This is a genomic window from Streptococcus entericus DSM 14446 (genome assembly GCF_000380025.1).
GTDB classification, from domain to species: Bacteria; Bacillota; Bacilli; order Lactobacillales; family Streptococcaceae; genus Streptococcus; species Streptococcus entericus.
The window spans coordinates 1-51684 of the sequence record NZ_KB904160.1; the positions used below are offsets into that span (position 1 = coordinate 1).

Genomic DNA, 51684 nt, shown 5'->3' on the forward strand with positions numbered 1-51684 from the left:
AAGTTGCGCAAATACGACAAGGCTGATATCGACCGTCGAGTGCGTGAAGCAGCTGAGATTCTAGCTCTGACTGACTTCCTCCAACGTAAACCAGCTGACCTCTCTGGTGGTCAACGCCAACGTGTGGCGATGGGCCGTGCGATTGTCCGTGATGCCAAAGTATTCTTGATGGATGAGCCTCTNTCAAACTTGGATGCCAAACTTCGTGTGTCCATGCGTGCGGAGATTGCTAAGATTCACCGCCGTATTGGAGCAACAACCATCTACGTGACTCACGACCAGACCGAGGCCATGACTCTGGCAGACCGTATCGTTATCATGTCAGCGACTAAGAACGAGGCAGGAACGGGGACTATCGGACGTATTGAGCAAGTCGGCACCCCTCAGGAACTCTACAATGAACCAGCGAACAAGTTCGTTGCAGGTTTCATTGGTAGCCCTGCGATGAACTTTATCGAAGTGACCTTGTCTGGTGACCGTTTGACGGATGGTAAAGGCTTTGATATTGCTATCCCGGCAGGTTATCGTAAGCTTTTGGATGAGAAAGGTTACCAAGGTAAGAAATTGACTTTTGGTATCCGTCCGGAGGACATTTCATCAGATTTGATTAGTCAAGAGAGCTATCCAGATGCTCGTGTACGTGCTGAGGTGGTTATCTCAGAACTCTTGGGAAGTGACTCTGTTCTTTACTGCAAACTGGGTGAGCAGGAGTTCTCTGCACGCGTTTCAGCGACAGATTACTTGGCACCAGGCTCAACCGTCGAGTTAGCACTCAATGTGTCTAAGGGGCATTTCTTTGACCTTGAGACCGGCAAACGGATTAAATTATAATCCCTTATCATTATCAGTGTAAAAAAATAAAAAAATTTTTAAGGAGAATTTCTCATGAAAATGAAAAAATTGATGGCGTCATTGTTGACTGGTACTGCTGTTTTGGCTTTGGCTGCATGTGGTTCTAAGTCTGCAGAAACACCAGCTTCATCTGAAGCAGCATCAGGTGGTGCAAAAACAGAAATCACTTGGTGGGCATTCCCAGTCTTTACTCAAGAAAATGCAAGCGATGGTGCTGGTACTTACGAGCAAAAAATCATTGATGCATTTGAAAAAGCTAACCCAGATATTGATGTGAAGTTGGAAACCATCGACTTTGCTTCAGGTCCAGAAAAAATCACAACAGCCATTGAAGCAGGTACTGCGCCTGATGTTCTCTTTGACGCACCAGGACGTATCATCACTTACGGAAAAAATGGTAAGTTGGCTGAATTGAATGACCTCTTTACAGCAGATTTCGAAAAAGACGTTGACCCTAACATTGTTAAAGCGTCTAAGGCTGGCGATACAGCTTACATGTACCCAATTTCATCTGCACCATTCTATATGGCCTTTAACAAGGCAATGTTAGAAGACGCTGGTGTAGCTGACTTGGTAAAAGACGGTTGGACAACAGCAGACTTTGAAAAAGTTATCAAAGCCCTCAAAGATAAAGGCTACAATGCTGGTTCACTCTTTGCCAATGGTCAAGGTGGTGACCAAGGAACACGTGCTTTCCTTGCTAACCTCTACAGCGGATCAATCACTGACCCTGAAGTCACTAAGTACACAACTGACTCTGAACAATTTATCAAGGCTCTCTCTAGCGTGAAAGACTGGATGGATAAAGGTTACATCCTCAATGGTTCACAATACAACGGTGGTGATGACATCCAAAACTTTGCTAACGGACAAACATCATACACTATCCTTTGGGCACCAGCTCAAAATGGTTTGCAAGCTAAATTGCTTGAATCATCTAAGGTTGAAGTTGTAGAAGTACCGTTCCCATCAGAAGATGGTAAAGCAGACCTCGAGTACCTTGTAAATGGTTTTGCAATCTTTAACAATGACGATGCTAAAGTTGCGGCATCTAAGAAATTTATCCAATTCATCGCTGATGATGCTGAGTGGGGACCTAAGAACGTTGTTCGCACAGGTGCATTCCCTGTTCGTACATCATTTGGTAGCCTCTACAACGATGATCGTATGGCAAAAATCAGTGAGTGGACTAAGTACTACTCTCCATACTACAACACTATTGACGGCTTTGCAGAAATGAGAACATTGTGGTTCCCAACTCTTCAAGCTGTATCTAATGGTGATAAAGAGCCAGCAGCTGCTTTGAAAGAATTTACAGAGCAAGCTAATGCGACAATTAAGAAATAATTGAAATTGTAAATCCCCCCGCTTTTTCAGCCCCAAAAGACAGAAAAAATGGGGGATTTTACAGTTCTTAGTAGAGGAGTTTCTATGCAAGTTAATAAATTAAAAATGCGAGAAACCATTGTATCCTATACCTTTCTCGCACCGATATTGGTCTTCTTTACAGTATTTGTGTTAGCTCCAATGATTATGGGCTTTGTGACGAGCTTTTTCCGTTATACACAAACTGAGTTTACCTTTATTGGTTTAGATAACTACATTCGTTTATTTAATGATGAAGTTTTTATTAAATCCTTGATCAACACGCTCATCATCGTGGTGGGGTCTGTACCAATTGTTGTCTTTTTCTCTCTCTTTGTGGCATCACAGACCTATGAGAAAAATGTCATCTCTCGCTCATTCTATCGGTTTGTTTTCTTCTTGCCTGTCGTTACTGGTTCAGTAGCTGTAACGGTCGTTTGGAAATGGATTTACGACCCGCTATCAGGTATCCTAAACTTTGTTTTGAAGAGCGGTGGCATCATTGAACAGAACATCAGCTGGCTGGGTGATAAGCAGTGGGCCCTGTTGGCCATTATGATTATTTTGTTGACAACATCAGTTGGTCAGCCAATCATTCTCTATATCGCTGCTATGGGTAATATTGATAACTCTTTAGTGGAAGCTGCTCGTATCGACGGAGCAAATGAGTTTCAGGTTTTCTGGCAGATTAAATGGCCAAGCCTCTTGCCGACTACCCTATATATTACAGTTATCACAACGATTAACTCCTTCCAGATTTTTGCGCTGATTCAGCTGTTGACATCTGGTGGACCGAACTACTCAACCAGTACCTTGATGTACTACCTTTACGAGAAAGCCTTCAAGCTGACTGAGTTTGGCTATGCCAACACCATCGGTGTCTTCTTGGCGGTCTTGATTGCCATCATCAGTTTTGCCCAGTTCAAGTTCTTGGGTAATGATGTGGAATATTAGGAGGTCAAGTATGAAACAGAAAAAAGCATTCACACCTTTTGGTATTATTTCAAGTGTTATCTTGTTGCTCTTGACGGTTCTGTTTATTTTCCCATTTTACTGGATTATGACAGGAGCATTCAAGTCACAACCTGATACCATCGTTATTCCGCCACAATGGTGGCCAGCTGCGCCAACTTTTGAAAACTTTGAGAAACTGACCGTTCAAAACCCTGCCTTGCAGTGGCTATGGAACTCTGTGTTCATCTCTTTGGCAACCATGATTTTGGTCTGTGTGACCTCGTCTTTAGCAGGCTATGTACTGGCGAAAAAACGTTTCTATGGACAAAAGCTACTCTTCTCTCTCTTTGTAGCAGCCATGGCCTTGCCGAAACAAGTTGTCTTGGTGCCTTTGGTTCGTATCATCAACTTTATGGGGATTCACGATACGCCAGCTGCTGTTATCTTGCCGCTTGTTGGTTGGCCGTTCGGTGTCTTCTTGATGAAGCAGTTTAGTGAAAATATCCCAACTGAGCTCTTAGAATCTGCCAAAATTGATGGCTGTGGTGAGATCAGAACCTTCGTCAGCGTCGCTTTCCCAATTGTAAAACCAGGTTTTGCAGCGCTAGCAATTTTCACCTTTATCAACTCATGGAACGATTACTTCATGCAGTTGGTTATGCTGACCTCCCGTCAGAATTTGACCATTTCACTCGGTGTTGCTACCTTGCAAGCAGAACTGGCAACCAACTATGGTTTAATCATGGCTGGTGCTGCTCTGGCTGCAGTGCCGATTGTGGCGGTCTTCCTCATCTTCCAGAAATCCTTCACTCAAGGGATTACCATGGGAGCTGTTAAAGGTTAAACCTAATGAGTTATGGCTGGTTTGGACGCTTTGCATAATAGCAGAGCGGCTAGCCAGCTTTCATTCTGTCAAAAAGCGAGGAATTTGAAATGATTTATGATGATTTGAGCAAGCTAGACCGCTATAAAGGCTTGCATACTAATATTGATACGGCGATTGACTATTTGCTTAAAACCGACCTCAGCCAGTTGGAAATTGGTCGCCATACCATTGATGGGGACAAGGTATTCTTGCTCTTGCAAGACAATACACTGAACAGCGAGCCTAGCGAGAGTTTTGAGTACCACGCCAAGTATATGGACTTGCAATTACTCGTTTCAGGAAATGAGAATTTCCGTTACACTCGGACGGTCGACGCAGACCTTCAACCATTTAATGAAGCTGACGATTTTGGTTTGATTCGCTCGTCAGTGGGTCTTGACTTTGAGTTGGATGGTCAGACCTTTATCATGGTTTATCCTGGCGAGTACCACCAGCCTAGTCAATTAGGTAAGGCTGGTTACCAGGTCAAAAAAGGCGTGATTAAAATTTTGATTGACTAATCACTGAGTTTGTTGCATGGACATCGAACAAAAAATAGTAGCAATGTAGGAGGAAAACATGAGTAAATCTAGGGAAATGATGAAAGCTGTTTTTGGCTTGGATAATGGGTTTATGCGAGCGGCAGAGCGTCTCTTCGATTTACTCTTGTTGAACATTCTTTTTGTCTTGACCTGCTTACCTATCATTACACTAGGAATTGGAAAACTGGCTCTTTATGCCACTGCAGCAGAACTAAGGGAAAGAGGGCGCTTGCCACTTCTGTCTAGTTACTGGAAGCATGTCCGTCGAAACTGGAAACAAGGGCTGTTCCTTGGTCTAGTCGAAATTTTTGTGACAAGTATGGCACTTGTGGATTTGTGGCTCATTCAAGGGTTTGAAGGTTTTCCAGTTACCCTGATGACCATTGTTGCCTATGCCGTACTTTTTCTATCAGTGATGCTCCATCTATACGTCTATCCCGTGGCAGCCCAGTATGAACTTGGGATAAAAGACCTTTACATCAAAAGTTTCCTGCTAGCGGGTATCAATGGCCAGTGGAGTCTGCTCCTCTTGGTGGTACTTGGACTATTAGGACTTGTGATGACAAGTTCAGCCTATGGCTTGGTATTTGGGTGTGCTTTCCTTCTTATTATTGGTTGCTCTAGTCTGGTTTACGGGCACATGTTAATCATGACAAAGATTTTTGAGCGCTCAGTTCGTTAGACGATATGAAATTCTTTTCAGAAACTGATGAAATGGCTTAAATCGAGAAACTATAATCTAAATAGGGAAATACTCTTGAAAAACCTTCTAAAAGGGATAAAATGAAAGTAAGCTGGTTAACAGCCTGATTATTAAACAACATATTTGAATTGCTACCTAGAGTAGTAGAATAACAGTAAATTTGGTTGTGGCTCTGCCATGACCTGAAAAGAAAAGGAGACAGTTATGTCAGATTTGAGCAAATACCACGGTATTATTCCAGCATTCTATGCTGCTTATGATGAAAAGGGTGAGATAAACCCTGAGGGTGTGCGTGCTTTGACCCAGTATTTTATTGACAAGGGTGTCAAAGGACTCTATGTGAACGGTTCATCTGGCGAATGTATCTACCAAAGTGTGGCCGATCGTAAGCTGGTGCTGGAAAATGTAATGGCTGTTGCAAAAGGTAAGCTGACCATCATCAACCATGTGGCTTGCAACAGTACTAAAGACTCTATTGAATTAGCTAAGCACTCAGAAGAATTGGGGGTTGATGCCATTGCAGCTATTCCACCGATTTATTTCCGTTTGCCGGAGCATGCTATCGCTGCTTATTGGAATGCCATTAGTGATGCAGCGCCTAACACAGACTTCATCATCTACAATATTCCACAGCTGGCTGGTGTAGCTTTGACGCCAACCTTGTACCGTACCATGCTTGATAACCCTCGTGTCATCGGTGTGAAGAACTCTTCTATGCCTGTTCAAGATATTGAAATCTTTAACAGCTTAGCTCCAGGTAAATTGGTCTTTAACGGTCCAGATGAGCAGTTTCTTGGCGGTCGTCTGATGGGTGCTGCTGGTGGTATTGGGGGTACCTACGGTGCTATGCCAGAACTTTTCTTGAAACTTGATGAGTTAATTGCTCAAGGCGACCTTGAAACAGCTAAGTCATTGCAGTATGAGATTAACAATATTATCGGTCATCTAGTTGTCGGACGTGGTAGCATGTATGCTGTTATTAAGGCTGTTCTGAAAGAACTTGAGGGTCTAGAGCTGGGTTCAGTACGCTCACCGCTAGCTCCTGTTGTTGAAGAGGACAAAGATCTTGTTCACAAAGCAGCCGAGTTAATTCGTGCTGCGAAGGCAAAATTTTGTTAAAATAAGATAATAAAGCAGGGTCGGAGGTCGGTAGCATCTTCGTCCCTTTTTAGATGGAGGGATATTATGGCAAAATATGTGGCCATTGATATTGGTGGCACTCAGATAAAGTATGGGCTAGTTGATGATATCGGAACGATTTTGGAACAACACAAGATTGATACCGAAGCTCATTTAGGTGGGCCAGCTATTCTTGATAAGGTCAGACAGATTGTCGCCACTTATCAAGCGGAACACCAATTGGTAGGTGTTGGGATTTCGTCAGCTGGCATGATTGACCCTGATAAGGGAGAGGTTTTCTATGCAGGACCTCAGATTCCAAACTATGCTGGTACAGCCTTTAAAGCGACAATTGAACGTGAATTTGGCCTACCATGCGAAGCAGAAAATGATGTTAACTGTGCCGGTTTGGCAGAGGCCAATAGTGGTGCTGCCAAAGGTGCAAAGATTGCTGCTTGCCTGACGATTGGAACAGGTATTGGAGGAAGTTTGCTGATTGATGGCAAAATTTTCCACGGCTTTAGCAATTCTGCCTGTGAGATTGGTTACCTGCATATCTCTGATGGTGCTTTTCAAGATTTAGCATCAACGACAGCCTTGATTGCGGACGTCGCAAAGTCCACAGGAGATGATATTAGCCAGTGGAACGGTCTTCGTATCTTTGAAGAAGCTAAAAGTGGTCACCCGATCTGCCTTGCAGCCATTGATCGATTAGTTGACTATTTGGGTCAAGGCATTGCTAATCTCTGCTATGTGGTTAATCCAGAGGTCGTTGTTCTGGGTGGGGGCATTATGGCTCAGAGAGCATTTTTACAAGACAAAATTGATGCTGCCTTGAAGAAATATCTCGTGCCAAGCATTGCAGATAAGACCAGACTGGCTTTTGCAGAACATGAAAATGCTGCAGGCATGTTAGGTGCTTACTATCATTTTAGGCAAAAACAAGGGTAAGATTGCTTTCTCTACCCAATAACAAAATGAACGATACAGGAGAGATAACATGATTGATAATATGAGTTTGCAGGAAATGCAGACTTATCGTGGTCGCCATGAGGTGCCAAGTGATTTTGATGAGTTTTGGCAAGCTGAGTTAGATAGATTGCCAGAGTTGCCTAACTACCAATTGGTGGAGCAGGATTTTGCCTTGCCGTCTGCGACCTGCTATAAACTCTGGTTTGATGGGACAAATGGTGGTCAGGTCTTTGCCAAATGTATTTTTCCAAAGACAGATAAAAAAGTGCCTGTCCTCTTTTACTTCCACGGCTATCAGGGACAAAGCCCTGACTGGACAGAAAGTTTGAAATTTGTAGCGTCTGGTTACGGTGTGGTCTATATGGATGTTCGTGGACAAGCTGGACGGTCGATTGACCACGGTCAGTTCGATGGCATGACGGTAAAAGGTCAGGTGATTCGTGGGGCTTTGGAAGGACCGCACAAACTCTTTTATAAAGACATCTATCTGGATGTTTACCAACTGGTCAACATCATTGCAGCTCAGGAATTTGTTGATGACTCAACTCTTGTTAGCTATGGAGCGTCTCAGGGTGGGGCATTGGCGCTTGTTGCGGCAGCTCTCAATCCTAAAATCACAAAAACGGCCTCAATTTATCCATTCTTATCTGATTTTAAACGGATTTTAGAGTTAGGTGATAACAGCGAACCTTACAATGAACTTTTCCGTTACTTCAAATTTTCAGATCCATTCCATGAGACAGAGCATGATTTCTTAGCTAACTTATCTTACATTGACATCAAAAACTTGGCTCATCGAATTAACTGCCCAGTAGCCTTTGTTGTTGGTTTGGAAGATGAAATCTGCCCACCATCTACCCAATTTGCGATTTATAATCGGTTGACTTGCCAAAAAGAAATGAAAATCTTGCCTGAGTATGGTCACGAAGCTTTGAACGTCAAAGTTAACGATTACATCTATGATTTTATCTTTGGCTCAAGGATTATTCGGCGATAAAATAAGTCTCCGCTAGAAAAACTAGCGGAGATTGTTATCGTCTACCAAAGTATCCTTAAAGATAGTCTCTTTGGTTGTCTTATCAATAGACAGGTAGTAAGCATAGATGATGTCGATCATCATCAGTAGAGGCAATTGCGGTGAAATACGGTTGCCGTAGTTAAGGTGTCGCACAGAAGAAACGGCAACGTGTTCGTCAAAGACAAAACCATCAGGATTTTGTGTGGAAATGAGCACAGTCTTAGCTCCCTTTTTGGCAGCAATCTCCAAAGAATTGAGGATAGACTGAGTTTGTCCAGTCAAGGATAGGGCAAAGACTAGACACGTTTCATCTAAGATGCTGTTCGTCCAGACCATGTTATCGGCATCCGTTATCGCATCGCAGACCAGTCCTAGACGAGTGAACCGTAGTTTGGTCTCACGCGCCACTAAACCAGAGCTACCGATGCCGTAAAAATAAACACGGCTAGCCTTGTCCAAAAGATGAGCTACTCGTTCCAACTTATCCTCGTCAACCAAGGCATTTGTCATATCGACAATCTCTTTGTAGTCGACGAGCACGCGTTTGGTTAAGTCACGGTGAATATGTTGAAACTGGCTATCCAGATGCTTTTGCGAATTTTCGTATTCAAAAATAAATTCACGATAGCCCTTAAAGCCACACTTTTGAGCAAATCTGGTGAGAGCTGCAGGAGAGACGTGGAGCTGCTGACTAACAGCAGCTGAGCTAAGGTCGTAATGTTTGTTTTGAGCATCTAAAAAATAAGAGGCAATGTCTTGTTCGAGACGAGTCATGTCATCGAGACAAGATTCGATTTGAGCGATGATATGCTGTGGCATGATGTGTCCTTTAACTCCTTTTTTCTATTGTACCATAAAATGGCAGAATAGGTTGTAAACGCCTTATCCTCTCTTGAAAAATGGCCATATTTTTGCTACAATAGCCCTATGAAAACACTCTACGATGTGCAACAATTGCTCAAACGTTTTGGGCTGATTATCTACATGGGTAAACGTCTTTATGACATTGAGGTCATGCAGATTGAGCTCAAGCGGCTTTATGAGCAGGAGTTAGTGGCGCGTGAAGAGTATCTGCTGGCTCAGTTGATTTTACGACGAGAGCGCAAGATCGAGATAGAACGTGAGGAGAACAAACATGGCTAAAAAATTGATTGGGATTGACCTTGGTGGTACAACGGTGAAGTTTGGTATTCTAACCTTAGACGGTCAGGTACAGGAAAAATGGGCCATTGAGACCAATATTCTGGAGGAAGGGTGCCATATTGTCCCTGACATTATCGCGTCTATCAAGCATCGTTTGGAACTGTACGGGATGAAACCCTCAGATATCGCAGGCATTGGTATGGGATCGCCAGGTGCGGTGGATCGTGAACAAAAAACGGTGACAGGAGCCTTTAACCTCAACTGGGCTAAAACTCAGGCGGTGGGCGCTGCTATTGCCCAAGAACTAGGTATCCCCTTTGCCATCGACAATGACGCCAATGTGGCGGCCCTGGGCGAGCGCTGGGTTGGTGCGGGAGATAATAAGCCAGATGTGGTTTTTGTGACGCTGGGAACTGGTGTTGGCGGTGGGATTATTGCTGATGGCAACCTGATTCACGGTGTGGCTGGTGCTGGTGGCGAGATCGGGCACATCATTGTTGAACCAGACGGAGGCTTTGCTTGTACTTGTGGCAATAGTGGCTGCCTGGAAACGGTGGCTTCAGCGACAGGAGTTGTTCGGGTCGCTCGTCTTTTGGCAGAGAGTTATGAGGGTGACTCCAGTATTAAAGTGGCGATTGACAACGGTGACGAGGTAACCAGTAAGGATATTTTTGTGGCAGCTGAGGCTGGAGATGCTTTCGCAGATAGCGTGGTGGAGCAGGTCGGCTTCTATCTAGGGTTGGCCGCAGCCAATATCTCTAACATTTTAAACCCTGATGCCGTGGTCTTCGGTGGTGGGGTATCTGCTGCTGGTGAGTTTTTGCGCGCTCGGATTGAGAAGTATTTTGTGCGCTTTACCTTCCCACAGGTACGTCAGTCAACTGTTTTGAAAATAGCAGAGCTGGGTAACGATGCGGGCATTATCGGAGCAGCCAGCTTGGCTAGTAAGTTTGTAACAGCATAAGGAGGAGCTATGTCTGATGTTATGATAACGGTAGCTGCATGGTTACTTGTTCTTGTCTTGATTGCCTATATCATTTGGAACTACTTCCGACTAAAAAAGGCAGCCAATTATGTCTCAAATGCAGAATTTCAAGAACTGATTCGTGCGGGTGGGCAATTGATTGATATTCGTGATTCAAAACTTTTCCAGAAAAAGCATATTTTAGGGGCTAGGAATTTTCCCATGCTACCAAAGGAACAGTTTGAAGCCTCTTTGCCAGCCCTTCGTAAGAATAAGCCTGTTCTTATCTATGAAGGTGCTAGAGGGCAAGCGGCGGGTCGCGCAGCCCTTATTCTCAAAAAATCTGGCTTCACGGATATTTACGTGTTAAGTGACGGCTTTGATTATTGGAATGGCAAGGTGAAATAAAACAAAAAAATCCTCAGTTGGGGATTTTTTGTGTATTCTTGGGCCAGTTTCGCTGCTAAGAAGAAGTGGGGAGAGTTTAGTTGGCGTATGTATTTTGGCTTTAGCTTTATGCCTGTTCTCAAACTATACTGATCGTTATGTCCTTATGTTTTTATCAAGGGAGTCTTTATTCTTGCTTATTTTAAAAAAGAATGAAAACATTTACACCATCATCAGCTCTGCTATTTCCCAAAAAGTATGCTATAATGGTTCAGTTAAACTAGAAAAAAGAGGAAATTATGACCACTTTACGTACTGATATTAGAAACATTGCCATCATCGCCCACGTTGACCACGGAAAGACAACCTTGGTAGATGAGTTGCTTAAGCAATCCCAGACCCTCGATGCGCGGACAGAGTTGTCGGAGCGGGCTATGGACTCAAACGACATCGAAAAAGAGCGTGGCATCACTATTTTGGCAAAAAACACAGCTGTTGCTTATAATGATGTGCGTATCAATATCATGGACACCCCAGGTCACGCGGACTTCGGTGGTGAGGTTGAACGCATCATGAAAATGGTAGATGGGGTAGTCCTTGTGGTAGATGCCTATGAAGGGACAATGCCTCAGACCCGTTTCGTGCTGAAAAAAGCTCTGGAACAAGATTTGACACCGATCGTGGTGGTCAACAAGATTGATAAACCATCAGCTCGTCCAGCAGAAGTTGTGGATGAAGTCTTGGAACTCTTCATCGAACTTGGCGCTGACGATGATCAGCTAGAATTTCCAGTTGTCTATGCGTCAGCCATCAACGGGACAACATCCTTATCAGATGACCCTGCGGATCAAGAAAAGACCATGAGCCATCTCTTTGATACCATCATCGAGCATATCCCAGCACCAGTGGATAATTCTGACGAGCCACTCCAGTTCCAAGTATCGCTCCTTGATTACAACGACTTTGTTGGTCGTATCGGTATCGGTCGTGTCTTCCGTGGTACGGTTAAGGTCGGTGACCAAGTGACCCTGTCTAAGCTCGATGGCACGACGAAGAACTTCCGTGTGACCAAGCTCTTTGGTTTCTTCGGCTTAGAGCGCAAGGAAATCCAAGAAGCTAAAGCGGGGGATTTGATTGCTGTTTCAGGGATGGAGGACATCTTTGTCGGAGAAACAGTGACGCCGACAGATGCAGTTGAAGCCCTGCCAGTGCTTCGCATTGATGAGCCGACCCTTCAGATGACCTTCCTTGTTAACAATTCACCATTTGCAGGTCGTGAAGGTAAATGGGTGACCTCTCGTAAGTTGGAAGAACGCCTCTTGGCTGAGCTTCAAACCGATGTTTCCCTGCGCGTGGAGCCAACTGATTCACCTGACAAGTGGACGGTGTCTGGACGTGGTGAGTTGCACCTTTCCATCCTCATTGAAACCATGCGTCGTGAGGGTTATGAACTTCAAGTCTCTCGACCAGAAGTGATTATCAAAGAGATTGACGGTGTCAAATGCGAACCCTTTGAACGCGTACAAATCGACACCCCAGAAGAGTATCAAGGTGCTATTATCCAAGCCCTGTCTGAGCGCAAAGGTGATATGCTTGATATGCAGATGGTCGGTAACGGTCAGACGCGTCTGATTTTCCTCATTCCAGCCCGTGGCTTGATTGGTTTTTCAACCGAGTTCCTATCCATGACCCGTGGTTACGGGATTATGAACCACACCTTTGATCAATACCTGCCGATGGTTGCTGGTGAGATTGGCGGTCGCCACCGTGGTGCTCTCGTCTCTATCGATCAAGGGAAGGCAACGACCTACTCCATCATGCGGATTGAGGAGCGCGGAACAATCTTTGTTAACCCAGGCACGGAAGTCTACGAAGGCATGATTATCGGGGAAAATTCACGCGATAACGATTTGACGGTTAACATCACAACAGCGAAACAGATGACCAACGTCCGTTCAGCAACCAAAGACCAGACAGCTGTGATTAAAACCCCACGTATTTTGACCTTGGAAGAATCTCTTGAATTCCTCAACGACGATGAGTACATGGAAGTCACGCCGGAGTCAATTCGCCTACGTAAACAAGTGCTCAACAAAGCAGAGCGTGATAAGGCAGCGAAAAAGAAAAAATTAGCAGCTGAGTAAGCTAGGGAGGTTGCGGTGTTTTATCTCATTGTTGGCGTATTACTAGCTATCTACTATATTTTTGCTGCACCGAAGACGATTAAGGGAACGCTAAATACCGTACTGGTTGTCGGTGTGCTAGCCCTCTGCTTGGTTTTAGGAGTTTTAGGGCTTATAAAAGTGATGCAGTCGCCGCCAGAAATTTTTGTCGGCTTGCTCATGACAATTCTTGGGGTGTTTACCTTGAGAGACGTCGCAAAACTATCTCCTAAAAACAAACGTTAACATCAGGATCTAATCCAGTTGAACAACTAGATAACAAATGAAAACTGACCAAGGGTAGTATGCCTTCAAATGCTACCTTTGGTCAGTTATTTTTGATGGTCTTTTGTTTAACATGAGTCCTATCTATGTATGGCGCTCCCAACTGTTGACCAAAATTAAAAATAGCTAGTTGCTATTTTTAATAGATATTTACTTTTAATTATTTAGCTGTTCATCTAAGCACCAACTGGTGTTATTTGATACAAGGATAGAGAAGTATCAGAACCCTAGTCAGTTGATTTGCAATAGAGATTCAGAGACAGGCGTTTATAAGGTTGTCACAGTTGCCCCAAGAACGGTCTCGAAATGAGCCAATGCCCATTCTTGTCGATTTTGGTCAAGTGTGGCAACAGCGTCAGCGATAATTTCGATCTGATAGCCAAGATTATAGGCTGAGATTGCCGTATGAAGGACACAAATATCAGTTAAGACACCTGTTAGAATGACAGTTGTCACGCCCCGCTCCCTTAGCCGAATATCTAAGTCTGTGCCGGAAAATGCAGAGTAGTGACGCTTGTCTAACCAGAAGACACGGTCGGAGGTTTTGATGGTTTGAAAAACGTCATGTAACTGACCGTAGAGACGACGCCCCGCAGTCCCCTTGATGTTATGTGGGGGAAAAAGTCTTGATTCAGGGTGAAAGCGATCGTTGTCATCATGACCGTCAATCGCAAAGAAAACATAATCTCCCTGGGTATAAGCGGTTTGAACGGAGCGAGAAATCGCCTGCTCAATAGCTTGGGCAGGCTTTCCTGCAGTTAACTTCCCCTCGTCAGCTACAAAATCAACAGTATAATCAATGCAAATTAATGCTTTAGTCATTTTGCTTAATTCTCCAAATGATCAAAAATACCAGTATTGAGAACTTTAATGTAGGTTCCCTTCATGCCGAGAGAGCGACTTTCGATAATCCCTGCGCTTTCTAGCTTACGAAGAGCATTAACAATCACACTGCGGGTAATGCCGATACGATCAGCGATAACAGAAGCCGTTAAGCGCCCTTCTGTGCCACCTAGCTCAGTCAAAATAGCTGAAACAGCTTTTGTTTCGGAGTAAGACAGCGTGTTGACCGCCATGGTAACAGCAGTTTCTTGACGAATGGTTTCCTCCATCTTTTCGTTTTGCAGGTTCAGTAGCTGTGTCCCGACAACAGTCGCCGCCAGTTCCGCTAAAATTAAATCCTCATCGGTAAACGGTTTATCATTTCTCCAGATAAAGAGGGTTCCTAATCGGCTCCCGCCGCCATAAATAGGAGATAAGGTAGTTAGACCGTCAGGATAGACATCTTGGGCATCCATAGGAAAGATAGTCAATTCATCAGAAACAGGGACATTGGCCAAGGTCTCATAGACACGAGATACTGCTCTAATATAAATTTCTGGCAGTTGATTGGTTTCAAAAAATTCCTCAACTCGGTCATTGGTTGCCTTATAATTAAGACGGTAACCTAGAAAATATCCTTTACTATCAATAATCGCTGCATTACAGTCAATGATGTCAGCTAATTGACCAGCCATTGCAGTGTAGGGCAGGTCATTGTCTAGTTGTTCGACAGTTCGTTGAAGAATGGCTGTTATTTTTCGAGTTTTCGTTAATAAGTTCACGATAGGTCTCTTTCTATTTTTTTGTCATTTCTATTATAGCAAAGCCGTTAAAGAATAGCAAACAATTATCTGAAAATTTTTTACTGTTTTGACGATTTTGATAATTGCCCTTAACTCAGGCAGTGAGATGTTGTCGGATATTTACCAGTCAAGACGTCTAGACAGCAGGCAGTAGGAGATGGCGCAAGAAAAAAACCAGGAGACGGTTTAAAGGAGACCCTAGAACGGATAATACACCAAGGATTGTGTTTTGGTGAAATGATATTAGCAAATTGAAAAGACTAGGACTTTCGTCCCAGCCTTATTAACGTCTGTAGCGATTCAGATGGCGAGCGAGCTTTTCTTGCAAATCACCGAGTTCTTCGACGGTAGGCAAGTAAACGATGCGGAAGTGGTCTGGGTCTTTCCAGTTGAAGCCCCGACCGTGTACCAGCATGACTTTTTCTTGCTTCAAAAACTCTAGGACAAATTGTTCATCGTCCTCAATCCGGTACATGTCTCGGTCAATCTTTGGAAAGACATAGAGTCCAGCCTTTGGCTTAACGGTAGACAGTCCGGGAATGTCGTTGACCGCCCTAGTGATAAATTCACGCTGCTCGTAAAGGCGGCCTCCAGGCTTTAACAACTCATCCACTGACTGGTAGCCACCTAGCGATGTCTGCACCACTTGCTGGGCAAGGACATTTGAACAGAGCCGCATGTTGGACATCATATTAAGCCCTTCGATGTAGCCCTTGACGTGGTCCTTGCGACCAGATAGAACCATCCAACCCACACGGAAGCCGCAGATACGGTGGGATTTGGAGAGACCATTCATGGTCACGACAAAGACATCTGGCGCCAAGCTGGCAATCGGTGTGTGCTCCAGACCGTCAAAGACCATACGATCGTAAATCTCGTCTGAGAAGATAATCAGCTCGTGCTGACGGGCAATCTCCACAATCTCCTCAAGCAGTTCTTTAGGATACAGCGCTCCTGTCGGGTTATTGGGATTGATGATGACGATGGCCTTGGTGCGGTCAGAAATCTTGCTCTTGATGTCGTCAATGTCAGGGTTCCACTCGGCTTGCTCGTCACAGATATAGTGGACGGCATGACCACCAGCTAGGCTGACAGCAGCTGTCCACAGAGGGTAATCTGGCATCGGCACCAATACCTCGTCGCCATTGTCCAAGAGCGCGTGCATGGACATGGTGATGAGTTCAGAGACCCCATTTCCGATATAGATATCATCCACATCAATATTTGGGAAATGTTTGAGCTGGCAATACTGCATGATGGCCTTGCGGGCAGAGAAAATCCCCTTGGAATTGGCATAGCCTTCTGACTGACGCGCATTGCGAATCAGGTCACGAATGACCTCATCAGGAGCGGTGAAGCCGAATTCGGCTGGATTACCAGTATTCAACCGCAAAATTCGCTCACCATTAGCCCGCATACGGTTGGCCTCATCAAGGACAGGACCACGAATGTCGTAAGCGACATGTTCTAATTTAGATGATTTGTTGTATTGTTTCATAAACTTACCTCGCTTAAAAATTATACTCCTATTTTTGTAAAAAGTAAAAGGGAAGATGAGTTGTTTTTTTGTAATACTTCTTTTTTTGGCGTCATATGATAAATAAAATTAGATAACTAGGAGCAAAAAAATTGAGATAATGGCGAAAAATGGTGATGCTGTTTTGAGAACGTGGTACTGTTGCTATTGAAAAGAAAACGGCTCAGAAAGAAAAAAGGTAACAGTTTTTTAGTTACCATGAGATGATCGTGTCCACAGTTGCTTGCCCTCATCACTCTCGCTTATTCAACAATCGGAGTAGTTTTTGAATGATTAGCCAAAATTGCATAAAAAAACTGAAAAGAAGACCAATCAAGCACCTGCAGGTTCTTGACTGAGTCTTCTCCTCGTGTTAAGCCTTTAGTTTAACAATCGCAATAAGCGATCAACAAATTGGTTGTTTTTTTCCAAGTCTTTCTTGGTCTCATTGACTAGTTCAGGATGGTCTGTAATCATCCCTGCAATCGGTGTCTGGAGGTAATGCTGCATCTGGGCTTCGCGATTGATGGTCCAGACGTAGAGCTCTTGCTGCCGCCACCGGGCTTCCCAAACCAGTCTATCTCGGTAGGAAAAATCTTCAATTAAGAGGAAATCAACTCCCTCTCCAGCTAAGTAACCAAATTGCAAGGGAATGATATAGCCTGTTTCAATCTCAGGTGCCAGGATTTCAATGGAGCGAATCAAGTCCCAATCCAAAGACATGAGTTTATAGTCTTTGGTGATGCCGAGGCGTTTAAACGTTTCAACGACGAGCTGGGCATAGTCTGCTTGCTCCTTGCCGTGTGGCTTGAGCTCGACCATCAGTTTGGTGTTTAGCTCCTTGGCTTTAGCAACATAGGTGTCAAAATCAACTAACTGGCTCTTAAAGTCGTCTTGTGAAATTGGCAAACCAACCAACTCTTTAGCTGTGCTATCGCTAATACTGATTGACTGACCGGTTAGACGGCGTAAATCATTGTCGTGACTGACGATAAATTGTTTATCCTTGCTTAGGATGATATCCATTTCCACATAGTCCACTTGCGCTTCAGCCGCACCGACCAGGGCTTCAATAGAATTTTCAACGCCTTTGTTGACATCGCCCCGGTGAGCAATAGTTTCTATCGCTTTATTGTAGGGATTATAGGACAGGCGGTCGTAGTTAACAACAAATTGACTGAGTCCGATGAGAAAAATTAGCGTTAGAGCTACCCAGCGTCTGCGACGTGGGATTTTTGGCAGGTCTTCGTAAGATGTATGCAGATGATGCTTTTCAAGTTGGGTGAGTAAATAAGATAAAATGGTGAGTTTTGACATCATGGTCAAAGCCAAGCTAGCTCCCCAGATAAAGGTGACAAGTAGCCATTGCAGGCTTTTAGATAGCAGTCCTGTTCCTGTGAGTTCGATAAAGAAAAAGAACAAGGCTAAAATAAGAGCAGCTAGAAAAGCTAATGGAAGGGCTAGGAGGCTGAGTGTGATAAGCAATTGCCAGCTTTTGCCCTTAGTTAACTGCCAACTGGCCGTCAGATTATCCCAGAAACGTGTCTGGAAACGGACGATAGTCAGCGGCAAGGTGTAAATTAGTCTCAAATTGATGTAATAAAGACCGATTCCGCCAATGATGAGAGGAATGGCAGTTTTGGGCTGTTTGAGCAACTCGTCAGTGATAAAGTAAGGAATACGGACACCATCTAGTAAGGTCGATGAAAGCAACCACTGGACAAGTGGCATAGTTAAGATGATATAACCTAGAAAAAAGAGTATTTGGAAACCAGAGATGGTTTTCAAAAAATCGCGGCAACGTCTCATAAATCGCCTGAAAGACCAGCTGATAGCACGATCTTTCCGCCGGATGATGTCCACAAGAAGAGAATATTCAATATAAATAAGAGCAGATAAGAGCAAGAGGTATCCGATACAGCCAAGCACAGCCCAAGGACTTTTCAGCAAACTGAGAAGATTCGTCTGGGTGAGTTGGTCTTCCCTTGCCAAAAGCAGAACGAGATAAAAGACTTCCGACAGGAGGTAGCCTCCAACTGTACCGACTAAAATCTGTAGGATAAGTCCTCGCAACAGATAGACCCATTGGTAGCGATACAAATCTTTGAATACTTTTTTAATGTCTGTCATCTATATAACCTCCGTGTGTTATCGTCCTTTTATTATAACACAAAATTTCAAGTGAAAATTCGCTTAGCAATAGATTTTTTGGCAAAAATTAGCTGAAGATATGTTATAATAAACGTAACACTGATTTAATACAGAACATAAGGGATTGAGAGAATGATGATGAAGAAACAGTTATGGTTAGGTCTGATGCTCTTGTTCGGTTGGCTGATACTGTTTAGGGTAGAGGCAGATGATGTGGACTACCGTATCCCCTCCTATGAGGCTGATGTCACCTTTTTTGCAGATAATACAGCTGACTTGGTCCAAACCATCACCTTTGACTACCAGTCGTCCTTCAGAGGTCAATACATTACTCTTGGAACAGCTGGTGCACTCCCTGAAGGTGCAACTATTGTCGGAACACCAGAGGTGCTGGCCTATAAAAATGACACCCTAGTTCCCGTGACCATCGAAGAAGAAAACTGGTCGGACGGTCGCAAACTCAAAATTTATAACGCCGGAGAGAGTGGTGATAAGGTGCGGTTGGTTGTTCACTGGCGACTAGAAAATTTTCTCACCCTATACCCTGACATTGCGCGTCTAAACTGGGTACCAATTAGCGATTGGGATGTGCCGCTGGAGCAGGTTCGTTTTACCATCAAAACTGCCAAAAGTAGCCAGATGAGTCAATTAGCTGTCCACCGAGGCTATTTTCGACCGAGAGCCGAGATTCGTCAAGTTGATCAGGCTTATGACATAACAGCGACAGATGTTTCTGGTGAGCTTCATCTACATGCCTACTGGGACAAAGGAATTATCGACGCACCCGCTCAGCTAACGCAAGCAGGACTGCCACTTTATCAGGAGGTTGAAACTCAGATTGTAAGGAAGCAAAAATCCCTATCATTTCGCTTAGAGATTTTATTTGTTGCTTTGGCGGGAGGTGGATTGATTCTTGGGCTAGTGACCTTGGTCTTCTTTCGCCGACTGGTTCGGCAGCAAGGTCGCCTGCCGCATCGGGTTTACGAGCTGCCAGATGACCTCCCGCCTCTCTTGGTAGTGCAGTCTATCTTTAACCAGTCACTTAGGGATACTGCCCCTACTACTTCAGGTTACAAAGGGGAATTAGGGTTTGAAAACATGCTTCAGGCCAGTTTGCTGGACTTGATTGACCGCCGATACCTTCGTGTTGACGGAACAGGTGAGCAAGCTAGTTTGTCGATTGTACACCTAGAGGGTCTAGCAGATTTTGAACTCGCCTTACTTGATATGGCTTTTGGGACGAAAACCTCCTGCCCTGTGACAGCATTATTTAGTGCTTATGCCTACGATGAGGAGGAAGAAGAAGCCCTAAAAGAACACTATCGTGGCACTCAACTGGAGAAACGAATACAGGGATTGGCACAGAGCCATTTGAGTCGCTATCGCAGTGGACTGAAACTGATCAGTTCACGTGTTTCAGCACTAGAGAAAGAGCTGGGCACGGGGAACAACTATCGTCCTTTGAGTGCTAGAGAGAAAGGGACTTATCGTGCTGGAATGGGCCTAGTAACAGTTAGCTTGTTGTTGTCCATTTATAGCATTCTTGCCCTTCTTGTGCACGCGTTCAGACCTGCAGTTCTTAGCTATTTGCTGATTGCTGGGCTGGCGATTGGTCTCTTGATTTGGGGAACGAAGATGCATCAGCCATTTGCACAAAAAGGGGTATTGACAACCGATGGAAAGACCAAGGTAGAGCCTTGGCTTGGTTTCTGGCAAATGCTCAAGGATATCAAATCCTTTGACCGCGTTGAATTAGAAGGTCTTGTGGTTTGGAATCGCCTGCTGGTCTATGCCACTTTATTTGGTGAAGCCAAGCGCGTTGAACAATACTTACGATTGCATCAAATTGAGTTACCGGAGGATACTGGCTTGACCTTGACGCATGGTCATTATGGCTTTCTCCATCATGGCCTCCACCAAAACATGGTTACTTCTAGCCAATTGGCGACCACTGCTAGTCATTTCAGTGTCTCTTCAGGCAGTTCTGGCATTAGCGGTGGATTTTCAGGCGGCGGTGGCGGTGGTGGCGGAGGCTCTTTCTAAGCCAAGCTAACCAAGAAAAAATAAAAAGGAGCAGATTGTGTTTATTGAATTATTGAAAGCCATTTTATTTGGTTTTGTTGAAGGAGTAACCGAATGGCTGCCTGTATCGTCGACAGGTCACCTGATTTTAGTGCAGGAATTTGTCCAATTCAAAGGACAAAACGAAGCCTTTATGAACATGTTTAATATCGTGATTCAGCTAGGGGCCATCTTAGCGGTTATGGTTATCTATTTTGAACGGCTCAACCCCTTTCAAAAAGGGAAGTCAGCTCAGGACGTTCGTCTAACTTGGCAACTATGGCTCAAGGTCGTCATTGCTATCTTGCCTGCCTTGGTCTTAGGTTTACCGTTTGATGATTTTTTGGAAAAACACCTCTACCACTTTGTACCTGTGGCACTAATGTTGATCCTTTATGGTGTCATCTTCATTTGGTTGGAAAATCGTCAGGCAACATTAAACACCCAGCCACAAGTAACGAGTTTGGCAAAGATGTCTTATAAAACAGCCTTTCTTATTGGCTGCTTTCAGGTATTGAGTTTGATTCCGGGAACAAGTCGCTCTGGTGCCACCATTATCGGTGGGATGCTCGTGGGGACGAGTCGCTCAGTTGCCACAGAGTTTACCTTCTTTCTTGGCATTCCTGTCATGTTTGGTTACAGTGGTTTAAAAATTCTAAAATTCTTCCTTGAAGGCAATGGCTTGACTTTCTCACAACTAGGGATTTTATTAACAGCCATGCTGACAGCTTTCGGGGTTAGTCTGGTCGCTATTCGATTCTTGACCGCCTACGTCCGAACACATGATTTCAAGGTATTCGGCTACTACCGTATTGCTCTTGGCATCTTACTTTTAATGTATTGGGTTAGTAGCTTTTTCATCGCTTAGTTTAATGGTTCATCAAAAAGAGGCAAGACGATAGATGATGTCGTTGCCTCTTTTTGATTAGCTCTTGGCTCTGATACCAAGAAACTGTTTGAATAGCCTTAAAAAGCTAGTGTGATAATAGATGTAGTAAACAATACTGATGGCCATGATTGTTGCTACCAGGTCAAAAGGGATTTTGATGATGGCGTATGCCATGGTACGGTAGACAAAGGCTCGTCCGAGGAAATAGCCGATATTATCGATAATCGCCCCGACCAAGAGGGCTGGCATAACCAGTTGTTTGGGGGCTGGAAGTCCTCTTCCCTTAACGAATAAGGCAATCGACAATACCTGCAAGCTGTGGGTGATCAGGGTCACAAACATGGGTTCTGGATAGAAAAAGAAATCACCCAAAAAAGACCCAAAACCAGCAATGATTACTGCTTCTTTTGGCTTAAAAAGTAAAGCTGTTAAGAAAATAATGATGCCGTTAAAATAAAAGTGTCCTCCAGGCACAGGAATTGATAGGAAACTAGCACTGAGCAAGATGGTTAGCCCCATAAAGAGCGATGCTAAGGTCAGGCGTTTTGCCGTCATGAGACAGTCCTTTCTAAAGATATAAAATGAGAGAAAGCCTTTATTCAGACTTTCTCCAAATGATACACGATTTAATTTTCAAAATCAAATGCCGGTAAGGACAGGTAGCGTTCTCCGTTATCTGCTAGGATGGCGAGAACTTTTTTGCCAATCCCCAGCTCTTTAGCGACCTCGATGGTAGCGTGAATGGCTGCGCCTGATGAGATACCGACCAGGAAGCCTTCTGCCCCACCTACAGCACGCGTTGTCGCAATGGCATCATCGGAAGTCACACGGACAATACCATCGTAGCTGGTCGTGTCAAGCGTCTCAGGAATAAAGCCAGCTGAGATGCCCTGAATTTTGTGCGGACCAGGTTTTTCTCCTGATAAGATAGCTGATTCATCAGCCTCTACGGCATAAATCTTGATGTCAGGATTAGCAGCCTTGAGCACCCTAGAAACGCCGGTCACTGTTCCTCCTGTTCCGACACCAGAGACAAAGGCGTCAAGACCGGTTTCACCAAAGGCTTCTAAGATTTCAGGACCAGTTGTTGCTTCGTGAACAGCTGGATTAGCAGAATTTTGGAACTGCATGGGGATAAAGCCTTGACGTTCTTTAGCCAGTTCTTCAGCTTTAGCGATGGCTCCTCTCATGCCTTCTGCCCCTGGGGTTAAGACCAGCTCTGCCCCATAAGCCTGAATCAGTTTCCGACGCTCCAAGCTCATGGTCTCAGGCATGACAATCACGACCTTATACCCCTTAGAAGCACCAACCCAAGCCAAACCGATGCCTGTGTTTCCAGATGTCGGTTCAATGATGGTGTCACCTGGTTTAATCAATCCATCACGCTCCGCAGTCTCAATCATGTTGAGGGCGATACGGTCTTTGACAGATGACCCAGGGTTAAAATATTCCAGCTTGACATAGACATCAGCTGCACCTTCAGGGACTAAACGATTGAGTTTCACGATTGGGGTTTGCCCAACTAGCTCACGGATGTTGTTGAAAATCTTTGCCATAAGACACCTCTATTACTTTTTTCTTTATTATAAGAAATAGCAGAGCAGAAGTAAAATACCAGTTTTTTATCAGGGTGATAGACTTTCATTATCGTCCTTGTCCTTAACAATGGGCTAGGTTCAAAAATTGTGATAATTGGCGAAGTTTATCTAATATTATTAACTGATCGAATAATTGATTTACATTATTAGATGTAGACGTGGATAATAACATTTAATAGACAAAATAGTTGACACAATAAAAGAAAGCGGTTACAATAAAAATGAGTAAATAGATTTCGATTTGGAGGTGTTTATCTATGAGAACAGAGAGTTTCATTAGCTTATTGACATTACTGCTGTCAGTACTTGCTGCTTTCTTATTTATCGACGGTCGTTTTATTCTTTATGAACCTTGGGCAACCTATGCTGTTTGTACGGCCTATACTTTACTTGTCAGCTTAATCTTTTTCTTAATTATTTACCAAGTGTATCTAAGGAGGAACAAACGATGACAGCTATTCAAAAATTTTTCCGTATAGCAGTCCATTGTCCTGGCTTCATTTACACTGGGAAAAACTACTGTTTTTGCCAGCAATCTAGAGGAGCAAGCAACGCCTGCCGTGATTTAGCTAACCAGTCCGTTCTCAGTAACTGACCGAAATGGTGATACTTACTTTTTTGCTTCTGCTCAAGATAAGCTAGCTTTTGAACAACTGCAATATCAACAAGAACTGAGATATTATAATCCAATTCAGCCACGAGAGAGGTTTGTTCGGAATATTTCCATTGGAAGAAAATTTGTTGGCTATAATCCATTGCCACTTTGCCAGCCTATTTGCAATCATAGAGCCAAGATTTTAAATGATGCCGCTAAAAACCTTTGGTTTTATGATTTTAAAGTCCATATGTTGGTCACTTTGTCGGGGCTTATTCTCAACTATGTTGTGACACCAGCCTCTGTTCACGACATTAAAGTCGTTGATGAACTCCTAGAAGACTGTAGGCAATCTGTAGTTCTTGCCGATTTAGGCTACTTAAGCCATGAGCTTAAAGCAGATTTGGCGAAAGAAGGGTATCGTTTATGGCCCCCCTTACGTCAAAACATGGACGGTGCAGAACAACATAATCACTGGCAGTTACTTGTCATGAGAAGAACGATCGAAACTCGCTTTTCTGAGCTTTGTGCGCTATTTGATATTGAGCACACGTTGACTAGAGTATTAGGGACTACAATTGAGAATCGAACAAATCATATTGGCTTATCATTTGAGATATTTTGAAATTAACTAGCACCACGAGTGTATCATAGAAAAAAATTAAGTTAATTCCATCTAATTTTTAGGTGGAATTTTCTATATTAAACTTAATGCAAATTCACTTCAATGATCTGACTGCCAGAAGGCGTCGCGACCACCTTGCCCTGATAATAGTCTGTCAGACGATCAACAAAAGCAGGAATGGCTTCTTTATCCAGATAAATCTTGGTCGTGATATCGGCTTGAAAAACAGTCTCCATCTCCTCTAAACCCTCACTGGCTAAGAAATTGGCGTAAGTCTGGTACTGGGGATAAGTCAGAGTAATCGCTAGTCCCTCCAAGCGTTTGACCTCAACGCGACCCAGCTCTGCTATGGCGCCAGCCACACTTCCCGCGTAAGCTCGAATAAGTCCGCCAGCGCCGAGCTTAATCCCACCAAAATAGCGGGTCACGACCGCCACCACGTTGGTCAGCTCCTGCTTCTCAAGCACCGTCAACATGGGAACACCAGCCGTTCCGGAGGGTTCGCCGTCATCACTCGAACGTTTAATCTCACTCTTTTTCCCAATAATCATGGCAGAGCAGGAATGGTTGGCCTTGTAGTGCTGTTTTTTGATACTAGCAATGTAGTCTCTCGCCTCGTCCTCTGTTTCTACTCGCTTGAGGTGGCAGATGAAGCGAGACTTTTTGATGTCTTGCTCGACGATACCGTCGGTTTTGATGGTCTTATAGTTCATAGGTTTATTTTACCGATTTTTAATGGTTTTGGCAAAGGTTTTACGAATAGCTAGATATGACGATACCAGAAGATTATCTAGGGCGGTGCTTCACCATGCAACAACTCAGCCCACAAGAACGTGAATTGGCGACATGCTTGCCATCAACACAAGAGCACAAGAAACAATTATCATGTGCTCGGTGTCTAGGCAGTATGGCCTATCAACTCCCATCAGGAGCTCGTTACTGCAGGGACTGTATTACCATGGGTCGGGTGACCAGTGATCAGCCCCTCTATACCTTTAAACAACAAGACTTTTCAACAGGGTCTGTTCTAAACTGGACAGGGACGTTGACTCCTTATCAGGAGGAAGTGTCTAACCAGTTGATAAAGGCTCAAGCAGCCAAAGAAAATATCCTCGTCCATGCTGTCACAGGCGCTGGCAAGACCGAAATGATTTATCCCGTCTTGGAACAAGTCTTAGCCCAGGGGCAGGCGGTGGCGGTTGTTAGTCCGAGGATTGATGTCTGTAAGGAATTATATAGCCGATTGAAGAGAGATGTTACCTGTTCCACGGTGCTCTTGCATGGGGATAGTGATCCGTACACTAGGGCGCCTTTAGTCATTTCAACAGTCCATCAGCTGTACAAGTTCTATCAAGCTTTTGAGTTGATCATCATTGATGAGGTTGATGCCTTTCCCTTTGTGGACAATGTTAGCCTCTATCATGCGGTCGAGCGTGCCTTGAAACCATCAGGCAGCAAAATTTACCTGACGGCAACATCAACTGAACAGTTAGACAGGCAGGTGCGTGCTAAACAGCTCAAAAAAGTTCATTTAGCAAGGCGTTTTCATGGGAATCCGCTAGTTGTTCCTAAACCTGTCTGGCTAGCGGGCTTGTTGGACGGTATGACAAGAGGTCGCCTGCCTAAAAAACTGGTTGCTTACTTGACGAAACAAGCAGCAACAGGCTACCCGCTCTTGATTTTCTTTCCTCATATTGCCTTAGGGCAAGAATTTCACCGGCTTCTGTCAGTGTATTTCCCAGAAGAGACGATTGGATTTGTTTCAAGTCAGACACAAGAAAGAGCTGACCAGGTGGAGGATTTTAGGCAAGGGCGCTCACGTATTTTGGTGACAACAACGATCTTAGAAAGAGGGGTCACCTTTCCGTGTGTTGATGTGTTTGTCCTCTGGAGTAATCATAAACTTTACACGGCATCGAGTTTAATTCAGATTTCAGGTCGAGTGGGTCGCAGTAAAGAGCGTCCAACTGGAGAGTTACTCTTTTTCCACGATGGGGTAACAGCACACATCAACCGCGCGATAACAGAAATAAAAGAGATGAATAAAAAAGGGGGACTAGCATGACTTGCTTGCTATGCCGTCAAGACCTAGAGCAGTCAACGACTTTCTGGGCTATCCTGTGCCTCTACCAAGACAGGCAGCTGATTTGCCAGTCTTGCAGGGAGCAGTTTGTCCGTATCGGAGCATCCCATTGTCCGACTTGTTACAAGGAGCTGACCAACGGGAGCTGTGCGGATTGTCTTTATTGGCAAGAGCGTGGGGTTAACATCAATCATTTTGCGCTTTACCGTTACAACGAGGCGATGAAGAGTTACTTTTCTCTCTATAAGTTTTTTGGTGACTATGTGTTAGCTCAGCTATTTGCCAAAGACGTCAAAGAAGCCTTGAAGCCTTACCGTGATTATCAGGTCGTGCCTGTTCCAGTCAGTCCCCAAACGCGAGAAGAGCGGGGCTTCAATCAAGTCGAGGGTCTCCTTGAGGCGGCTGGGGTAAGTTATCACAACATCTTGGCAAAGGGTGAAGGTCTTAAACAATCAAGCAAGAGCCGCAAGGAACGTTTGGAGAGTCAGCCAAAATATGAGTTGTTGGCTGGATGCAATCTGTTTAAAAAAATTATTTTGATCGATGATATTTACACAACTGGGGCTACAATCGCAGTCATTACAAGGCTTTTGCTTGAAAATGGGGTGGAAGAGGTGAAAACTTTTTCACTAGCAAGGTAGAAAACGGTTGCATTTTCTTTTGACGTGTGCTATAATAAAAACAAAGAAAGACGCCTAGCGTTTAGAAAAGAGGAATCTATATGATTAAATTTAGTATTCGTGGTGAAAACATCGAAGTCACCGAAGCCTTGCGTGATTATGTTGAAACCAAGGTTGCCAAGATAGAGAAATATTTCCATGAAGATCAAGACCTGGATGCTCGTGTTAACCTCAAAGTCTACCGCGAAAAAACAGCAAAAGTGGAAGTGACCATTCCTCTCGGCAATCTGACCCTTCGTGCTGAAGATGTCTCTCAGGATATGTACGGCTCTATTGACCTTGTTGTGGATAAAATTGAACGTCAGATTCGTAAAAACAAGACAAAAATTGCCCGCAAACACCGTGAAAAATTACCAACAGCCCAAGTCTTTGCACCTGAATTCGAAGAGACTGCCGATGATGACTTGTTGCCAATTAACGTGGTTCGGACCAAAAACCTCACACCGTATGAGATGGATATTGATGAAGCCCTCCTTCAAATGGACTTGCTCGGTCATGACTTCTTTGTCTTTACTGACGCAGAAGACAAGAGAACCAATATCCTCTACCGTCGTGAGGAAGGTGGTGTAGGTCTCCTACGGATTAACTAATAAGCTCCTTTCATTTTTCTAGGCGCGTGGATTGCGCCTAGTTTTTTTGTTTTTGGCATTTTTAGACAAAAGCTGTTATAATGGTGGTAGGACTAGAAAAACACCGCTAAGTCACCTGACTTCGATGAGGTGTTATTCTAACTCTGTCGGCTTAAACAGTCTAAAACTAACTGGTTGAGCAAGCAAAGCTGGCTACAGCTGTCAGGATTTTTCAGCTGATGGTTTTAGCCTGTTGTGGGGAAAGTCGTTTTGCAACTCATGATTTCTCTCCTTCAGGTCAATTACTCAACCCCAGTTTATGGAAGCTAAAGTGCTCGTGAATGGATAGGGAAAACTCTAGAACTGGCAAAATTAGTCAAGAGTTTTCCACTTTACTTTACTTAATGACAGAAAATAAAGAGCCTAGACATCTTGTCCTAGGCTCAATACTAAGAAATGATATGAAGCAATGAAGATAAAAAAAAGACTTTTACTAAATTATTCTATTTTTGTCCCTTATCTGATTTTGTCAGTGCTTGGTTTGATTGTGGTTTACTCGTCAACCAGTGCGGATTTGGTCTATTGGGAGGCATCTCCCTTTGCACTCGTTCGGAACCAGACCATTTTTTGGCTGGTTAGTCTCGCTGCGATTTGGTTTATTTACCACTTGCGCTTAAAATTTTTGAGAAATTCTCATCTTCTCTTTCTTGCTGTTTTAGTCGAACTGGTGCTTTTAGTGCTGACTTTGTTTTCAGGAGAAGAAACCAATGGCGCTAGTGGCTGGTTGCAGTTTGCTGGCAAGAGTATTCAGGCTGCCGAGTACCTCAAGCTTATCGTGGTCTGGTTACTGGCGTTCACCTTTACCAAGCGACAAAAAGCAATTACTAATTATGATTACAGGGCTCTTACTCGTGATACGATTTTACCGAGGCACTTTTTTGACTGGCGGACCTATCTGTTGATATTGATTGCCTTGGTTGTTGTCCAACCAGACCTTGGAAATGCGACCATTATTGTGTTGACGTCAGTTATCATGTATGCCCTCAGTGGGATAGCTCACCGCTGGTTTACAGGTTTATTGGGCTTGATTGCAACAGCCTCGACGGTCTTTTTAGGCTTAATCGGGCTCATAGGGGTGGAGCTGGTCGCAAAAATCCCGCTATTTGGTCACGTGGCCAAGCGATTTGCAGCCTTTTTCAACCCTTTCAAAGATTTGACAGACTCAGGCTTGCAGATGGCGCATTCCTACTACGCCATGTCTAATGGTGGCTGGTTTGGTCGTGGCTTAGGAAATTCTATTGAAAAAAATGGCTACTTACCTGAAGCGCACACCGACTTTGTCTTTTCCATCGTCATTGAGGAATTTGGCTTAATCGGTGCTGGTCTGATTTTAGCTTTAGTGTTTTTCCTAATTTTACGAATACTCAATGTTGGTCTAAAAGCAAAAGATGACTTTAACAGTATGCTGGCTTTGGGTATCGGGGCGATGTTGCTGGTGCAGGTCTTTGTCAATGTCGGCGGTATCTCTGGCTTAATTCCATCAACAGGAGTGACCTTCCCTTTTCTTTCGCAAGGAGGCAATAGTTTGTTAACGATTTCTGTTGCCATTGGTATTGTGCTCAATATCGATGCCAATGAAAAACGAGCCAGTATCCTAAGAGAGTTAAATCAGCAGTAAAATTCGCTACGGCGAATTTTTTTGTAACCAACAGAACTTCTTATTCGTTATCTTAGTGAAGAGGAGCTAGCGAAGGATTGCCAGAAATTAAAACCTAGCGCTACTTGATGTTAGAGCTCGCATCAGTAGCGATAAATCTGGTAAATCATGTAGCTACTTTCAACCATCAGAAAGGAGGTGAGCCTATCCGCTTAGATGATTATGAAGAAGCTGTTCTTGTGATTGCACAAGAAATTAGCTTTTATCTCCAAAAATCAGGTGCCAGTCAGGCAGACAGTCAGGACATTGCCCAGGACGTTTTGGTTAAAATCCTTGAGACGGACATTGTTCTGCCTTATGACAAGCTACGGGCTTGGTTGTACCGCTCAGCTATCCGCGCTTATATCGATAGATACCGTAGAGATAAGCGTTATCATGAGATCTTGCAGACCGAGTTTTTTAAGCCCGACCAGCTGACCGTCTATGATAGAGAAGATTATGATTACCTTTATCAGGCCATATCTAGCCTACCAGAGAAGTTTGTGCTGGTGCTTGATGCTTATTATTTTCAGGACTTGTCCGTCAAGGAAACGGCTCATCTACTGGGTATCAGTCAGGCACAGGTCAAGGTCACCCTTTACCGTGCCAGAAAGGCCCTAAGGGCTCGCCTAGAAGCTCAAGGACTTGATGGTAGCCTCCTTAACTCACTCCATTAACGAAAGGAAACATCATGAAAACATTTGAAATTATTACTAAGAAAAATAAGCGCAAACACCTGCTAAAAACGGCAGTTTTAGCAGCACTAGGCAGTAGTGCTGCCCTTCTAGCACTTAACTTTGGATTGAGCGAATTAACGGCTCGAAACGGTCAGCACGTTCGTGACTACTATCAACTTATGGCGGAAGTCAGCCAGCCTAACATTGATTATAAAGCAGCCTATTTTAACCCAACCTCCCAGTACACAGGGACCTTTCATGTCGACCAGACTAAGGACATTGCAGGGATAGAAGTGCCCTATGGGACCTTGGAACTTCCTTACAGCCTTAGACCCTTGTTCTGGGGGCGGTCGTCTACTGGTTATTCAGATAAAACAGGCACTGCCACCTACACTTATGGCGAAGGTTACAAGATGCCACATTTCTTTAATACCGCTTACCAGTATACGGGAGAAACCCATCACCAACTGACTCAGGACATCAGCTTGCTTCCTCAGATGAGTGGTCAGGCTGTTGAGATGGCGGTCACCTTTGATAAGCCTTATACTTTTGAGGAAATAGCAGAGCTGATTCCTAATAACCTCAAAATCAACTGGTACTGGATCGGCACTCGGTCTAATTATGATACCGCAGGGATGAATCGTGATTTGTTTGGGTTTGAAGGCGACACCGATACGCCTAGGTCTTATCAACAGCAGCAAGAGGATGAGAAGAATACTAAAGGCATGACTCCAGAAGAGATTGAAGCCTACTACAAAGACCGTGTCGGTCAAAAACCTGCCTCAGCTCAAGAAGGCTTTGCCAACAGTTATAGTTTCTTTGTCGCCTATCTTAACCAAGCTCTCGCTAAAGGTTGGCTAGGTTCAACCTATGGTGGACCTGACGGTGAGCAGATGAGTACAAAGGAAGACGTAGAGACTTACCTCAAGGCAAATCCAGATGCTCAAACAGCTAAATTTGCAGGTGTCATCCTAACCGGTCGAGCAGAAAACTTTGCCTCCCTTGAGAAAGCTGACTGGATTTTTGGCTCAAACATCGGTCATCATGTCCAAATTCAACCTTATCACACGCTTGATGTAGAATAATTTCGGAAAAGAACACAAAACACTTGCAATTTCTAGCTAATCTGGTAGAATAGTAAAGTAAGGTTAGACTGTATTGCCTACGGTCTATCTATAAAATATATTTTATATGGAGGCTTTTCCTACAATGGCAAAAGAAAAATACGATCGTAGCAAACCCCACGTTAACGTCGGTACTATCGGACACGTTGACCACGGTAAAACTACTTTGACTGCAGCTATCACAACTGTATTGGCACGTCGCTTGCCGTCATCAGTTAACCAACCAAAAGACTATGCGTCTATCGATGCTGCTCCAGAAGAGCGCGAGCGCGGTATCACTATCAACACTGCACACGTTGAGTACGAAACTGAATCACGCCACTACGCTCACATCGACGCTCCAGGACACGCGGACTACGTTAAAAACATGATCACTGGTGCTGCTCAGATGGATGGTGCGATCCTCGTAGTAGCTTCTACTGACGGTCCTATGCCACAAACTCGTGAGCACATCTTGCTTTCTCGTCAGGTAGGCGTTAAACACCTTATCGTTTTCATGAACAAGATTGACCTTGTTGATGACGAAGAGCTTCTTGAGTTGGTTGAAATGGAAATCCGTGACCTTCTTTCAGAGTACGACTTCCCAGGTGATGACCTTCCAGTTATCCAAGGTTCAGCTCTTAAAGCCCTTGAAGGTGATGAGAAGTACGAAGACATCGTTATGGAATTGATGGCTACAGTTGATAGCTACATTCCAGAACCAGAGCGTGACACTGACAAGCCACTCTTGTTGCCAGTTGAGGACGTGTTCTCAATCACTGGTCGTGGTACAGTAGCTTCAGGTCGTATCGACCGTGGTACTGTTCGTGTCAACGACGAAATCGAAATCGTTGGTATCACTGAAGAAACTCGTAAAGCTATCGTAACAGGTGTTGAAATGTTCCGTAAGCAACTTGACGAAGGTCTTGCTGGAGATAACGTTGGTATCCTTCTTCGTGGTGTACAACGTGATGAAATCGAGCGTGGACAAGTTATCGCTAAACCAGGCTCAATCAAGCCACACACTAAATTCAAAGGTGAGGTTTATATCCTTACTAAAGAAGAAGGTGGTCGTCATACACCATTCTTCAACAACTACCGTCCACAGTTCTACTTCCGTACAACTGACGTGACAGGTTCAATCGAATTGCCTGCTGGTACTGAAATGGTAATGCCTGGTGATAACGTGACAATCGACGTTGAGTTGATCCACCCAATCGCCGTTGAGCAAGGTACTACATTCTCTATCCGTGAGGGTGGCCGTACTGTTGGTTCAGGTATCGTTTCTTCAATCGAAGCCTAATCGATTTGCGAATAAATTAAGTCAGACCTTGAAAAAGACCCAATTGGGTCTTTTTCTTGTCTATTACCTCACAAAAAACTTTCTTGCTTGAGAGAAATATGGTAAAATAGAAGGGTAATATTCTGTGAAAAATGATTAAAACATCTCATGGAATAAAGAAAAATAAGAAAGAGGTATGTGACATGTCACGTAAACCCATTATCGCCGGAAACTGGAAGATGAACAAGGTGCCTGCAGAAGCGCGCGAATTTATCTCACAAGTTGAGTTGGCTATCCCATCAAACGACCTGGTTGATGCTGTTATCGGTGCGCCAGCTATTTTCCTTGAAGGGATGAAAAAAGGCTTAAGCAAAGCTAACTCTCAGTTGCAAGTTGCTGCACAAAACTGTCATTTTGAGGATGCTGGTGCCTTTACTGGTGAAAATAGCCCGAAAACTATCGCTGCTCTTGGTGTTGAGTATGTCATTATCGGTCACTCTGAGCGTCGTGATTACTTCCATGAGACAGATGAGGACATCAACAAAAAAGCGCATGCTATTTTCCGTAATGGTATGACCCCAATCATCTGCTGTGGTGAGAGCCTTGAGACTTATGAGTCAGGTCAGGCAGTTGACTTTGTCGGTGCTCAAGTATCAGCAGCGCTCAAAGGCTTGTCAGCTGAACAAGTAGCTTCACTCGTTATTGCCTACGAGCCAATCTGGGCAATCGGTACAGGTAAATCAGCAACCAAAGATGATGCGCAAAACATGTGTAAAGCTGTTCGTGATGTGGTTGCTAGTGACTTCGGTCAAGAAGTTGCTGACAAAGTTCGTGTGCAATACGGTGGTTCTGTTAACCCAGCTAACATCGCAGAGTACATGGCTTGTCCAGATGTCGACGGTGCCCTTGTTGGTGGTGCATCGCTTGAACCTGCTAGCTTCTTGGCGCTTCTTGAAGCAGTGAAATAATCTGAAAAACTCTGGGCATGTCGTCCAGAGTTTTCTGATATCAGTTATTCTTGACCTAACACCCAAGTTTTGATCGCATGAGCGACGCCACTCTCATCGTTGGAGAGGGTGATGTGCTTAGCGATTTTTTTGAGTTCAGGATTACCGTTTGCCATGACAACAGGGACAGCAACTACTTCCAGCATGGCTCGGTCATTTTCTTCGTCACCGATAGCCATCGTTTGGCTCATGTCAATGCCTAACTTGTTTGCTAGATGCTTGATGGCATTGCCCTTGCTGACTGCTTTATTGACAATTTCTAGGTAAAAGGGTTGGGATTTGACAAGACCGAAACGGTCATGGTAGTCAGCTGGGATTCTCGCAATGGCCTCATCTAAGATTTCTGGCTCATCGATGAACATGATTTTAACGATTTCTTTGTCTGCCATTTCTTCTGGTGTGCGATAAAAAACAGGCATGGAAACTAGCTGAGCCTCGTGGACAGTGTATTTGCCGATGTCACGATTGGCAGTATAGATGCCATCCTTAGTGATGGCATGCATGTGAACACCTAGTTTACGCGCCAGCAATTCAATATCCAAGTAATCGTCGTAGCTGATGGTCTCCTTGACCAATTCCTGACCAGAAGAGGTGTCTTGTACTAGACCGCCGTTAAAGGTAATAACATAGTCCCCCTCGTCTTGTAGGTTGAGATCGGACAGCAGTTCTGTCACCCCAGCAATTGGGCGCCCAGTTGTGATCACAATCTTGACACCGGCCGCTTTGGCTTCTTGCACTGCCTGGTAGACTTGAGGGGTAAGGGTGCGGTTGCTGGTCAGTAAGGTGCCGTCAATGTCGACTGCAACGAGTTTGATGGTCATAATTTCTCCTTCATAAATAGTAAGAAGTCTGAGGAAGAACCTCAGACTTGGCGAATAGGAATAGAAATTTCAATGAGTTTATCCATATGAACAGTTTTGACTAACTCCATCATCGCTTTGTTAGGGTGGATTTTACGCTTAAAGAAAAATTCTCGGATTTTATCTAACTCGGCTGACTTGATGGCACGATATTTGTTGGTGATGAGAAGCTCGTAGTGTGTTGGTGCTTCTGAGAAAACCACATCGGTGTTGCCTGCCGAATAAACCTCTACCAAAAAGGCATCGGTATATTTGAGTTGATTCTTGACCAATTCAGGATGGCTACCAGTCACATTAATCAGCCGCATGGGCATATCCTCTTTTCATTTAGGATTCCTTTTTTATTATATCACGAAAGGTCTTAAAAAGGACAAAAATGCCTTAAATTTAATTATTTTTTTGCCACTGCTCAATACCCCAGCGATGGCTACCTCGCTTGAGCTTGGTTTTGGCCTCCTCAATTGGAAACCAAGCTAGCATATTAAAGTCTTCCAAGGGTTTGCTGACCTCTGAAAAAGACTCTACTGCATAGAGATAGGCGGGATGATAGTAGTGAGTGTCTCTGTGCCGAGAGTAGAAGTACTCATCTGCCTGACCCAGGTATTGCCCTAGACGAGCTGAGAACCCAAGTTCTTCAAGCAATTCACGCTCTAGAGCCGTCTGATGGTTTTCTCCTGCTTCAATCTCGCCACCAGGCAGAAACCAAGCCCCGTTAGGTGCCTGAACGAGGATGAGATGGGTCTTTTCCTCATTTGGGATAATCGCATAGACACCGTAGCGATTTTGGTATGTGGCACTAGCCACCTTATCGCCAAAAGTTGGAATGTTTGTCATCTGATGTTCTCCTGTTTTTATAGCCATTATAACACGATTTAAGCAGAATTGCTTTACTCAAGTTCAAAAACCGCCAGACTTTAACGTTTGGCGGTTCTTATCTTATTCAGCAGTTTCTGTCGCCGGTTCAGCAACGGCCTTTACCGCTTTTATAGTGATATCCCCTTTACTGTTGAGCACTGCCTTGAGGTGCTTCTCAGTTGGGTGCTCTAGATAAAAGTCAGTGATGGCATCCTCGATATGGTCTTGGATGGTTCGGCGTAATGGCCGAGCGCCCATCTTTGGATCGTAGCCTAAATCGACCAGTTTTTCCTTGACCTTGTCAGTGATGTCTAGCTGAATGTCATTCCGTATTAAGCGTTCCTTAACGGTTGCCAACATCAGGTCAACGATGCTGAGGAGATTGTCCTTGCTAAGGGGCTGGAATTCGATGATACCGTCAAATCGGTTCATGAATTCTGGACTGAAAAAGTTCCCCAGCTGACCAAGAACAGACTGGCTCCGCCCTTCGCGCGCAGCACCAAAACCAACAGAAGCCTCAATTTTACCTGTGCCAGCGTTTGAGGTCATGATGATGATGGTATCCTTGAAGCTGACCGTCCGTCCTTGCCCATCTGTTAAACGTCCATCGTCTAATACCTGTAAGAACATGTGCATGACGTCTGGATGAGCCTTTTCGACCTCATCAAGGAGAATGAGAGAGTAGGGGTTGCGACGGACTTTTTCCGTCAGCTGCCCAGCCTCCTCATAGCCGACATAGCCTGGAGGGGCTCCGACGAGCTTGGCAACTGCATGTTTTTCCATATATTCACTCATGTCAAAGCGAATCATGCTATCAGCTGAGCCAAAGAGTTCGATAGCTAGTTGTTTGGACAGCTCGGTCTTGCCGACACCGGTAGGTCCGACAAAGAGGAAGGAGCCGATGGGACGATTTGGGGAGCCCAGACCAACGCGATTCCGACGGATAGCCTTGGCAATCTTATCCACAGCATCGTCCTGACCGATGACCGCACTTTTGAGGTCGCTAGCGAGATTAACCAGTTGGGTTTGCTCTTTTTCCTTGAGATCACCGACAGGAATATTGGTTTTTTGCTCGATGATGCTTTCGATGACTTTTTCAGTAATGATTGGCGTGTCTTGTTCATCCAGTTTTTGTTGCTGAAGTTCTTTATACTTGGCAATCTGGTCACGGAAGTAAGCCGCACGTTCGTAGTCCTCATCCCTCGTCGCCTGAGCCTTGAGGTTTTCAGCCTCAATCAGGCGCTTATCAATGTCTTTAGGATCGATAAAGTTGAGGGTCAAGTTGAGCTTAGAACCTGCCTCATCTAAAAGGTCAATGGCCTTGTCAGGTAAGAAGCGGTCTTGAATGTAACGATTAGACAGGACAGCCGCCGCTTCAATGGCCTCATCTGTGTAGCGGACATGGTGATAGTCTTCATATTTTTTCTGAATGCCCTTGAGGATAATTAAGGTTTCCTCAACGCTTGGCTCATCGACCTTAACCGGCTGCATCCGGCGCTCTAGGGCAGCATCTTTTTCAATCACGCGGTATTCATTTAGCGTTGTTGCACCGACCAGTTGGAGCTCACCGCGTGCCAGAGCTGGTTTCAAAATATTACCAGCATCCATGTTGCCATCGCCAGCAGCACCAGCACCAACAATTTCATGGATTTCGTCGATGAAGAGAATCACATCATCACGGTTTCGGAGTTCGTCCATGAGTTTTTGCATGCGTTCTTCAAATTGCCCACGGATACCTGTCCCTTGCACCAAGCTGACGACATCGAGTCGGATGACTTGTTTGCCTTGAAGTTTTTGGGGAACAGAACCATCGATGATTTTCTGAGCTAGTCCTTCAACCACAGCGGTTTTTCCGACCCCAGGCTCACCGATGAGAACAGGATTGTTCTTGGTACGACGATTGAGAATCTCAATCACACGGATAATCTCCTCGTCACGTCCAATCACAGGGTCAATGCCGCCTTTTCTAGCGATATCCGTAATATTGGTACCAAATTCTTCCAATAAACCTTTGGCTTGCTCCTGTTGTGGAGACTGACCAGGGTGATTTGGTCGGCGATTGTTACCGTTATTGCCGCCACGCCCTCCAGATTGGGTTGGTGGCGTGTTGGGAAGATTGCCACTAAAGGCGCGGAAGTTGTTCAAATCAGAGAAGAAGTCATCAAAGAAGGGATCAAGACCCTGTGCTAAGTTCCGAGGGCGATCATCACCTTGTTTAGGTTCAGACTTGATAATTTTATAGCAGTTTTGGCAGAGATCAATCTGCCCCTGCTTGCCATTCATGTTGGTATAGAGATGAATGGTCGCGTCGTTTAATTTACAATTGTGACACAACATAAAAACCTCCTAATCAATTGACCAATTCTATAAAGGTCAGTATTGGTCAAAGTTTATAAGTCTATTATAGCACGATTTTATAAAAAAGCAAAAATAAAGCACGTCTTTCTTACAAATTTTACTAATATGGGTGCATTAGGACTGTTTATAGACAAAAGCTCCCCTTACTTAAGAAGAGGAGCTTTGGTATTAACCTGTTTATTTGCTAAACAAACCTTTGACTTTATCAATGAGACCTGCACCTTTATCCGTATCAAGTCCCAGGTCTTTGGCCTTATCAAGTACACCATCAAGACCTTTACTCAAATCCAGACCGTCAAGCAAACCTTTTGCTTGCTCGAGATAGTCACCGAGGCTATCTTTGTTTTCATTGATAAATTCTTTTGCAGCATTGATGTCGCCTTTAGCGATGAGCTCTTTGATTTTTTCGAGCAATTCAGTTGTGTTCATTGTTGTCCTCTTTCTTTTTGTTGTTTTTATTACACCATAAATTCTAGCATAAAGCAAGTCGCTTGTTTGGGAATATGAATCTGATCGCAATGTCTGAGCTGTCCTGTTTCTGAGTTAATCGCAAAGCTAGTTGCTTGAGTACCGTTTTGATCAATCAAAATAAGGAATGAACAAGCTGGTGTCACCGTTAAACTCAGTGCTTCTTGGTTAATAGAGATGGGAGCGAGTTTTTGTAAGGACCCGTCACCTAGAATCTCGAAAACACTCAAGTAAGGATAAGTTGGACGAGTGTGATAGAGATGGGCAGCAGTTGCTCCGACAGATGGGGCGATAAGAGAAGTCGAATGGATTGATGAATCAGTTTGGCTAGCGTGGTACTCAAAAGAACCGTAACCATCATAAAATAATGTATGGATGACCTGGTGTTCACTGATCAAATAGCAGACTTTGGTCGCTTGGTGAAAAATCAGTTGATAAGGGATGCGCTCGTCAGGACTGCTGAATTGATTAACGAAACTCAGTCTATCGTTTGCTACCCCATAGATGAGTAATCTCTGGCGATGTTTGTCACCAATGACCAGCAGTTTATCTGGTGTGAGGGTGATAAAGGTTGGGTCAACATCATCTAGAGGCAAGCTACCCAAGGGTTTCAGCTCTTTTTCAGTCGTGATGGCATAAGCTGATAAAAGTTTGCCTTTGTCAGTTAGAGTGTAGGCAATATGCCTATCGGCATCATAGCAGAGCTGATCAGCTTGATTAGTAGGTTGAAGTTCTGAGAGGAGTTGCTCATCTTTGGGTAAAAAAACAAGCTGGTCTTGCCCGTCAAGATGGGTCAGGGCTAGAAAATTTCCATCTCCTTCAGGGATAACTGCCTTCAGTTGCGTTCTAATCAAAGGTTTTAACACTCCAAATCGACCGTTTTGTTCATCAAAGGAACAATAGTAAACGCATTGCTCTTCTTCCTGATAGGATTGTTTGGACCAAATAGTTTGTAAGTGTTTTCTCATAGTAAAATTATAACATATCTATCAGTCGAGAACAACAGAACGGTAAAATTCAGCTAATTCCATCAGAACATGCTATAATAAAGAGAAACTAAGATGAAAGAGAGCTGTCATGGTAAAATTAGCAACTATTTGTTATATTGACAACGGCAAAGAACTCTTACTCATGCACCGCAATAAAAAGCCCAATGATGTTCACGAGGGCAAATGGATTAGTGTTGGAGGTAAGTTAGAAAAAGGGGAAAGTCCAGAGGATTGTGCCATTCGTGAAATCTATGAAGAAACTGGTTTGGTTGTCAAAGAGATGAAGCTGGCTGGTCTAATCACATTTCCAGAGTTCACACCAGGTCACGACTGGTATACTTATGTATTTAGGGTTACAGCTGTTGATGGCAAATTGGTTGAGGACTGTGTTGAAGGCACCTTAGAATGGGTCCCCTACGACCAGGTGCTAACCAAACCAACTTGGGAAGGAGACTATGAGATGTTCCAATGGATTATCGACAATCGCCCCTTCTTTTCAGCCAAGTTGACTTATGACAACGAACAGTTAGTTGGCAAAGAAGTCACTTTTTATGGTGATAATGAGCCAAGATAGAGAAAGGAGTTATGATGAAGTCTGATAAACAATCGTTTACCCTCAGTTGGTTTTTCAAATGGTTTTTGAACCGTAAGAGTGTGACTATTCTTTTAGTCAGCCTCTTGTTTTTTCTGAATTTATTGGTTTTCACCAAAATTAGTTTTTTATTTGAGCCGGTCATTGGTTTTTTGACCATTGTCATGTTGCCGCTGGTGATTTCTGCTTTGATTTACTATTTGCTGGATCCGATTGTCTTGTGGTTAGAAAAGCAGGGACTATCGAAAGTTTGGGCAATTACCATCACCTTTATCGGTGTGATTATCTTAATGATTTTAGGTATTGCTAGTATCATTCCGATGATCCAGGCACAGTTGGGCGCTTTTTTCAGTAATTTACCGAACTATATTGAAACCGTTGAGAGTCAGGTGACCAGTCTGTTACAAGACGATCGTTTTGAAGCCTTACGACCTCAACTAGCAGATATCGTTGACACCGTCGGTCAAAAAGCTATTGAGTATGTCCAGACCTTCTCAAAGAATGCTGTCGACTGGGCCAGCAATTTTGCTTCTGCAATTGCTAAAGTAACGGTTGCTGTCCTCATTGCACCATTTATCATTTTTTACCTCTTGCGTGATGGCAAGCAACTAAAAGACAAGATTGCCGCTTTTTTACCGACAAAGATGCGGCAACCAGCTCGCCGTGTCCTGTCTGATATTAACAAACAGTTGGCGGGTTATGTACAAGGGCAAGTGACGGTTGCCATCGTTGTTGGTCTGATGTTTTCAGTCATGTTTAGCCTTATCGGGTTACCGTATGCCATCACCTTTGGGATTCTAGCTGGCATACTTAACATGATTCCTTATCTAGGGAGTTTCCTAGCCATGGTTCCTGTTGTGATTCTCGGTTTGGTTGAAGGCCCCTTTATGCTGATTAAAGTGCTTCTGGTTTTTGTGATTGAGCAAACCATTGAGGGGCGCTTTGTGACACCTTTGGTCTTGGGGAATAAGCTGAGCATCCATCCGATCACCATTCTTTTCGTGTTGTTAACAGCAGGGTCTATGTTTGGTCTTTGGGGTGTGTTGCTTGGAATTCCGCTCTATGCTTCCGTTAAGGTGATACTCACTGAGGTGTTCAACTGGTACAAGATTGTTAGTGGGCTTTATCAGGAAGAGGTAACAGATGACCAATAGTGAAAAAATGATTGCCTGTCTAGATCAGCAGGACTTGCGTAAAGCAGATAAGTATTTTCAACGTGCCTTGGCAGATGACAGTGACGATGTGCTGCTAGAGTTGGGTGAGTATCTAGAAGCGATAGGGTTTTATCCACAGGCTAGACAGGTTTATGAGCAGTTATCAGAACAATACCCACATGTTAACTTGAGCCTAGCCCAGATTGCCTACGAAGATGGGGATACAGATTTGGCCTTTGACTACCTCACTCGTATAGAGGAAGATAGTGATGACTATATCAGTGCTTTGCTAGTTATGGCAGACCTCTATGACAGCGAAGGGCTAACGGATGTCGCAAGGGACAAGCTTGTCTTGGCTAGTCAATTAACTGATGAGCCCTTGGTGATTTTTGGCTTGGCAGAGCTAGAATTTGCACTTGAAGATTACAGCTCTGCGATTTCCCATTACGCTAAACTTGATAATCGCCTTTTGTTAGAACAGACAGGGATTTCGACTTATGAACGAATCGGTCGTGCCTATGCCAGCTTGGGACAGTTTGAGGCGGCAATTGAGTTTTTGGAAAAGGCTCTGGAGATTGAGTACGATGGGCAGACCAATCTTGAGCTGGCAACGCTTTATTACGAGACTAATGACACGCAACGAGCCTGTCTTTTATTCAAGCAATTAGAAACCCTTAGCCCAGAGATAGAAGGCTACGAATACCCCTATGCACTCTCTTTAGAAGCAGAAGGTCAATTTTCTGAGGCGCTTAGACTGGTGCAACAAGCCCTGCGTAAAAACGCTTTTGACACACAGCTCTTACTTCTAGCATCGCAATTGTCTTATGAGTTAGCAGATGCGGTGCAGTCTGAAACTTACCTCAAAGAGGTGCTGGCTCTTGATGAGGACAATGAGGAGGCAAAACTCCGCTTATCAAATCTTTATTTGGAGCAGGAAAGGCATGAAGAGGTTGTTGGCTTAGGCTTAGAGACAAGTGACCACCCGTTGACCTTATGGCAGTTAGCACAAGCCTATGTGGCTTTAGATCGAGAAGATGAGGCTTTGGTACTTTATGACCAGACTTTTGCTGATCTTTCTGATAATCCAGATTTTCTCTTGGCCTATGCTTATCTTTTACGTCGTCTAGGAGACTTGGAAAAAGCTAAAACAATCTTGCAGACTTACCTTAGGTTGATTCCTGATGATTTAGCAGTTGAGGAGTTGTTGAGCGATTTGTCCTACGGAGAATAGGAAAATTTGCTGGTGACTGGACTAAAAATATTTCACAAATGAGCATATTCTTTTTCTTATTGGCCATATTTCGTTATAATAGAATCGGAAAGAGGAAGAGTATGTATCAAGTTGTAGAGCTTTATGGGGCATTTGAACCCTGGTGGTTTTTAGATGATTGGAAGGATGATATTATCAAGGTTCAGCATTATGATACCTTTGATGAGGCCATGAGTGCTTTTAAAAAGCAATGGACCCATCTGCGGGTCAGTCACCCATTTTATAAGAGTCGGGCAAGTCTTTTGGCGGCTTTTTGGGATACTAAACACCAAACGTGGTGTGATGATTGTGAAGAATCATTACAAGAATACCACTCCCTAGCCCTCTTAAAAAACTGGGAAGAGCTACCAGAAGACGAGCATCAACAGCAATATGAACGCCGAAACGATTCCGTACGCCCTCTATCAGCATGTCAATTAAAAAAGATTGGTTAAGGCCAATCTTTTTTTGCTTGCTTACGAATAACTAGTCAGGAGGGCTTATGGTACAGGATATAGCAAAACGCCTCATTGAAGAGGGGAGAGAACGGCAAGCACAGGATATTTATCTGATTCCACGACAGGATGATTACGATATTTTCATGCGAATTGGAGATGAGCGACAGTTTTTTGGACAAGAAAAGGCAGCTCTGATGGCGAGTGTCATCAGCCACTTCAAATTCGTCGCTGGGATGAATGTCGGAGAGAAACGTCGAAGTCAACTTGGTTCTTGTGATTATGATATTGGAGAGGGCAAAATAGTTTCTCTACGATTGTCAAGTGTTGGTGATTATAGAGGTCTAGAAAGCCTAGTTATCCGCCTGCTCTTTGATGGTAAACAAGAGTTAGCTTATTGGTTTGATGGTCTGGAACAGGTTAAGTCTGTTGTCGGTCGTCGAGGGCTCTACCTCTTTGCAGGACCGGTTGGTTCTGGAAAAACAACGCTCATGCATCAGCTCGTCAGTGAAAAGTTCGCAGGGCAACAGGTTATTTCTATTGAAGACCCTGTCGAAATTAAGGAAGACCGTTTTTTACAGCTGCAACTTAATGAGAGCATTGGGATGACCTATGATAATTTGATCAAATTGTCACTACGCCATCGTCCAGATGTGCTCATCATCGGTGAAATCAGGGACACAGAGACCGCTCGAGCAGTGGTGAGGGCTAGTCTAACAGGCGCTGTTGTTTTATCAACTGTTCACGCTAAGAGTATCTCAGGTGTCTATGAACGCCTGTTAGAGCTGGGGGTTAGTCCTCAGGAATTGAGCAATTGCTTGGCTGGGGTTTGCTACCAACGCCTAATCGGGAAAGGAGGTTTAATTGACATTGCAACAGAAAACATTGCCAACCACGACCCAAGTCGTTGGAACCAGAAAATTGATGACTTGGTTAACCAAGGATATCTCACTGAGCAACAAGGTCGGGTCGAAAAAATTATCGCTTAGGCAGCAAAAAAAGTTGATTCAGCTCTTTCACAACCTCTTATCTAGCGGGTTTACCTTGACCGAGATGGTTGATTTTTTAGAACGGAGCAGGTTACTAACGTCTGTGTATACTGACCAGATGCGGCAATCGCTACTGGAAGGAAAATCAATGGCCCAGTTGCTGGCTGATTTGGGATTTTCAGATGGTCTGGTGACCCAGCTGGCCTTAGCCGATGTCCACGGCAACACACAAAAGAGTCTAGCAGGATTGGAAGATTATCTGGAGCAAGTGCTCATCGTTCGTAAAAAACTCATCGAAGTAGCGACTTACCCACTCATGCTCCTGGCTTTTCTCGTCCTTATCATGTTGGGCTTAAAGAACTACCTCTTGCCACAGCTGGAGGGAGAAAACCTAGCGACAACACTGATCAACCATTTTCCTCTTATTTTTCTAGGGATAATGGCAGGGCTGGCGTTTAGCGGGCTACTGCTCAGCTATTTTGCTAAAAAAATAGACAAAATAAGTCTCTACAGCAAGTTATGTAAGATACCCTATCTGGGGCAGTTTATCAGCCTTTACCTGACCGCCTACTACGCCAGGGAATGGGGGAACCTTATCGGACAAGGGTTGGATTTGGCGCAGGTGGTTCAGATCATGCAAGATCAAAAATCTCAGCTTTTTCAAGAGATTGGTCTGGATATGCAGCGGGCTTTATTAGCTGGACAAGCCTTTCATGACAAGGTTTTAAGCTATCCCTTTTTTAAGCGAGAATTGAGCTTGATGATCGCCTACGGAGAGGTAAAATCGCGCTTGGGTCAGGAACTTGAACTTTATGCTAAGGAAACTTGGAAGACTTTTTTTCACAAACTCAATCAAGCTAGTCAGCTGATTCAACCTCTGGTCTTTCTATTTGTTGCCCTGATGATTGTCATGATTTATGCGGCCATGCTCTTACCGATTTATCAAAATATGCCAAGTTTTTAAGGAGAATATACCATGAAAAAATTAGTGAAAACCATTCATAACAAATCCGTTAAAGGATTTACATTAGTTGAAATGCTTATTGTTTTGCTTATTGTGAGCGTATTACTGCTTCTTTTTGTGCCTAACCTCAGCAAGCAAAAAGAAAAAATCGAAGCATCTGGGGGACGTGCGCTCGTTAAGGTTGTTGAAAGTCAGGCTGAAATGTATGAAATGGGCTCTGCTAATAAGGCTAGCTTATCAGCTTTAGTCGCAGAAGAATTTATCACTCAGGATCAGGCGGACAACTATGTTAAATATGTGTCAGAACATCAAGTGGCTCAAAACGTGCCGAACTAAAGGATTTACTCTTCTTGAAAGTTTACTGGTCCTGTTTATGATTAGTTTATTGGTGCTTAGCCTATCAGGCGCGGTCAATCAGACCTTTCAAGCAATGCAGACAAAATTATTTTTTATGCATTTTGAGCATCTTTATCAGGATAGCCAACAGCTGAGCCTGAGTCAGCAAGCTACGCTTCAGTTAAACTTAAGTGGTCGACAAATCACCAATGGCTATCAAACCTTATCGTTACCTGAGGAAGTGACCTTGGTCACGGAGCGGCAAATTGAATTTTCGACAGCGGGTGGAAACTCGTCTCTAGCGAAAATAGTTTTTCAAACAAAACAGCAGCAGGTGACCTATCAACTGTATATAGGGAGTGGTAAATATAAAAAAACAATTACAAGCTTACATTCTCCTTGAGAGTTTAATAGCACTCGGGGTGTTGGTTACAATCGCTAGTCTTATTGTCGGTCAGCTGGGGCAGCATCAGGCTGTGGTTGCCCAACGTCTACACCAACAAGAGGTACTAAATGTCGCTACTATGGCTGTCCAGACAGGACAATCCAGTTTAAGCTTGAATGGCATCAGTGTACAGGTGTCACGAACGAGCAGCAGTATTACCGTTTATAGTGAGGGCAAGGAGGTGATGAGTCTCGCTAAAAACTAGGGTTAAAGGGTTTACGCTTTTAGAGTGTTTAATCGCTTTATTAGTGATTGCAGGGAGTTTATCCATTTATCAGGGATTGACCAAATTGCTAAGCAGTCACACCAGTTACTTAACCGTCAATCATCAGGACAATTGGCTTCTCTTTTGCCAGCACTTGCGTGTAGAATGGCAAGGTGCAACGTTTGATAAGCTGGAAGGCAACCGACTTTATCTGACTAAGGAGGGGCAAGCGCTTAGTTTTGGAAAATTTCGCTCAGACGATTTTCGTAAAAGCAACGCCGACGGTCGGGGTTATCAGCCCATGCTCTTTGGTGTCAGCTCGGCAGACTTCAGCCAGTCAGGAGAAGTCGTCACTTTGCAGGTGACTTTTGATACGGGCTTAGAAAGGACCTTTGTTTATGCTTTTGACAAAACGCCTTAAAGCCGGTATCTTACTCTATGCGCTTTTTATGGCCGCTGTCTTTGCCTTGCTATTACAGTTTTACATCAGCCGTGTGCAGGTCACTGCTCAACTACAGTCCCAGCAATACCAGCAAGCGCAAGCCAGCTTAATGGCAGAGCTGACCAAGGAATTGGCAGATAAAGCCTCGGGCTCTTATCAGTTTGCTCAAGGGAGTACCAGCTACACTCATCAGAGTAATTACCTCGTTGTTAGTGTCAATCTATCTCAAGGGAATACCTATCATTACCGATTTTTCAAACTAGAGTTGCCAGACAAAAAAGATAGCAAAGAAACCCCTAAAGAAAATGATAAAGAAGTAACGGCTGTTCTCAACGACTCAGACCAAAGTATTGACAAAGTAGAATCAATAAAAGAAACAGAAGTTGACGCGTCAACTTCTGTTTAAGACTATTTTAGCTCTGCAATGGTTTCAAGGACATGTTCAACGGTAAAGCCGTAGTTGTCGATAACCGTTTGAGCTGGCGCTGAGGCACCAAATTTGTCGATACCGATGACTGCGCCATCTAGACCGACATACTTGTACCAGCCTTGGGTCGCTGCCATCTCGATGGCCACACGGCGGCGGATGGCGTTTGGCAGGACAGATTCTTTATAGGCGGCATCTTGAGCGTCAAAGAGTTCGGTCGATGGTACGGATACCACACGCACCTTGCCACCTTCTTCTGCCAAGACCTTGGCCGCTTTGACCGCCAGATTGACCTCTGAACCAGAAGCTATCAAGATCGTATCAAAGTCACTGCCTGTCTCATAAACCACATACGCTCCTTTAGACACTTTGCCAAAGTCTGTGCCCTCTTCCACGGTCAAGTTTTGACGGGTCAAGACAAGGGCAGTCGGTGTCTTGGTGCTGGTAAGAGCATGGTGCCAAGCAGCCTGGGTCTCACGGGCATCCGCTGGACGAATGACTGTCAAGTTTGGCATAGCACGCAGACCTGCCAAGTGCTCAATCGGCTCATGAGTTGGTCCATCTTCGCCGACAGCAATCGAATCGTGTGTAAAGACATAGGTCACTGGCAATTCTTGGATAGCAGACAGGCGGATAGCTGCCTTGACATAGTCAGAGAAGACAAAGAAGGTACCACCGTAGACCCGCAGACCACCATGAAGCGCCATACCGTTCAAGATTGTCCCCATAGCAAACTCACGCACCCCAAACTGAATGTTGCGGTTGAGAGGATGGTTCTTATCCTGCAAGCCGTCTGCCTTGATATAGGTCATGTTGGAATGTGCCAAGTCAGCTGAACCACCGAGGAAGGTTGGCAAGACCGCAGCTGCGGCGTTGAGAGCATCTTGTGATGAGTTACGAGTGGCTTGAGAGAAGCCATCCTCATAGACAGGGAAGTCTTTTTCTGTGATGGTCACAGGCGCTTGACCTGCGACGATCGCATCAATCTCTGCTGCTACTTCTGGGTAGGCTGCCTTGTAGTCTGCGACCAATTTTTCCCAAGCGTCATAAGCCGCTTGACCACGATCAGCGACATTTGTCTTGAAGTCCGCATAGACATCTGCTGGCACTTCAAATGGCGCATAGTCCCAGCCGAGGTTGGCACGAGTCGCAGCCGTTTCATCTGCCCCTAGAGGTGCACCATGGACAGCATTGGTGCCACCCTTGGTTGGCGCACCATGACCGATAATGGTCTTCACCTCGATCAAAGATGGCTTGCCTGCTGTTTTTGCTTGGTCAATAGCAGAGCTGATCGCTGCGAGGTCTGTACCGTCTTCGACGAGAGCTGTATGCCAGCCATAAGCCTCATAGCGGGCACGGATATTTTCAGAGAAGGCATCCTTGGTCTCACCGTCCAAGCAGATATCGTTGGAATCATAGAGGACAATCAGCTTGTCCAAGCCTTGGTGACCAGCATAAGACGCTGCCTCAGCCGACACCCCTTCCATGAAGTCGCCATCACCTGCAATAACATAGGTGTAGTGGTCAAAGAGTGGGAAGCCGTCTTTGTTGTACTTAGCAGCAAGGAAACGCTCCGCTTGAGCAAAACCAACCGCTGTCGAAATCCCTTGACCAAGAGGACCAGAGGTGGCATCGACACCTGAGGTATGGGTGACTTCTGGGTGACCAGGGGTCTTTGATCCCCACTGACGGAAGTTTTGCAGCTCTTCGATGGACAAGTCTGCATAGCCTGACAAGTGCAAGAGCGCATACAACAGCATAGAGCCATGACCAGCTGATAAAACAAAGCGGTCACGGTTGATCCAGTTTGGCTGGTTTGGTGTGATGCGCAAGTGCTGGGTAAAGAGGCTGTAAGCCATCGGTGCTGCCCCCATCACTACTCCAGGGTGACCAGAGTTGGCCTTGTTAATGGCATCAATACCTAAAAAACGAATCGCATTGACTGATTGAATTGACATAGATTCCTCCCTTTGTCTGTTTGAAAACGTGTACTTAACTATTATACCATAATTTCAGAAACTATCTGCATTTTTTGGAAAAAATACCCGCACATGGTGCGACATGGGCGGGTAGAAACTATTCGTCTGCAAGTCATCTAATCAGAAGGTGTTGAACTGCTTTCTGACGTTTCGGCGTCACTGGCCTTAGTGGTTGGTTCTGGCGGAGGTGGTGGATTTAATTCCAAATAAGTTGGAGCTTGGAAGAGGCTTTGCGTTGATTTCTGACCTAACTGGCTGTAGAGGCTCTTCGATTGTTTCCCCAGCTCTTGCTCGATAGCAATCAAGCGCTCAAAACTGTCGATGTAAGAAATAGCGGAAATATCCACTTTTGGTAAGTCATTTCCCGTATAAAAACGCAACAAATCACCTGTCTGCACCTTGTCACTCATGCTTAATTGTTGCTTAGCCGCATCGCGAATCTCCTGAACGCGCACGGAAGTAGTGTCGTCAGGATTGGTGATTTCTTCACCGGTCTCTGTTTTATAAATTTTACCAGCGTAGCTCGTATAATCAGGTGCAATCACATGGTTAGATGTCCTGAAGGCAACAATCTGCTGGTTGTCTTTAGAGAGCAGGTCTTGTCCAAGCTGGATAAAGGCTTGGTTATCAATGCCCATCAGGTGCATCAAGGTCGGCAGTGCGTCAACTTCCCCACCGAAAGTCTGGCTAATAAAGCCCTTATCCATGCCAGGAATGTGAATCATGAATGGGACACGTTGCAACATAGCGTTATCATAATCTGTCCAAGTCTCTGGGTTCTTACCAATGAGGCTAGCTAGTTCTGTGTTGCGTGAATTTGAAATACCGTAGTGATCCCCGTACATCACGATAATCGAGTTGTCATAGAGCCCTGAAGCCTTGAGGTAATCAAAGAAGGCCTTGATTGACGCATCGAGGTAGTTAGCTGTCGCAAAATAACCATTGATGGTATCGTCTTTTGTTTTGGCTAAAGGAAATCCAAGCTCATCTCCTGAGAGGTTTTGATAAGGGTAATGATTGGATACAGTAATAAATTTGGTGTAGAACGGTTGTTGAAGCCGTTCTAAGTATTTGATGGAATCCGCAAACATGACCTTGTCATTGAGACCGTATTGGAAGGAATTTTCCTGGGTTGCCTTGGACATGTAGGATTGGTCAAACCAATAATCGTAACCCCACTGTTTATACACACTGTTGCGGTTCCAAAATGTACCGATATTACCATGAAACACGGCGCTGGTATAATTGCCCAGTTCCCCTAAAATATGAGGGGCAGCCTGCTGGGTATTGTCGCCACCGTATTGGACAAAGTAAGAACCCTGATTTAGCCCGAACAGAGATAACTCCATTAGGGTCTCAGAATCAGAGGTTTTACCAGCCTTAACCTGATGGAAAAAATTAGCAAAGGAGAAGGTTTGCTGGTCATGATAGAGGCTGTTGAGAAAGGGAGCAACTTCGTGTTCAACACCGTCAATAGGTAGTTTGTAATCAATCAAAAACTGCTGGAAACTCTCCAGATGAAGGACGATGACATTTTTGCCTTTAGCCAGCCCAAAGTAGTCAGGGTTTGGTTTTACCTGATGCTGTGCCACATAGTCAGCCACTATAGCCATGTCTGCTGGGTCAGCTTCTGAGCGGATTTTTTGCGTCTTGTAGGTTTGATTCCCATCGTAACCGAGAAAGGCAGGCAGTCCTAAGGCCCTGACCACATAGGTGTTGGAAAAGCCACGACTGAGCAGTTCTGGTCGGTCGATTTCCGCTAAAAAGAGATTGATGGAAAAGAGCAGAGCAGAAAAAGAGGTCACTGCTATGGCAAACCGATTATTCAAGGGTCTAGGATCTAGTGGAAATATTTTCTTGCGCCAAGCGTAAACGAGGAAAAATACATCAAGCAAATAGATAATGTCCCAAGGCCTAAAAAGATTAAGTGCGGCATCGCCCAGCCCTGCAGAGACCTTGCTGGTTGCTAGCATCGTTGTAATCGTGATAAAGTCTGAGAATTCCCTGAAATAAATAGCGTTTGCGACTAGTAACAGATTGAGCAAACCATAGAGTCCTAACAGGGTTCCGTAAAATGCCTTGGTCTGTTTAACATAGAGTGCTATTCCAAGAATTAACAATGACAAAGGAATAGGGTTGATGAGGGTTAAAAAAAGCTGATAGGGATTTTCTAAACCCAAATGAAAGTCAATATGATAGGCCCACATGCTTTTTAGCCAATAAAACCCAATCAATACCGCCAGAAATCCCAGACGAAAGCTCAAGGTATGATAGAACTTTTGACGTAATGTTTTCAAATAAGAGCCCCCTTACTTAAGATAATCATGAGTCAGAACCACAAGGACTGCAAATGAGCACATTTGGTCTGTCCTTACTAAAGTTCTTCAATCTTATCCAATTATACCATAAAAAAACCTTGCCTGCTTATCGAGGGCAATGCCAGTGGTAAAAATGTCGCTTTTCTGGTACAATGGTTTCATGTCTAAACTGTTTGTCAGCCCTAGTGCTGAAAAGAAAATATTGTCAGGTGTACAAGTCTTAGAGGGACAAGATTTGTTGACCGCAGATTTGCCAGAGGGGTTAGTGACTCTCTACAGTAATCGCGAGAAAAAGTTAGCAAGCGCTTATCTGTCACCACAACAGCGGGGGATTGGCTGGGTATTGCCACAAGCACCTGTTCAGCTTGATAAAGCTTATTTTGCGTCCCTGTTTGAGGCAGCAAAGGTTAAACGACAAGTCCTTGAGTATTCTAACTTGACAACAGCCTATCGTTTGTTTAACCAAGATGGGGATTGCTTTGGTGGGCTAACGATTGATCGTTACGGTGACTATGCTCTTTTTTCTTGGTACAATTCCTTTGTTTATAGCTTAAAAGATGTGATTGTGTCAGCTTTTCTTGAGGTCTTTCCAGACCTGATTGGGGGCTACGAAAAATGTCGCTTCCAAGGGGCAAGCCACATTTCAGCACATGTCTACGGTCAGGAAGCACCAGAACAATTTACCATACTGGAAAATGGTGTCAGCTATAACGTGTTTTTAAACGATGGTTTGATGACGGGGGTTTTTCTCGACCAGCATGAGGTTCGAGGAGCTCTGGTAGATGGCTTGGCAGCGGGCAAATCAGTGCTCAATATGTTTTCCTATACGGCTGCTTTTTTCTACCATTTGTCAAGTCTATCAAGGTTTTAGAGAAAAAATAATTTTCATACAGTCATCAAAATAGGGAAGTGACCTTACTTTACACTAAAGATTTACATAAAAAGTGTATACAAAACCAACACCTTATTTTGTGATTTTTGAAATAAGGTGTTACAATAATATGGCATAAACAATTTTACTGATTTTGGGTTAAAGTGTAATCGTAAAGTTTGTTATGCATAATGAGGTAATACATTGTCCGAATGAGACGATGTATGGAGGCAATCGTGT

At 44.2% G+C, this 51684-nt stretch carries 51 protein-coding genes and 3 pseudogenes; 37 read left to right on the plus strand and 17 right to left on the minus strand.

What is annotated here, in order from left to right; genetic code table 11:
* The 9 genes from A3GW_RS0103635 to A3GW_RS0103675 all read left to right on the plus strand — a co-directional run.
* A partial coding sequence (locus tag A3GW_RS0103635; protein WP_018367962.1) for an ABC transporter ATP-binding protein occupies positions 1–831 on the plus strand: 831 nt, incomplete at its 5' end.
* A gap of 54 nt (positions 832–885) precedes the next feature.
* Positions 886–2199 (plus strand): ABC transporter substrate-binding protein, encoded by a 1314-nt coding sequence (locus tag A3GW_RS0103640; protein ID WP_018367963.1) that lies wholly within the window; start codon positions 886–888, stop codon positions 2197–2199.
* Positions 2200–2304: 105 nt separating this feature from the next.
* Complete coding sequence (locus A3GW_RS0103645; protein WP_040798436.1) at positions 2305–3171, plus strand: carbohydrate ABC transporter permease; 867 nt, start codon at positions 2305–2307, stop codon at positions 3169–3171.
* Between the two features lie 10 nt (positions 3172–3181).
* A complete protein-coding gene (locus tag A3GW_RS0103650) occupies positions 3182–4015 on the plus strand; it encodes a carbohydrate ABC transporter permease (RefSeq protein WP_018367965.1) in 834 nt (277 codons plus the stop codon).
* Positions 4016–4104: 89 nt separating this feature from the next.
* On the plus strand, positions 4105–4557 hold the full coding sequence (locus tag A3GW_RS0103655) for a NanQ anomerase/TabA/YiaL family protein (RefSeq protein ID WP_018367966.1): 453 nt from the start codon (positions 4105–4107) through the stop codon (positions 4555–4557).
* 58 nt (positions 4558–4615) lie between these two features.
* Positions 4616–5260 (plus strand): DUF624 domain-containing protein, encoded by a 645-nt coding sequence (locus A3GW_RS0103660; RefSeq protein WP_018367967.1) that lies wholly within the window; start codon positions 4616–4618, stop codon positions 5258–5260.
* A gap of 225 nt (positions 5261–5485) precedes the next feature.
* Positions 5486–6400 (plus strand): dihydrodipicolinate synthase family protein, encoded by a 915-nt coding sequence (locus A3GW_RS0103665; RefSeq protein ID WP_018367968.1) that lies wholly within the window; start codon positions 5486–5488, stop codon positions 6398–6400.
* Between the two features lie 66 nt (positions 6401–6466).
* Positions 6467–7351, plus strand: a complete 885-nt coding sequence (locus A3GW_RS0103670; RefSeq protein ID WP_018367969.1) for an ROK family protein — start codon at positions 6467–6469, stop codon at positions 7349–7351.
* A gap of 49 nt (positions 7352–7400) precedes the next feature.
* Positions 7401–8369, plus strand: coding sequence for an acetylxylan esterase (locus A3GW_RS0103675; RefSeq protein ID WP_018367970.1), 969 nt, complete (start codon positions 7401–7403; stop codon positions 8367–8369).
* Positions 8370–8390: 21 nt separating this feature from the next.
* On the opposite strand, the gene A3GW_RS0103680 is transcribed toward A3GW_RS0103675, so the two are convergent.
* A complete protein-coding gene (locus A3GW_RS0103680) occupies positions 8391–9209 on the minus strand; it encodes a MurR/RpiR family transcriptional regulator (protein WP_018367971.1) in 819 nt (272 codons plus the stop codon).
* A gap of 108 nt (positions 9210–9317) precedes the next feature.
* Here A3GW_RS0103680 and A3GW_RS0103685 point away from each other — a divergent pair, with 108 nt between their 5' ends.
* From A3GW_RS0103685 to A3GW_RS0103705, 5 genes are all read left to right on the plus strand, one after another.
* A complete protein-coding gene (locus A3GW_RS0103685; RefSeq protein ID WP_018367972.1) occupies positions 9318–9533 on the plus strand; it encodes a YqgQ family protein in 216 nt (71 codons plus the stop codon).
* Complete coding sequence (locus A3GW_RS0103690; protein ID WP_018367973.1) at positions 9526–10497, plus strand: ROK family glucokinase; 972 nt, start codon at positions 9526–9528, stop codon at positions 10495–10497. The genes A3GW_RS0103685 and A3GW_RS0103690 overlap by 8 nt, the downstream gene beginning before the upstream one ends.
* 9 nt (positions 10498–10506) lie before the next feature.
* Entirely contained in the window at positions 10507–10905 is a 399-nt protein-coding gene (locus A3GW_RS0103695) for a rhodanese-like domain-containing protein (RefSeq protein ID WP_018367974.1), read from the plus strand.
* 278 nt (positions 10906–11183) lie between these two features.
* On the plus strand, positions 11184–13028 hold the full coding sequence (gene typA / locus A3GW_RS0103700) for a translational GTPase TypA (protein WP_018367975.1): 1845 nt from the start codon (positions 11184–11186) through the stop codon (positions 13026–13028).
* A 15-nt stretch (positions 13029–13043) separates the two neighbouring features.
* Positions 13044–13292, plus strand: coding sequence for a DUF3165 family protein (locus A3GW_RS0103705; protein ID WP_018367976.1), 249 nt, complete (start codon positions 13044–13046; stop codon positions 13290–13292).
* 306 nt (positions 13293–13598) lie between these two features.
* Here A3GW_RS0103705 and A3GW_RS0103710 read toward each other — a convergent pair whose 3' ends face one another.
* The 4 genes from A3GW_RS0103710 to A3GW_RS0103725 all read right to left on the minus strand — a co-directional run bounded on the left by A3GW_RS0103710 (position 13599) and on the right by A3GW_RS0103725 (position 18602).
* Positions 13599–14153, minus strand: coding sequence for a cysteine hydrolase family protein (locus A3GW_RS0103710; protein ID WP_018367977.1), 555 nt, complete (start codon positions 14151–14153; stop codon positions 13599–13601).
* A 5-nt stretch (positions 14154–14158) separates the two neighbouring features.
* On the minus strand, positions 14159–14938 hold the full coding sequence (gene codY / locus A3GW_RS0103715) for a GTP-sensing pleiotropic transcriptional regulator CodY (RefSeq protein ID WP_026216578.1): 780 nt from the start codon (positions 14936–14938) through the stop codon (positions 14159–14161).
* A 301-nt stretch (positions 14939–15239) separates the two neighbouring features.
* Complete coding sequence (locus tag A3GW_RS0103720) at positions 15240–16454, minus strand: pyridoxal phosphate-dependent aminotransferase (protein WP_018367979.1); 1215 nt, start codon at positions 16452–16454, stop codon at positions 15240–15242.
* Between the two features lie 399 nt (positions 16455–16853).
* Positions 16854–18602: a glycerophosphodiester phosphodiesterase gene (locus A3GW_RS0103725; RefSeq protein WP_018367980.1), complete on the minus strand. Its 1749-nt coding sequence runs from the start codon at positions 18600–18602 to the stop codon at positions 16854–16856.
* A gap of 159 nt (positions 18603–18761) precedes the next feature.
* Here A3GW_RS0103725 and A3GW_RS0103730 point away from each other — a divergent pair, with 159 nt between their 5' ends.
* The gene (locus A3GW_RS0103730; RefSeq protein WP_169333179.1) at positions 18762–20666 is read left to right on the plus strand and encodes a DUF2207 domain-containing protein; all 1905 of its coding nucleotides are present in this window, start codon (positions 18762–18764) and stop codon (positions 20664–20666) included.
* Between the two features lie 34 nt (positions 20667–20700).
* Positions 20701–21552 carry an undecaprenyl-diphosphate phosphatase gene (locus A3GW_RS0103735; protein WP_026216579.1) on the plus strand — a complete coding sequence of 284 codons (852 nt, stop codon included), beginning with the start codon at positions 20701–20703 and terminating at the stop codon, positions 21550–21552.
* A 57-nt stretch (positions 21553–21609) separates the two neighbouring features.
* On the opposite strand, the gene A3GW_RS0103740 is transcribed toward A3GW_RS0103735, so the two are convergent.
* The 3 genes from A3GW_RS0103740 to A3GW_RS0103750 form a co-directional block, all read right to left on the minus strand.
* Positions 21610–22128, minus strand: a complete 519-nt coding sequence (locus A3GW_RS0103740) for an ECF transporter S component (protein WP_018367983.1) — start codon at positions 22126–22128, stop codon at positions 21610–21612.
* 71 nt (positions 22129–22199) lie between these two features.
* Positions 22200–23129 (minus strand): cysteine synthase A, encoded by a 930-nt coding sequence (gene cysK / locus A3GW_RS0103745; RefSeq protein WP_018367984.1) that lies wholly within the window; start codon positions 23127–23129, stop codon positions 22200–22202.
* Between the two features lie 558 nt (positions 23130–23687).
* Positions 23688–23927 (minus strand): hypothetical protein, encoded by a 240-nt coding sequence (locus A3GW_RS0103750; protein WP_018367985.1) that lies wholly within the window; start codon positions 23925–23927, stop codon positions 23688–23690.
* Here A3GW_RS0103750 and A3GW_RS10760 point away from each other — a divergent pair.
* Positions 23924–24401, plus strand: a pseudogene (locus A3GW_RS10760) (IS982 family transposase); the annotation flags it as partial. The gene A3GW_RS0103750 and the pseudogene A3GW_RS10760 sit on opposite strands and share 4 nt — an antisense overlap.
* Positions 24402–24474: 73 nt before the next feature.
* Here A3GW_RS10760 and A3GW_RS0103760 read toward each other — a convergent pair.
* The gene (locus A3GW_RS0103760; protein ID WP_018367986.1) at positions 24475–25104 is read right to left on the minus strand and encodes a YigZ family protein; all 630 of its coding nucleotides are present in this window, start codon (positions 25102–25104) and stop codon (positions 24475–24477) included.
* A 56-nt stretch (positions 25105–25160) separates the two neighbouring features.
* Here A3GW_RS0103760 and A3GW_RS0103765 point away from each other — a divergent pair, with 56 nt between their 5' ends.
* The 8 genes from A3GW_RS0103765 to tpiA all read left to right on the plus strand — a co-directional run bounded on the left by A3GW_RS0103765 (position 25161) and on the right by tpiA (position 33449).
* A complete protein-coding gene (locus tag A3GW_RS0103765; protein WP_026216580.1) occupies positions 25161–26456 on the plus strand; it encodes an ATP-dependent helicase ComFA in 1296 nt (431 codons plus the stop codon).
* Positions 26453–27115, plus strand: coding sequence for a ComF family protein (locus tag A3GW_RS0103770; RefSeq protein ID WP_018367988.1), 663 nt, complete (start codon positions 26453–26455; stop codon positions 27113–27115). Before A3GW_RS0103765 ends, A3GW_RS0103770 begins: the two co-directional genes overlap by 4 nt.
* An 80-nt stretch (positions 27116–27195) precedes the next feature.
* Positions 27196–27744 carry a ribosome hibernation-promoting factor, HPF/YfiA family gene (hpf, locus tag A3GW_RS0103775; RefSeq protein WP_018367989.1) on the plus strand — a complete coding sequence of 183 codons (549 nt, stop codon included), beginning with the start codon at positions 27196–27198 and terminating at the stop codon, positions 27742–27744.
* A gap of 448 nt (positions 27745–28192) precedes the next feature.
* Entirely contained in the window at positions 28193–29401 is a 1209-nt protein-coding gene (ftsW, locus tag A3GW_RS0103785) for a cell division peptidoglycan polymerase FtsW (RefSeq protein ID WP_018367991.1), read from the plus strand.
* Between the two features lie 185 nt (positions 29402–29586).
* On the plus strand, positions 29587–30096 hold the full coding sequence (locus A3GW_RS0103790; RefSeq protein ID WP_026216581.1) for an RNA polymerase sigma factor: 510 nt from the start codon (positions 29587–29589) through the stop codon (positions 30094–30096).
* Positions 30097–30110: 14 nt separating this feature from the next.
* Positions 30111–31181: an anti sigma factor C-terminal domain-containing protein gene (locus A3GW_RS0103795; RefSeq protein ID WP_018367993.1), complete on the plus strand. Its 1071-nt coding sequence runs from the start codon at positions 30111–30113 to the stop codon at positions 31179–31181.
* Positions 31182–31305: 124 nt separating this feature from the next.
* Positions 31306–32502 carry an elongation factor Tu gene (tuf, locus tag A3GW_RS0103800; protein WP_018367994.1) on the plus strand — a complete coding sequence of 399 codons (1197 nt, stop codon included), beginning with the start codon at positions 31306–31308 and terminating at the stop codon, positions 32500–32502.
* 182 nt (positions 32503–32684) lie between these two features.
* A complete protein-coding gene (tpiA, locus tag A3GW_RS0103805; protein WP_018367995.1) occupies positions 32685–33449 on the plus strand; it encodes a triose-phosphate isomerase in 765 nt (254 codons plus the stop codon).
* Between the two features lie 44 nt (positions 33450–33493).
* On the opposite strand, the gene yidA is transcribed toward tpiA, so the two are convergent.
* The 6 genes from yidA to A3GW_RS0103835 all read right to left on the minus strand — a co-directional run bounded on the left by yidA (position 33494) and on the right by A3GW_RS0103835 (position 38997).
* Positions 33494–34309: a sugar-phosphatase gene (gene yidA, locus A3GW_RS0103810; RefSeq protein ID WP_018367996.1), complete on the minus strand. Its 816-nt coding sequence runs from the start codon at positions 34307–34309 to the stop codon at positions 33494–33496.
* 41 nt (positions 34310–34350) lie between these two features.
* Entirely contained in the window at positions 34351–34656 is a 306-nt protein-coding gene (locus A3GW_RS0103815) for a DUF1827 family protein (RefSeq protein ID WP_018367997.1), read from the minus strand.
* Between the two features lie 79 nt (positions 34657–34735).
* Positions 34736–35182 carry an NUDIX domain-containing protein gene (locus A3GW_RS0103820; RefSeq protein WP_018367998.1) on the minus strand — a complete coding sequence of 149 codons (447 nt, stop codon included), beginning with the start codon at positions 35180–35182 and terminating at the stop codon, positions 34736–34738.
* 102 nt (positions 35183–35284) lie between these two features.
* Positions 35285–37540 (minus strand): ATP-dependent Clp protease ATP-binding subunit, encoded by a 2256-nt coding sequence (locus tag A3GW_RS0103825; protein WP_018367999.1) that lies wholly within the window; start codon positions 37538–37540, stop codon positions 35285–35287.
* A gap of 198 nt (positions 37541–37738) precedes the next feature.
* Entirely contained in the window at positions 37739–37990 is a 252-nt protein-coding gene (locus A3GW_RS10765; RefSeq protein WP_018368000.1) for a hypothetical protein, read from the minus strand.
* Between the two features lie 29 nt (positions 37991–38019).
* Entirely contained in the window at positions 38020–38997 is a 978-nt protein-coding gene (locus tag A3GW_RS0103835) for a beta-propeller fold lactonase family protein (RefSeq protein ID WP_018368001.1), read from the minus strand.
* Positions 38998–39106: 109 nt separating this feature from the next.
* On the opposite strand from A3GW_RS0103835, the gene A3GW_RS0103840 reads away from it, so the two are divergent.
* The 11 genes and pseudogenes from A3GW_RS0103840 (at position 39107) to comGG (ending at position 46255) form a co-directional block, all read left to right on the plus strand.
* On the plus strand, positions 39107–39592 hold the full coding sequence (locus tag A3GW_RS0103840; protein ID WP_018368002.1) for an NUDIX hydrolase: 486 nt from the start codon (positions 39107–39109) through the stop codon (positions 39590–39592).
* 14 nt (positions 39593–39606) lie between these two features.
* Positions 39607–40764 (plus strand): AI-2E family transporter, encoded by a 1158-nt coding sequence (locus tag A3GW_RS0103845; protein ID WP_018368003.1) that lies wholly within the window; start codon positions 39607–39609, stop codon positions 40762–40764.
* Entirely contained in the window at positions 40754–41995 is a 1242-nt protein-coding gene (locus A3GW_RS0103850; protein ID WP_018368004.1) for a tetratricopeptide repeat protein, read from the plus strand. Before A3GW_RS0103845 ends, A3GW_RS0103850 begins: the two co-directional genes overlap by 11 nt.
* A gap of 101 nt (positions 41996–42096) precedes the next feature.
* The gene (locus A3GW_RS0103855) at positions 42097–42468 is read left to right on the plus strand and encodes a DUF1033 family protein (protein WP_018368005.1); all 372 of its coding nucleotides are present in this window, start codon (positions 42097–42099) and stop codon (positions 42466–42468) included.
* Positions 42469–42515: 47 nt separating this feature from the next.
* On the plus strand, positions 42516–43457 hold the full coding sequence (gene comGA, locus A3GW_RS0103860) for a competence type IV pilus ATPase ComGA (protein ID WP_018368006.1): 942 nt from the start codon (positions 42516–42518) through the stop codon (positions 43455–43457).
* Positions 43393–44421 carry a competence type IV pilus assembly protein ComGB gene (gene comGB, locus A3GW_RS0103865; protein WP_083907109.1) on the plus strand — a complete coding sequence of 343 codons (1029 nt, stop codon included), beginning with the start codon at positions 43393–43395 and terminating at the stop codon, positions 44419–44421. The genes comGA and comGB overlap by 65 nt, the downstream gene beginning before the upstream one ends.
* A gap of 24 nt (positions 44422–44445) precedes the next feature.
* A complete protein-coding gene (comGC, locus tag A3GW_RS0103870; protein WP_026216583.1) occupies positions 44446–44757 on the plus strand; it encodes a competence type IV pilus major pilin ComGC in 312 nt (103 codons plus the stop codon).
* A 37-nt stretch (positions 44758–44794) separates the two neighbouring features.
* The gene (gene comGD, locus A3GW_RS0103875; RefSeq protein WP_018368009.1) at positions 44795–45160 is read left to right on the plus strand and encodes a competence type IV pilus minor pilin ComGD; all 366 of its coding nucleotides are present in this window, start codon (positions 44795–44797) and stop codon (positions 45158–45160) included.
* Positions 45117–45407 carry a competence type IV pilus minor pilin ComGE gene (gene comGE, locus A3GW_RS0103880; RefSeq protein WP_026216585.1) on the plus strand — a complete coding sequence of 97 codons (291 nt, stop codon included), beginning with the start codon at positions 45117–45119 and terminating at the stop codon, positions 45405–45407. The genes comGD and comGE overlap by 44 nt, the downstream gene beginning before the upstream one ends.
* Positions 45397–45828, plus strand: a pseudogene (gene comGF, locus A3GW_RS10770) (competence type IV pilus minor pilin ComGF); the annotation flags it as partial. The gene comGE and the pseudogene comGF, both read left to right, overlap by 11 nt.
* Complete coding sequence (gene comGG / locus A3GW_RS0103890) at positions 45806–46255, plus strand: competence type IV pilus minor pilin ComGG (protein ID WP_018368012.1); 450 nt, start codon at positions 45806–45808, stop codon at positions 46253–46255. The pseudogene comGF and the gene comGG, both read left to right, overlap by 23 nt.
* A gap of 2 nt (positions 46256–46257) precedes the next feature.
* Here comGG and tkt read toward each other — a convergent pair whose 3' ends face one another.
* Together tkt and A3GW_RS0103900 are read right to left on the minus strand one after the other, a co-directional pair.
* Positions 46258–48234, minus strand: a complete 1977-nt coding sequence (gene tkt / locus A3GW_RS0103895; RefSeq protein ID WP_018368013.1) for a transketolase — start codon at positions 48232–48234, stop codon at positions 46258–46260.
* 137 nt (positions 48235–48371) lie between these two features.
* Positions 48372–50552 carry a sulfatase-like hydrolase/transferase gene (locus tag A3GW_RS0103900; RefSeq protein ID WP_018368014.1) on the minus strand — a complete coding sequence of 727 codons (2181 nt, stop codon included), beginning with the start codon at positions 50550–50552 and terminating at the stop codon, positions 48372–48374.
* 181 nt (positions 50553–50733) lie between these two features.
* On the opposite strand from A3GW_RS0103900, the pseudogene A3GW_RS10775 reads away from it, so the two are divergent.
* Positions 50734–51411: pseudogene (locus A3GW_RS10775) on the plus strand (class I SAM-dependent methyltransferase); the annotation flags it as partial.
* Positions 51412–51684: the final 273 nt, after the last annotated feature.

Bases quoted from the DNA above. Each gene is read 5' to 3' on its own strand.
- A3GW_RS0103640 (WP_018367963.1), top strand. From the start codon at position 886: ATGAAAATGAAAAAATTGATGGCGTCATTGTTGACTGGTACTGCTGTT.
- A3GW_RS0103645 (WP_040798436.1), top strand. From the start codon at position 2,305: ATGCGAGAAACCATTGTATCCTATACCTTTCTCGCACCGATATTGGTC.
- A3GW_RS0103650 (WP_018367965.1), top strand. From the start codon at position 3,182: ATGAAACAGAAAAAAGCATTCACACCTTTTGGTATTATTTCAAGTGTT.
- A3GW_RS0103655 (WP_018367966.1), top strand. From the start codon at position 4,105: ATGATTTATGATGATTTGAGCAAGCTAGACCGCTATAAAGGCTTGCAT.
- A3GW_RS0103660 (WP_018367967.1), top strand. From the start codon at position 4,616: ATGAGTAAATCTAGGGAAATGATGAAAGCTGTTTTTGGCTTGGATAAT.
- A3GW_RS0103665 (WP_018367968.1), top strand. From the start codon at position 5,486: ATGTCAGATTTGAGCAAATACCACGGTATTATTCCAGCATTCTATGCT.
- A3GW_RS0103670 (WP_018367969.1), top strand. From the start codon at position 6,467: ATGGCAAAATATGTGGCCATTGATATTGGTGGCACTCAGATAAAGTAT.
- A3GW_RS0103675 (WP_018367970.1), top strand. From the start codon at position 7,401: ATGATTGATAATATGAGTTTGCAGGAAATGCAGACTTATCGTGGTCGC.
- A3GW_RS0103680 (WP_018367971.1), bottom strand. From the start codon at position 9,209: ATGCCACAGCATATCATCGCTCAAATCGAATCTTGTCTCGATGACATG.
- A3GW_RS0103685 (WP_018367972.1), top strand. From the start codon at position 9,318: ATGAAAACACTCTACGATGTGCAACAATTGCTCAAACGTTTTGGGCTG.
- A3GW_RS0103690 (WP_018367973.1), top strand. From the start codon at position 9,526: ATGGCTAAAAAATTGATTGGGATTGACCTTGGTGGTACAACGGTGAAG.
- A3GW_RS0103695 (WP_018367974.1), top strand. From the start codon at position 10,507: ATGTCTGATGTTATGATAACGGTAGCTGCATGGTTACTTGTTCTTGTC.
- typA (WP_018367975.1), top strand. From the start codon at position 11,184: ATGACCACTTTACGTACTGATATTAGAAACATTGCCATCATCGCCCAC.
- A3GW_RS0103710 (WP_018367977.1), bottom strand. From the start codon at position 14,153: ATGACTAAAGCATTAATTTGCATTGATTATACTGTTGATTTTGTAGCT.
- A3GW_RS0103720 (WP_018367979.1), bottom strand. From the start codon at position 16,454: ATGAAACAATACAACAAATCATCTAAATTAGAACATGTCGCTTACGAC.
- A3GW_RS0103725 (WP_018367980.1), bottom strand. From the start codon at position 18,602: ATGACAGACATTAAAAAAGTATTCAAAGATTTGTATCGCTACCAATGG.
- A3GW_RS0103730 (WP_169333179.1), top strand. From the start codon at position 18,762: ATGAAGAAACAGTTATGGTTAGGTCTGATGCTCTTGTTCGGTTGGCTG.
- A3GW_RS0103740 (WP_018367983.1), bottom strand. From the start codon at position 22,128: ATGACGGCAAAACGCCTGACCTTAGCATCGCTCTTTATGGGGCTAACC.
- cysK (WP_018367984.1), bottom strand. From the start codon at position 23,129: ATGGCAAAGATTTTCAACAACATCCGTGAGCTAGTTGGGCAAACCCCA.
- A3GW_RS0103750 (WP_018367985.1), bottom strand. From the start codon at position 23,927: ATGGATTATAGCCAACAAATTTTCTTCCAATGGAAATATTCCGAACAA.
- A3GW_RS0103760 (WP_018367986.1), bottom strand. From the start codon at position 25,104: ATGAACTATAAGACCATCAAAACCGACGGTATCGTCGAGCAAGACATC.
- A3GW_RS0103765 (WP_026216580.1), top strand. From the start codon at position 25,161: ATGACGATACCAGAAGATTATCTAGGGCGGTGCTTCACCATGCAACAA.
- A3GW_RS0103770 (WP_018367988.1), top strand. From the start codon at position 26,453: ATGACTTGCTTGCTATGCCGTCAAGACCTAGAGCAGTCAACGACTTTC.
- hpf (WP_018367989.1), top strand. From the start codon at position 27,196: ATGATTAAATTTAGTATTCGTGGTGAAAACATCGAAGTCACCGAAGCC.
- ftsW (WP_018367991.1), top strand. From the start codon at position 28,193: ATGAAGATAAAAAAAAGACTTTTACTAAATTATTCTATTTTTGTCCCT.
- A3GW_RS0103795 (WP_018367993.1), top strand. From the start codon at position 30,111: ATGAAAACATTTGAAATTATTACTAAGAAAAATAAGCGCAAACACCTG.
- tuf (WP_018367994.1), top strand. From the start codon at position 31,306: ATGGCAAAAGAAAAATACGATCGTAGCAAACCCCACGTTAACGTCGGT.
- tpiA (WP_018367995.1), top strand. From the start codon at position 32,685: ATGTCACGTAAACCCATTATCGCCGGAAACTGGAAGATGAACAAGGTG.
- yidA (WP_018367996.1), bottom strand. From the start codon at position 34,309: ATGACCATCAAACTCGTTGCAGTCGACATTGACGGCACCTTACTGACC.
- A3GW_RS0103815 (WP_018367997.1), bottom strand. From the start codon at position 34,656: ATGCGGCTGATTAATGTGACTGGTAGCCATCCTGAATTGGTCAAGAAT.
- A3GW_RS0103820 (WP_018367998.1), bottom strand. From the start codon at position 35,182: ATGACAAACATTCCAACTTTTGGCGATAAGGTGGCTAGTGCCACATAC.
- A3GW_RS0103825 (WP_018367999.1), bottom strand. From the start codon at position 37,540: ATGTTGTGTCACAATTGTAAATTAAACGACGCGACCATTCATCTCTAT.
- A3GW_RS10765 (WP_018368000.1), bottom strand. From the start codon at position 37,990: ATGAACACAACTGAATTGCTCGAAAAAATCAAAGAGCTCATCGCTAAA.
- A3GW_RS0103835 (WP_018368001.1), bottom strand. From the start codon at position 38,997: ATGAGAAAACACTTACAAACTATTTGGTCCAAACAATCCTATCAGGAA.
- A3GW_RS0103840 (WP_018368002.1), top strand. From the start codon at position 39,107: ATGGTAAAATTAGCAACTATTTGTTATATTGACAACGGCAAAGAACTC.
- A3GW_RS0103845 (WP_018368003.1), top strand. From the start codon at position 39,607: ATGAAGTCTGATAAACAATCGTTTACCCTCAGTTGGTTTTTCAAATGG.
- A3GW_RS0103850 (WP_018368004.1), top strand. From the start codon at position 40,754: ATGACCAATAGTGAAAAAATGATTGCCTGTCTAGATCAGCAGGACTTG.
- A3GW_RS0103855 (WP_018368005.1), top strand. From the start codon at position 42,097: ATGTATCAAGTTGTAGAGCTTTATGGGGCATTTGAACCCTGGTGGTTT.
- comGA (WP_018368006.1), top strand. From the start codon at position 42,516: ATGGTACAGGATATAGCAAAACGCCTCATTGAAGAGGGGAGAGAACGG.
- comGB (WP_083907109.1), top strand. From the start codon at position 43,393: ATGACTTGGTTAACCAAGGATATCTCACTGAGCAACAAGGTCGGGTCG.
- comGD (WP_018368009.1), top strand. From the start codon at position 44,795: ATGATTAGTTTATTGGTGCTTAGCCTATCAGGCGCGGTCAATCAGACC.
- comGG (WP_018368012.1), top strand. From the start codon at position 45,806: ATGCTTTTGACAAAACGCCTTAAAGCCGGTATCTTACTCTATGCGCTT.
- tkt (WP_018368013.1), bottom strand. From the start codon at position 48,234: ATGTCAATTCAATCAGTCAATGCGATTCGTTTTTTAGGTATTGATGCC.